This is a genomic window from Catellatospora vulcania, from assembly GCF_009720385.1.
Lineage (GTDB): Bacteria > Actinomycetota > Actinomycetes > Mycobacteriales > Micromonosporaceae > Catellatospora > Catellatospora vulcania.
Genome location: NZ_WARX01000006.1, coordinates 171,195 through 227,932, shown reverse-complemented (window position 1 = coordinate 227,932; position 56,738 = coordinate 171,195). Strand labels below are relative to the sequence as shown.

Below are 56,738 nucleotides of genomic sequence, written 5' to 3'. Positions count from 1 at the left end.
AGGTCCAGGGCGATGGCGAGCCGGTCGGCGTAGGAGCGGCGCGCGGCACGGGCCGGGGAGACCGTGCCGACCTGGCTGCCGCGGATGGTGAGCCGTCCGGAGTGGAAGGCCCCGCCGAGGGACAGGTTCACCGCGCGGTCGCCGTACCAGCTCAGCTCGACGACGGTGCCCTCCGGGGCGAGCAGGTCCAGGGACCGTTGCAGTCCCGCGGCGCTGGCGGAGGCGTGGAAGACCAGGTCGCAGCCGCCGTCGGCGGTCTCGGGGGAGGCGAACGCGACGCCGAGGGCCGCCGCGGTCGCGGCCCGCTCCGGGTCGATGTCGACCAGTTGCACCGACACCCCGGGGAAGCGGGCCAGCAGTGCCGCGACGCAACTGCCGACCATGCCCGCGCCCAGCACCGCGATCCGGTCGCCGACCAGCGGCGGGCCGTCCCACAGCGCGTTGACCGCGGTCTCCACGGTGCCCGCGAGCACGGCCCGGCGCGCGGGCACGCCGTCGGGAACGGGCACCACCGCGCCCACCGGGACGACGTAGCGGGTCTGGTGCGGGTACAGGCAGAACACGGTGCGGCCGAGCAGCTCCGGCGGGCCCTGCTCGACGACTCCGACGTTGAGGTAGCCGTACTTCACCGGCCCCGGGAAGTCGCCCTCCTGGAACGGGGCGCGCATCACCGCGTACTGGCTCGCGGGCACCTCACCGCGGAAGACCAGCGTCTCGGTGCCCCGGCTCACGCCGGAGTGGAGGGTGCGCACCAGCACCTCACCGGGCCCCGGAGCGGGCAGCGACACGGACCGGATCTCGCCCGCGCCGGGCGCGGCGGTCCAGAAGGCGCGCGCGTAGGATGCCATCGGCTTCCTCTCCTCGGATCAAGGTCGAACCTAACGGAGGTACGGTGCCGCCGGTGAGACCGGGCCCGGTGATCGGGCTGTGCGTCCAGTTCGCCATGCTCGCGCTGCTGTCGGCGGCGGTCGGCCTCGGACACGCCGGATGGGCGGCCGGAAGCCTGTACGCCGTCGGATCGTGGGCGCTGCTCACCCGGGCCATGCACACCGCCGGGCTCGTCGCGTTCGGACCCGCCGACCTGGTCACGCTGACCCGCGCCGCGCTGACCGGCTGCGTCATGGCGCTGACCGCGGCCTCCTTCGCCGGCGACATCCCGGTGCCGGTGCTGGTCGGGATCACGGTCGTGGCGCTGGTCCTCGACGCGGTCGACGGCAAGGTCGCCCGGCGCACGCAGACCGCGTCGGCGTTCGGCGCGCGGTTCGACATGGAGGTCGACGCGTTCCTCATCCTTGTGCTGAGCTGCTACGTCGCCCCGGCGGCCGGGCCGTGGGTGCTGGCGATCGGCACGATGCGGTACGTGTACGTCGTCGCCACCTGGGTGCTGCCGTGGCTGCGGGGGCAGCTGTTCCCGCGCTACTGGCGCAAGGTGGTGGCCGCGATCCAGGGCATCGTGCTGGTGAGCGCCGCCGCGGACGTGCTGCCCCGGCCCGTGGTGGCGGTGGCGCTCGCGGGCGCGCTGGCCCTGCTCGCCGAGTCCTTCGGGCGTGACGTGGTCTACCTCTGGCGGCGTCGCGCCGTCACGGCCGGGCGGGCCCGCGGACAGGCCCCGGCCGTTGTGGATTACAGCGAGCGGGCGCGGGCGTAGACGTCGCCCGAGCGGCCGAGCGCGCGGAACCGCTGCTCCAGCAGCTGCACCAGGCCGGCCGCGTCGAGCCACTGCTCGCTCGCGAAGCGCATGGTCTCCACGGGCGCGTAGTTGTACTCGTAGACGCCGAGCTGTTCCACCAGGTCCAGGGCGGTGAGGGCGGCGTCGTGGGCGAACGGCAGGTACTCGAAGGACAGTGCCCGCAGCGGCCGGGACAGCCCGCGCAGCACATCGGCCTCGAAACCCTCGACGTCGATCTTGCAGAAGGCCGGTTCGCCGTGCGTCGCGATGAGATCGTCCAGGGTGACCACCTCGACCTCGACCGAGCGGTCCCAGCGGACCGCGGCGAAGCGCTCGTCGGCCGCGGTCACCGACTCGATCCACTCGTGCGACAGCGAGGACACCGTCGGCGTGGCCGACGACAGCGCGAGCGAGGCGCTGCCCGGCCGCGCGCCGACGGCGCTGGGCAGGATCGTCACACCCGGGTCGCGCCCGAAGAACAGGCGCAGCACCCGCAGGCAGTCGGGCTGCGGCTCGATCGCGAGCACCCGGGCCCCGAGCCGCCGCCACGGCCGCACCCGGCTGCCGACGTGCGCGCCGACATCGAACGCGAGGTCACCCGGCCCGAGGAACTGCCCGTAGAAACGCCGCATCCGCCGGTGCCGACCGGGAATGCCGTGATACATCACCAGGGATCGGGCCATTCCCCGAGCGCGCGCGAACATGCCCGACCCTAACCCCATCGCAGGAAGGGAAGGGCATCGTCGACTCGCGTCAGCGAGCCGAGCAGCAGCCCCGCAGATCGCTATGGGTGGTGAAAGGCGCCCTCCTCAACGCCTCATCGGGCGGCGGAGGCGTAATCCGCTGGTCGGGGTGCTCGGGAGGGTGGGATGGTGGGGCCGTGATCGAGCTGCCCGACCGGATGCGGCGTACCGCGCTGAGCAAGGGGGCACCGGGCCGGGACTGGCTGGCGGTGCTGCCGGAGCGGCTCGGGCAGGTGTGCGCGGACTGGTCGCTGACGCCCGGTGCGGCGCTCGACGGCGGGTCGGCGGCGCTGGTGCTGCGGGTGCGCACGGCCGACGGCACGGACGCGGTGCTGCGGCTCGCGCCGCCCTGGGACGGCTTCGCCGGGCAGGTGCGCACCATCGCGGCGGCGGACGGGCACGGGTACGTCCGGCTGTACGCCCACGATCCGGAGCGTGCCGCCGCGCTGCTGGAACCCCTCGGCCCGGCCCTGGCGACCACCGCCCTCTCGCCCGAGCACGCGCTCGACGTGCTGGCCGCGACGCTGCGACAGGCATGGCTGGTGCCCCGCCCACCGGACGCGGCCGTGCTGCCCGGGACGGACAAGGCCAGCACGCTCACCGAGCTGATCATCGAGTTGTGGCCGGAGACCGGGCGGCCCTGCCCGGCCGAGGTCGTCGACCGGGCCGTCGGGTACGCCCGTCGCCGCGCGGCCGCGTTCGACCTGGACGGCTGCGTGGTCTGCCACGGCGACCCGCACCCGGACAACGTGCTCGCCGTGCTGTCACCCCGGCCCGGCGCGGAGTCGGGGCACGTCTTCGTCGACCCGGACGGCTTCCTCTGCGACCCGGCCTACGACCTGGGCGTCGCGGTGCGCGGCTGGACGGACGAGGTGCTGGCGGCGACGGATCCGGTCGGGCTGGTGCGGGGGTACTGCGCGCGCCTGGCCGCGGCGACCGGCGTGGCCGAGCAGGCGATCTGGGAGTGGGGCTTCACCGAGCGCGTCTCGTCCGGGCTCTACATGATCCGGCACGGCGCTCCCGAGGAGGGCCGCGCGTACCTCGCGTCGGCCGCCCGCCTGCTCGGCTGAGCCCGCTCTGCTCCGCTCCGATCCGCTCCGATCCGCTCCGATCCGCTCCGATCCGCTCCGCTCCGGAGGGGCGATGATCGCTGTTTGGTGTCAGATCCTGAGGCGGAACCGCAGCTTCTGACACGAAACAGCGATCACCACGGGCAACCGGGTTGGAAAGATCTTGCGTGGCGGCTCTCGTGCCGTTCCGCATCGGATTCGTTGACTTCGTTGAAACTTCTTGTGAATATTGCCGCAAGGTTTCAATGCGGTTTCAGTCCGCGGACCCCACGCACTCGACGATCCGTCCCCTCGTACGTCCGGAGTGTCCTCATGCAACGACGCAGACTTCTCTCACTGGCGCTGGCGGCGGTCCTCGCCGCGGCGCTGCCGATCCCGGCCGCCGCCCCCGCGGCCGCAGCCCCCTCGGGCAGCAAGGACGTCATCGTCCAGCTCTTCGAGTGGAACTGGCCCTCGGTCGCGGCCGAGTGCACCAACTTCCTCGGCCCGCGCGGCTACGGCTACGTGCAGGTGTCCCCGCCCCAGGAGCACGTACGCGGCCAGCAGTGGTGGGTCGCGTACCAGCCGGTCAGCTACCGGGTCGAGTCCCGCAAGGGCACCCGCGCCCAGTTCCAGTCGATGGTCACCACCTGCCACAACGCTGGCGTGAAGGTCATCGTCGACGCGGTGGTCAACCACATGACCGGGGTCGGCTCGGGCACCGGCTGGGCCGGCTCGACCTACACGTCGTACACCTACCCGGGCATCTACCAGACGCAGGACTTCCACCACTGCGGCCGCAACGGCAACGACGACATCGTCAACTACGGCGACCGGTACGAGGTGCAGAACTGCGAGCTGGTCAACCTCGCCGACCTCAAGACCGAGAGCGACTACGTACGCACCAAGCTGGCCGGTTACCTCAACGACCTGCTGACCCTGGGTGTCGACGGGTTCCGGCTGGACGCCAGCAAGCACATGGCGGCCGCGGACATCGCCGCGATCAAGGGCAAGCTGTCCCGCTCGGTGTACCTCGTGCAGGAGGTCATCTACGGCGCGGGCGAGCCGGTCCTGCCGACGGAGTACACCGGCAACGGCGACGTGCACGAGTTCCGCTACGGCAAGGACCTGGGCCGGGTGTTCCGGCACGAGAAGCTGGCCTACCTCAAGAACTTCGGCGAGCCGTGGGGGCACATCGCCACCGCCAAGGCCGTGGTGTTCACCGACAACCACGACACCCAGCGCGACGGCGGCGACATCCTCACCTACAAGGACAACGGGATCTACGCGCTGGCCAACGCGTTCATGCTGGCCTGGCCGTACGGGTCGCCGGCGGTGATGAGCAGCTACGAGTTCAGCAACAAGGACCAGGGGCCGCCGTCGGACGCCAACGGCAAGACGAGCAACACGACCTGCTACTCGGGCGGCTGGCGCTGCGAGCACCGCTGGCAGGTCGTGGCGAACATGGTCGGCTTCCACAACGCGGTCAAGGGCACCACGGTCGTCAACTGGTACGACAACGGCAACAACCACATCGCGTTCGGGCGCAACGGCAAGGGCTACCTGACGATCAACGACGAGGACGGGGCGATCAACGGGCGGTCGTACCAGACGAACCTGCCCGCGGGCCGCTACTGCGACGTGATCCACGGCGAGAAGAGCGGCACCACCTGCACCGGCCCGGTGATCACGGTCGACGCGAGCGGCTGGTTCGTCGCGAACGTCGCCGCCCACGACGCCATCGCCATCCACCTCAACGCGAAGATCAGCTAGGAGCCCGGTCCGCTTCCCTCTTGATCGCTCGACCTGCCTGGCACCTGTGCGTATCTTGAACCGCGATTCGCCCAGGTGCCAGGCAAGTCCGACGATCTTGGCGGGTCGGTGGCCGGACCGGCCGGCGCGGCGGCCTGCGGCGCGGCGGCCTGCGGCGCGGCGCGGCGCGGCGCGGCGAGTCGGGCATACCGCATGATCGGGTACGGAAGTTCACGCGGCCGGGGGCCGAGAGGCGGCCAGGGCGTTCCTGGGTCCCGCCGGGCGTGGCACGCTGGACGGCATGGACGATGCCGCTGACGTCGGACTGTTCGGCCCCGGGTCGGTGACCTGGCGGGTGCACGCCGAGCCGGTGCTCTGGGTGGCCGGGGTGCGCTCGCTGTTCCTGCAGGCCCTGCACCCGCGGGCGATCGCCGGGGTGGTGCAGAACTCCAGCTACAAGGTCGAGCCGTGGGGCCGGCTGATGCGCACCGCCGACTACGTCGGCACGGTCATGTTCGGCACCACGGCCCAGGCCCGCGCCGCGGGGCGGCGTATCCGGGGCGTGCACGCCCGCATGCGCGCGGTGGACCGGCACACAGGGGAGATGTACCGCATCGACGAGCCCGAGCTGCTGCGCTGGGTACACGTCACCGAGGTGGAGTCGTTCCTGAGCACGGCCCGCCGGGCGGGTCTGGAGCTGAGCGCCGCCGACATCGACGGCTACTACACCGAGCAGCGCCGGGCCGCGGAGCTGGTCGGGCTGGACCCGGCATCGGTGCCGGGCACGGCCGGCGAGGTCGACGCTTACTACCGGCGGATGCGCCCCGAACTGGCGCTGACCCGCGAGGCCCTGGACACCCTGTTCTTCCTGATGGCGCCGCCGCTGCCGTGGCACCTCGGGCTGACCCCGGCCCGGCTGGTCTACACAGGCCTGGCCGCCACCGCGTTCTCCCTGCAGCCCGGCTGGGCCCGGCGCATCTACGGCACGCTGGGCCTGCCCACCACCGACCTGTCCGCGTCGGTCTCGGTCCGGGCGCTGCGCCTGACCATGCGCGCCCTACCCGACCGCTTCCTGCACGGCCCGATCTACCGCGACGCCATGGCCCGCGCCGCCGCAGCCTCCTGATCCGCCCCGCCGCAGCGGCCTGACCTGCGCCGTCGGCCTCCGGTGGTGGGGAAGGGCACCTTCTACAACGCATAGCGATGTGAAGGTGCCCTTCCTTCGCGTGTGAGGTGGGTGGCCTTGGTCAGGTCCAGGCGGGGGAGGGGGGTTGGGCTTGCTGGGAGGAGGGGGAGACGCGGGGGTCGCCGGAGCGGAACGCGTCCCACCAGCGGCGGCCGTCTGCGGCGAACGAGGTCAGCGGCACGGGGGAGCCGTCGGCGCGTTCGACGTCCAGGCGCGCGAAGTGGATGTCGCCCTCGATGCAGTACGCCGACCGGCCGCCGGGCTCCTCGCGGCCGCACTCGCTGAACCAGTACATGGTGTGCGCGGCCGGGCCGGTGCCCGCGAGCACCAGGCTGACCGGCGCGGGCCAGTCCCGGGTGAGTTCGGGGTCGTCGAGGAAGCTCCAGCCGTACATCGGGTTCGACCAGCCGGCCGAGGCGAGGAAGGCGTCGGCGGCGTCGGCGTCGGCCAGCTCGATGGGGTGGCCGTAGTCGCGCCCGCCGGTGCGGTCCGCGCGCAGCAGCACCCGGATCAGGCACACGCCGGTGAGCACCAGGGCACGGCGGGTGTCCGGGTCGACCGGGCCGTGCTCGGGCAGCGCGAGCACGTGCAGCAGCAGGCGCACCGTGCGGCCCGGCCAGTTCACTCGCAGGCCCATCACGTCGGACTCGTTGAGTGCGGTGTTGCACCCGGCGAGCACGGACCGATCCTGGAGCATGGTCACCATCATCGCCGGTGATCGGCCCGTGCGCACCGCTCCGGTTGCCCGGATCGCCCGACCGGCCAGCCGAACGGGGCGATCCGGTCGGCACGTGCAGAGGTCGCCGTGAACCGCGGATGGACCTAAGGTGGCGGGCATGCGAGTGAGGGGATACGCGCCCGCCACCCCGTGCTGGGCCGAGTATGTGACCGCGGACCCGTCCGGTGCCGCGGCGTTCTACAGCGGGCTGTTCGGATGGACGCCCGGCGAGGTGTTCGCGCTCGACGGCCGTGCGGTGGCGGGCCTGCTCCCGGCCGAGCCGGGACGGCCGTCGACGTGGCTGTGCTACGTGTCGGCGGCGGCCGCCGAGGACGGCGTGGCGGCGGTGCTCGACGCCGGTGGGTCGGTGCTGGTCCCGGCGCACGACCGGGGCCCGCGCGGGCGGGCGGCCCTGGTCGCCGACTCCGCGGGCGCGGTCTTCGGGCTGTGGCAGCGGGGCACGTCCGGTGGCGCCGAGGCGGCCGCCGAGCCTGCCACCATGTGCTGGACCGAGGTCGTGACCTGGGACGAGTCCGCCGCCGTGGCGTTCTACGGCAAGGCGTTCAACTGGTCCGAGCGCAAGAGCGAGATCGCCGAGGGCGTCGACCACATCGAGTGGTTCGTCGACAGCCGTACCGTCGGCGGGCTGTCCGTGATGGACGAGCGCTACCCGGCCGGCACCCCCGCGCACTGGCGGGTCACCTTCGAGATCGAGGACTGCGCGGCCACGATCGCGCGCTGCCTGGAGCTCGGCGGCGCGGTGCTGAGCGGGCCGCTGGACCTGCCGGTGGGGCACTACGCGCTGCTGGCCGACCCGCAGGGCGGCACGTTCGGCGTGATCGCGCTGTCGGACACGATCCTGGAGACCCGGATGTGATCCCGGGTGCGCCCCACGGCGGGGGCGCACCCGGGATCGTCGTTCACCAGTTGGTCGAGCCCGCGACCACCGGCCACGGCTTCCACCACGGCTTGATCAGGTAGGCGATGCCGCCCGAGCCGGAGGCCACCGTGCCGTTCGCGCGGTAGCGCTTGGTGCGCAGCCAGATCTGCTCGAACTGCTCACGCGGGTAGATGTTGCGCACGGCGTCGTTGCTCGACGACGCCGGGTCGTTGATGATCACGTCGCCCTCGGCGGTGAAGCCGACGATGACGAACAGGTGCCCGGACGTGCCGTAGCCCGCTCCGTCCAGCTCCGTGGACAGGAACGACTGGCTGGTGATCACCGGGATGCCGGCCTTGATGAACCGCTCCGCCTCGTCGAGCGAGTGCAGCCGGGTCACCTTGGCGTCCAGGCCCGGGAACGACGCCGCGTACGCGGTGTTGAACGGCCAGTTGCCGGCGCCCTCGTAGGCGTAGTCGTAGGTCATCCGGGCCGCGTGGTCGACCTGGGGGTCGGCGTAGGCCGGGTCGACCCAGGAGGTGTCCTGCTCCGACGGGCCGCGGCCGTAGTACTGCACGACCATCGAGGTGGAGGTGGGCGAGCACCAGGCCTCGCCGCCGCCGTCGTACTCCGGGTACTCCCCGGTGTGGATGTTCTGCGAGAACCGCGGCACGGCCAGCTCGGTGCCCCAGGCGATGCCGCCGGCGCTCGGGGTGACGGTGAAGCGGTCGGCCACGTTGGAGCTCATCGCGCCGAGCATCCACACCCGCGGCGAACGCCACTGGCCCGGTGCCCGGTACAGGGTGAGGCGCAGCTGGTAGGCGTGCAGCAGCACGCCGTTGTCGGCGTCGTCGATGGAGAACGTGTCGGTCCAGATCGTCGACCAGGGGTCGCCCTGCCCGTCGACCGTGGTGCGCTTGATGTCGGCGTCCCCGGACGCCCAGCGGCCCATCGTGTACCAGGGGGTCTGCCCGCCGGTGTTGTAGGTGCCCTGCATCTCGACCTGGATCCAGGTGCCTGCCGGGGTCTCGGCGTTCCACGAGGCGACCAGCTCGGTGGCGTCGAAGCCGACCTCGGTCACGGGTGAGGTCCAGGTGGAGTAGTTCCAGCTCTTGGTGACGCCGGTGTACGGGTCGGCGTAGTCGGTCTGCCCGGCCGGCAGCAGCATGGTGATCCCGGTGCGCACGCCCGGGATGGCGAGGGTGCCCTGGTGGGTGCCCTGCCGCCAGTCGGTGTAGCGGGACCACTCCTGGAAGGTGATCTGCTCGTCGTGCGTGGGCGGCGCGGCCGCGGCGGGCGCGCCGGCGGCGGCGGACAGCGCCGCGAGGCTGAGCGCGGTGAGGCCGGCGACGACGGCCGCCCGCAGGCGTGATCTGGCCATGGGTACTCCGCGGAAGTGGGGATGGACATTCACCCGCCACTATCGCCGCTGAAGTTAACTTTCGCCAGACCCCAGTTGTCCCGAAGATTTCTTCATCCGGGCCCCGGCCGGGCATGCCAAGGGGTCAGGCGGCCACATTGGCCACCGAGGGCTCCGGCGCCTCGTCCTGCTGCTGCCGGTCGCCCGGCTTCTTCTTGCGCCGGCGCAGCAGCCAGCTCACCGCGCCGATGAGGCTGGTGACCACGGCCGACCAGGTGCCCCAGTGGGTGAGGACCTGCCACACGGTGTACGACATGGTCCGGCGCACCTGCACCGACAGCGCGACCTCGTGCGTGATGGTGTGCCCGTTGCTCAGGGGCACCTCCAGGTATGCGGTGAGCAGCAGGTCGTCGGTCGGGCGCTTCGGGTGCACCAGCCAGGTCCACAGCATCTGCACGTCACTGCCGGTGGTGGCGTTGACCGACTCCGACGGCGTGATCTCCACATCCTCGGTGTTGCCGCGCAGCGTCGCCTTGACCGTGGGCCCGACCTCCACCGGCCCGGCCGCCGTGGTCAGGGTGTCCGGCAGCATCGCGTTGATCTTCTGGGTCAGCTTCTCGCCCTCGCCGACCGCCAGCCCGATCCGCTGCGTCTGCTCCACGTCGAGCACCGCGGGCGACTGCCAGTACGCCTCGCGGGTGACCAGCTCCCGGGCCGCCGTGTCGATGTCCTTGAAGGTGCCCGTCCCGGGCGCCACCTGGCCGGGAGCAGGCTGCTGCGTGGAGTCGCTGCTCGTCTCGCCCGCGCAACCGGCCAGTGCGGCCACGGCGACGGCGGTGGCCACGGCCAGCAACGTTCGCGTTCCGATGTGCATGGTGGACGGCTCCTCCCCGATGAAATTCCGTCACATCATGGCACCTGTCGATAACGCCCGGGTCACCTCACGGCCGCTGCTCGCGCAATCTCGACCGCAGCGCGGCGATGCTCTCCTCGGGCAGCCCGGCCCCGGTCAGATAGGCCGCCACCGAGCCGTGCCGCTCGCGCAGCTCCACCAGGAAACGCCGCATCACCTCGGCCGGCGTGCTGGCCAGGTAGGGCTGCAAGGGTTCCTTGTCCGGCTTGTTCCGGCGCTGCCAGGCCAGGTAGCGGGCCATACCCTGCTCGGTCAGCTCGTAGTCGGCGGCGATGTCGGCGTCGGACACCCCGGCCAGCTCCAGCACCAGGGCGATCACCACACCGGTGCGGTCCCGCCCGCCCCAGCAGTGCACCACGGTCGGCGCCTGACCGGTCGCGATCAGCTCGATCGCCCGCGCGATGTCGGCCGCCGCCAGCTCCGCGGTCTCGTGGTAACGCGCCAGCAGGAACGCCACCACCCCCGCCTCGGCGGAGTAGTCCTCGGCCCGCCACACCGGGTTGTTCAGCGGCACGTTGTGCCACTGCTCGCAGCACCAGTCCGGGGCGCGGCCGAAGCGTTCCAGCTCCACCGGGTGCCGCAGGTCGATCACGGTCCGGATGCCGAACGCCGCGAACGCGTCGCGGTCGGCCTCGCCCAGCGCGGTCAGCGTGTCGGAGCGGAACAGCACGCCGTGCCGCACCCGCGACCCGTCCGTGGTGGCCAGGCCGCCCACGTCCCGGAAGTTGAACAGCGGACTGGCGAAATCCACCAGCCGGGAAGAACCCACCGCCTCGCTCATGCTTCCAGCAGCCGTTCGCGCAGCCGCTCCACCCGGTCGCGCTGCAGGCCCGCGCCGACCAGGTATTCGGTCACCGAGCCGTGCCGGTAACGCAGCCCGTGCAGGGTCATCAGCATGGCCTCGGCCGGGGTGTACGTGAAGAACGGCGGCGTGGCCACGTGGTTCTGGTCAGGGAAGGCCGTGCGCACCCACTGGCTGAACCTCGGCGCGCTGCGCTCGGTCAGCGCGTAGTCGGCGGCGATCTGGTCGTCGGGCACGCCCAGCAGGTCCAACGCCAGCGCGACGATCAGGCCGGTGCGGTCCTTGCCCGCCACGCAGTGCACCACGGTCGGGCCGTGGTCGTCGTCGGTGAGCATGCCGACCACCCGCGCGATGTCGGCCCGGCCGTGGTGGGCCAGCTCCAGGTAGCGCTCGGCGAGCCAGCGCGAGACGCCGATCTCGGTGGTGTAGGTGGAGTGGTCCCAGGTCGGGTGCTCGAGGTGGTTGTGCCGCCAGACCACCTGCGTCCACTCCGGCACGCGGCCCATCGAGGCGACCTCGGCGGGCCGGCGCAGGTCGATGACGGTACGGATGCCGAGCGCCGCGAACGTGTCGCGGTCCTCGGCGCCGAGTCGGCTCAGCGTGTCGGACCGGTACACCGTGCGCCGGCGTACGGTGCGGCCGTCGGCGGTGGTCAGGCCACCGAGGTCGCGGAAGTTGAAGACGGCGGCGAAGGCGATGCTGCGCTCGGTCGGCGTGGTGGTCACCCCGATACCGTAATCAAGGTCGCGTGGCCGGGTGTACCGCGACCTTGTCACATCAGAGATCAGGTCAGCCGAGTTGGACGGAACGTTTGGCCAGGCCCATCCAGAAGCCGTCGATGACGGTGCGCTGGGAGGCCAGGTCGGCCTCGCCCGCGCCCAGCGTGACGAACAGCGGCGCGAAGTGCTCGGTGCGCGGGTGCGCCATCGCGCCCGACGGGGCCTTGTGCAGGAAGTCGAGCAGCCCGTCGACGTCGCCGGCGTCCAGCGCCTGCCGGCCCCAGTCGTCGAACTCCGCCGACCAGCCCTGCACCGGCGCGTCGAAGCCCAGGTGCATGTACTGCATCGCGGCGCGCAGGTTGTGGGTGAAGAAACCCGAGCCGATGATGAGCACGCCCTCGTCGCGCAGCGGCGCGAGCCTGCGGCCGATCTCCAGCAGGCGCCGCGGGTCCAGCGTGGGCATGGAGATCTGCAGCACCGGGATGTCGGCCTCGGGGAACATCTCGACCAGCGGCACGTACGCGCCGTGGTCCAGGCCTCGGTCGGGCACGTCGGCCACCGGCGTCTGCGGGCCGCGCAGCAGTGCGCGCACCTTCGCGGCCAGCTCGGGCGCGCCGGGAGCCGGGTACTTCACCTCGTAGTAGTGCTGCGCGAAGCCGCCGAAGTCGTAGTAGAGCGGGACCGTGGTGGTCGCGCCGATCGCCAGCGGGGCGTTCTCCCAGTGCGCGGAGACGACCAGGATCGCGGTGGGCCGGGGCAGGTCGGCCGACCACTGCGCCAGCTGCCGGGTCCACAGCGGGTCGTCGGCCAGCGGGGGAGCGCCGTGGCTCAGGTAGAGCGCAGGCATACGGGTGCTCATACCGCGAGAATACTTGACTGTTCAACTAACGTCGAGTGGCCGCGATCACCCTGACATGCGGAAAGCCCGGCGGGACGTCTCCCGCCGGGCTCTTCTTCCGGGTAAAGCTCTTCGTCGCGACTCTTCGGGAGCTGTGGCCCCGGGGGACCACCGGAAGGCGCGACGCATCAGGAGACGCCTCCTGGCGGTCTTTCTTGAGCCGTTCAAGATTAGGCGGGCTGCCGTGGCGCGGGGATTACCGGATCATGACATTGTGGCGACCGACACGGAGCCGCTGCCGCGGTCCACCGCGCAGGTCATCGACGTGATCCACGGCTGCGGCGGCGACACGCCTTCCCGACATGCGGGAGCCTGCTGGTCTGAGCGTCGCAGAAATGGGACGCTACTGAACGTGATCCGCTTCGTACTGATTATTGGCACCTAGCGCGCCGGCCGCACCTGGGCAACCAGGCCCCTCGCCGACGCGCAGACCTCCCGCGACCGCGGGGGGTCTTTTGTTTTGCAGCTCATTCGGTCTTCCGGCTCCTTCCTTCCCGGTTCACACGTCGGCGTCCGCCAGGCGGGCGTCCACACAGGAGGTCACACGACATGCAGATCTTCGACACCACGCTGCGCGACGGCGCCCAGCGCGAGGGCATCACCTACTCGGTGGCGGACAAACTCGCGGTGGCGCGCCTGCTCGATCAGTTCGGGGTCGGGTTCATCGAGGGCGGGTGGCCAGGAGCGGTGCCCAAGGACACCGAGTTCTTCGAACGGGCCAGAACCGAACTCGAACTGAAGAACGCGGTGCTGGTCGCGTTCGGCTCCACCCGCAAGGCGGGCGTCGCGGCGGCCGACGACGCGCAGCTGGCGGGCCTGCTCGCCGCGCAGACCCCGGTGGTCTGCCTGGTCGCCAAGTCCGACGTGCGCCATGTCGAGCGCGCGCTGCGCACCACCCGCGAGGAGAACCTCGCCATGGTCGCCGACAGCGTGACCCACCTGCGCTCGCACGGCCGCCGCGTCTTCGTCGACTGCGAGCACTTCTTCGACGGCTTCCGCCACGACCCCGAATACACCGCCTCGGTGGTGCGCGCCGCGCTCGACGCGGGCGCCGAGCGGGTGGTGCTCTGCGACACCAACGGCGGCATGCTGCCCTCGCAGATCAGCAAGGCCATCGGCGAGCTGGTCGAACGGCTTGGCGTCTCGCCGGAGCTGTTCGGCATGCACGCGCAGAACGACACGGCCTGCGCCGTCGCCAACACCATCGCCGCGGTGGAGGCGGGCGTACGCCACGTGCAGGGCACCGCCAACGGCTACGGCGAGCGCCCCGGCAACGCCGACATCTTCGCCGTCGTGGCGAACCTGCAGCTCAAGCTCGGCATGACCGTCCTACCGGACGGCTGCCTGGAACAGATGGCGCACGTCTCGCACGCCATCGCCGAGATCGCCAACATCGCACCCGACTCCCACCAGGCCTACGTCGGGTCCGCAGCCTTCGCCCACAAGGCGGGCCTGCACGCGAGCGCGATCAAAGTCGACCCGGCTCTCTACAACCACGTGGACCCGGCCGTGGTCGGCAACGACATGACGATCCTCGTCACCGAGATGGCCGGCCGGGCCAGCATCGAGCTCAAGAGCCGCGAGCTCGGTCTGGACCTGGCCGGCCAGCCGGACACGCTGTCCAAGGTGACGCACCGGGTGAAGGAGCTGGAGGCGGCGGGCTGGTCCTTCGAGGCCGCCGACGCGTCGTTCGAGCTGCTGGTGCGCCAGTCCCTGGGCGAGCAGACGACCCCGTTCACGCTGGAGTCGTACCGGGTGATCGTCGAGCACCGCGAGGACGGTGCGGTGGTCAGCGAGGCGACCGTCAAGCTGCGGGTACGCGGCGAGCGCGTGATCGCCACCGCCGAGGGCAACGGCCCGGTCAACGCGCTCGACCAGGCCCTGCGCCAGGCGCTGGAGCGGCACTTCCCGCAGCTGACCGGGCTGGAGCTGGCCGACTACAAGGTGCGCATCCTGGCCGGCTCGCACGGCACCGACGCGGTGACGCGGGTGCTGGTGGAGACGGTGGACACCGACGGTCGTGACTGGACCACGGTCGGCGTGCACGAGAACGTGGTGGAGGCGAGCTGGCGGGCCCTGGTCGATGCGCTGGCGTACGGTGTCGCGGCCGCGGGCGGGGACCGCAAGGCGCGCTCGCGGCGCTGATCCGTTGCGGACAGTCCGCAGGTCGTGACGGCTTGTTGCGCGATTTTTCGGAAGGATACTACGTAGTAACTGCAAGATATGTAAACTCTTGACATCGACAGGCGTGGTTGGCACAGTGCCTGGCATGTCTCGACGTTTCCCCCGCAACGCCTTCATCCGGGCGTTCACCGTGCTGGTGATGGCGGCCATCGGATCGGTGGCCGCCATCACCGTCGGCGCGTCCCCCGCGTACGCCGACGGCTGCTACACCTGGGGCCGCTCCCTGTCCTCGGGCATGTCCGGAGAGGACGTCCGCCAGCTGCAGATCCGCGTCGCGGGCTGGCCCGGCTACAACAACACCATCGTCATCGACGGCATCTTCGGCGGCGAGACCCGCGACGCGGTGGTCCGCTTCCAGCAGGCGTACGGCCTCGGCGCCGACGGCATCGCCGGCCCGCAGACCTTCAACAAGATCTACGCCCTGCAGGACGACGACTGCACGCCGATCCACTTCAGCTACGCCGAGCTGAACAAGTGCAACACCACCTGGGCCGGCGGCGCCGTCTCGGCCGCCACCGCCAAGTCCAACGCCCTGCGCGCGATGTGGCGCCTGGAAGCGCTGCGCCACGCCCTCGGCGACCAGGCCCTGCGGGTCACCTCCGGCTTCCGCAGCACCGCCTGCAACAGCGCGGCGGGCGGCGTGTCCGGCAGCCGCCATCTCTACGGCGACGGCGTCGACCTCGGCTCCGGCCCGGCCTCCCTGTGCACCATCGGCAAGCAGGCCCGCTACCACGGCTTCACCGGCATCCTCGGCCCCGGCTACCCCGACCACTCCGACCACATCCACACCGACGCCCGCAGCGGCACCCTCTGGTCAGCCTCCCAGTGCTTCTGACCTGACCGCTCCGCAAGGAGGGCACCTTCCTGGCGCTCCGCGTCATGGAAGGTGCCCTCCTTGATGTTCCGTGGGGTGTTGCCCGGCCGAATCGGGAAGGGCGGGGCGGGGCGATCGGGGGAGGCCGCGGGGGCGCGCGGGCGATAGGCTGCGCGGCACGCACCTCGGCCGGCCCGACCCGTTCGACCTGGAGGCACCCCCGTGAGCGACAACCCCTACCGGGCACCGGCGCCTGCGGGCCCGCCGGTGGAACCCGCGCCGGCCAAGCCCGCCGTCGGCGCGTGGTCGGACCCTTCGCTGGACGCGCCGCCCCCGCTCAGGCGGCAGATCGAGGCCCGGCTGGTATGGCGCGGCATGTTCTGGATGCTCGGCGCGCACCTGCTGGTCACCGTCCTGCCCCTGGCCGCCGCGCTGGCCTTCGGGCAGCGGACCGATGAGGGCCCGCTCGCCGAGGGCGACGCCGCCTCCGTCTTCCTGATGGCCGGGCTGTGTGGGCAGTTCCTGCTCGGCATCGTGGCCCTGGTCGCGGGTATCGGCGGTGTCCTCGCCAAAGACGGCGGCAAGGGCGCGGGCATCCTCATCGGCTGGGTCGTCGGCATTCCGGCCAGCCTGATCGCGGGCATCGTCATCACGGCCTCGCTGGCCGACATGTAGCCGTCCCGGCCACCACGGCCGGCACCGGCCGTGACCTCCGGCCGTGCCGGCCGCGGCCGCCCAGAGCGGTCAAGATCGTTCGACTTGCCGGGCACCTGTGCGTATCTTGGCGCGGCATTCGCCCAGCTGCCTGGCAAGTCGGCGGATCATGGGCGGGCCGACCGGGGCACGGCGCGGCACGCGGTGGGTCAGCTCGTGGCGGCGGGGGCGACGGTGAGGGTGCCGGTGTCGGCGTCGAGGGTGGCGTGGGTGCCGAGGGGGACTGCGGTGTGCTGGGTGCCGTGGCCGATGGGGAGGCCGCCGAGGACGGGCAGGCCCAGATCGAGCAGGCGGTCGGCGAGCACGTCGGCGATGGTGACCGGCCAGGCGTCCGCGCAGTCGGTGAACTGGCCGACGGCGATGCCTGCCACGCCGTCGAGGGCGCCGCTGCGGCGCAGGTGGGTGAGCATCCGGTCGACGCGGTACGGGTACTCGCCGACGTCCTCGATGAGCAGGATCGCGCCCGTCAGGTCCGGCAGGTGCGGCGTGCCCAGTGTGCTGACCAGCAGCGACAGGTTGCCGCCGAGCAGGGTGCCCTCGGCGTGGCCGGTGGTGCGCACCCGGTGGGTGTCCTCGGCCGGGTCGGCGGCGACGACCACCGGCTCCCCGCTCATCAGCGCGTGGCGCGCGCCGAGCGCGGTCGGCGAGTCCGGGCCCTTGTCGAACTGCGCCGCGACCGGCCCGTGCACGGTGGCCAGCCGCGCGCCGCGCCACAGCGCCAGGTGCAGCGCGGTGATGTCGGAGAAGCCCATCACCAGTTTCGGGTCACGGCGTACGGCGTCGAGGTCGACGCGGTCGGTGATGCGCTGCGCGCCGTAGCCGCCGCGGGTGCACAGCACGGCGCGGACCTGCGGGTCGCCGAGCGCGTCGTTGAGGTCGCCGAGGCGCTGGTCGTCGGTGCCGCCGAAGTAGCCGTGCCGGGCCAGCACGTGCGGGTAGACGCGGGGCGCCAGGCCCCAGCCGGTCAGCACCGACACCGCCGCCTCGACGCGCTCCGCGGGCACCGGCCCCGAGGGCGACACCAGCGCGACCGTGTCGCCGGGCCGGAGGGTCGCGGGGTGCAGCGTCGCCGTCATGGCCGCAGAGCCTAACCCCGTCCACGGAACCTTCACAAAGCCAACACCTAGTTGACCATGAAAATGTATAGCATCCGGTGCATGAAACGGTTCCTTCTGCGCGCGCTGCCCTGGGTCCTGGCGCTGCCGGCAGCGGTGTGGGCCGTGCTCCGCCTGGCCGGCTGGGACACCAGGTATCCGGTCGCGCAGTTGATGGCGTTCACCCCGTACGTGGCCGCCGGTTCCCTGGTGCCGCTGGCGGTGCTGCTGGTGTGGCGGCGCTGGGCGGCCGCCGCGCTGGCTGCGGTGACCGCGCTGGCGCTGGCCGTGGTGGTGCTGCCGCGCTGGTTCGCCGACGATGATCCGATGGCGGGGGCGGCGGGCGTGCCGCTGCGGGTGATGAGCGCGAACGTGCTGGTCGGCTCGGCGGACGCGGCCGAGCTGGTGAGCCTCGTGCGGTCGCACCGGGTGGACGTGCTGGCGCTGCAGGAGGTGACCCCGGACTACCTGGCGGCGGCGGACGCGGCGGGGATGCGCGACGAGCTGCCGTACCGGGTGGACTACTCGGTGCCCGGGGTGGAGGGCTCGGCGCTGCTGTCCCGCTTTCCGCTGCGTGACGACGGGATGCGGGTCAACCCGGGCGGGTTCCGGCAGGCGCGGGCCGAGGTGGCGGTGCCGGGCGGGGGCGGTGTGCTGATCGAGTCGGCGCACCCGCTGGCGCCCTGGGCGGACTTCGTGATGCCGCTGTGGGAACGCGGCTTCCAGGGCCAGCCGCGGGCCACGCCGGACGGGCCGGTGCGGGTGCTGCTCGGCGACTTCAACGCGACCCTCGACCACCACCTGCTGCGCGACCTGATCGACTCCGGTTACCGGGACGCGGCCGACGTGCTCGGGCGCGGCCTGGCGGGCACCTGGGGGCCGTACGACGGGGACTCGATCCCGCCGGTGACGCTGGACCGGGTGCTGGCCGACCGGCGGGTGGGCGTCAAGGACTTCCAGGTGCTGGAGCTGCCGGACAGCGATCACCGGCCGGTGTACGCCGAGCTGGTCTTACCGTAAGGCGTGCCACATATTTGAGCGGACGCTCAAGCCTGCTAGGCTGATGTTTGACCGACCGCTCAAATTATGTGGCGCGGGCCGTGTTTCCTTAGGGGACCGTCCTGACCCGACACTGCCGCGTTTCGGCACCTGTTTTGTCAGACCGGTGCGAGAAAGTCTGCCCGTCCCCGCAGTCGGGGACGCGACAGTACGGGCGGTGCCGGCCACATTGGCAACGGGGGGTGGCCGGCACCGCCCGCAAACGCATCGGCGCTGCGGGCCCGGATGGCGAGGGAGCGGCATGTCCGACACGAAGCAGCGGTTGCTCGACGGGGCCATGGACACCCTGCGCAAACACGGGATCGCGGGCGTCTCCGCGCGCAACATCGCCGGGATGGCGGGAGTCAACCAGGCGCTCATCTTCTACCACTTCGGCAGCGTGGACGACCTGCTCGTGGCGGCGTGCACGGCCGCGACCGGCGACCGCGTCGCGGCGTACCGGGAGCGGTTCGCGACCGTGGGCTCGCTGCGGGAGCTGCTCGACGTCGGCCGCGCGCTGCACGAGGAGGAGCGCGACCTGGGCAATGTCGCGGTGCTGGCGCAGATGCTGGCCGGCGCGCAGCACGACGAGAAGCTCGCCCGGGTGACCGCCGAGGCGCTCGGCATGTGGACCGCGGAGATCGAGTCCGTGCTGCACCGGGTGCTGACGGGCTCGCCGTTCGCGGAGATGGCCGACATACCCGGGCTGGCCAGCGCGATCTCCGTCTCGTTCGTTGGGCTGGAGCTCTACGAGGGCGTCGACCGGCCCGGCGCGCAGCGCGCGATGGCGGCGCTGGAGCAGCTCGGCGCCCTGATGGAGGTCGTCGAGGAGCTGGGGCCGGTGGCCCGCCGGGCGTTACGGAGCAAGATCAATAAGGTGGCCGCCCGGCGGCCCTGACCGGGACCCCGCCCGCCCGGTGGGCCGCGCCGTTCGGGCAGCCGGGGGCCGAGCGCCGCCGGCTGAGGCCGCCCTGCTCCGGGTGGCTGACCGGCGGACGCAGGGCCGGGCTAACCTCGTCAGCGTGGCGACCGCACTGGTGATCGAGAACGACCCGACCGACGACCTGCGCCGGCTCGGCGACTGGCTGACCGAGGCCGGGCTGGAACTGTCCGTCCTGCGCCCGCACGCCGGCGACGCCCTTCCCGACGATCTCGAGGGCTACGCCGCGTTCGTGGTCATGGGCGGAGAGCAGGACGCCTTCCCCAAGGACGGGGTGCCGGGCGCGCCGTGGTTCCCGAAGCTGGAGTCGCTGCTGCGCAAGGCGGTCAAGAACCGGGTGCCGACGCTGGCGATCTGCCTCGGCGGGCAGCTGCTGGCCCAGGCCCACGGCGGCACGGTCGAGCGCTCCACCAGCGGCCCCGAGATCGGCGCCCGCCTGGTCGCGCGGCGTGACGTGGCCGAGTCCGACCCGCTGTGGTGGGCGGTGCCGTTCGCGCCCGACGTGATCCAGTACCACTTCGACGAGATCACCGAACTGCCGCTCGGGGCGACGCTGCTGGCCGCCTCGCCGCGCTATCCCCACCAGGCGTTCCGGGTGGGCGACCGGGCCTGGGGCACCCAGTTCCACATCGAGTGCGACCTCGACATGTTCGCCGGGTGGGTGGACAACAACCGGGAATGGATGACCGAGCAGGGCTGGCAGCCCGACGGGCTGATCGCCGGCGTCGAGGCCACCCAGGACGACGTGGCCGAGGTGTGGCAGCCGTTCGCCCGCCGCTTCGCCGAACTGGCGCTGGGCACCCTGCCCGACGCGGGCCGCCGGGAGCTTCCGCTGCTGAGCTGAGCCGTGCCGCGGCTTCTGCGCCCGGGTGCGCGCCGATAACCTGAGCGGGTGGCGGGAATCGGGCGGTTGGCACGGTACGGCTTCACGCTGTCGGCGACCGGTCCCGACCCGGCGGTGCTGCTGGGCGGGACCGGGCTGAACCTGTGGGACGCGGCCGCGCAGCGGCCGGTCGACGAGGAGAGCGCGCTCGTCCTGGAGCAGCTCGGCCGCGCCGCCGACCCCGACCTGGCACTGCGCCAGCTGCACCGCATCGCCGAGCGGGACAGAGGCGCCGACAAAGGTGTGCTGGAGCAGCTCGGGGCCGACGAGGATCTGCGCATCCGGCTGCTCACCGTGCTGGGGGCGTCCTCGGCGCTGGGCGACCAGATCGCCGCGCAGGCCGGGCAGTGGCGGGTGCTGACGCACAGCGTGCCGCCGCGCTACGAGGTGCACAGCGGGCTGGCCGACGTGCCCTCGCTGCGCGCCGGCTACCAGCGCGGGCTGCTGCGCATCGCGGCGGCCGACCTCGCCGACGGGGTCGACGTCGAGACGACGATGGCCGAGGTGACGGCGCTGGCCGACGCGACGCTGCGGGCGGCGTACCGGATCGCGCTGGGGCGGGTCGGGGACCAGCGGCCGCGGCTGTCCGTCATCGCGATGGGCAAGTGCGGCGGGGACGAGCTGAACTACGTCTCGGACGTGGACGTCATCTTCGTCGCGGCCGAGGACGAGGACCTCGCCGCGGGCACCACCGTCGCCGCGGCGCTGATGGAGATCTGCGGCCACGTGGCCTGGCCGGTGGACGCCGCGCTGCGGCCCGAGGGCGGGCGCGGGCCGCTGGTGCGCACCCTGGCCAGCCACCTCGTCTACTACCAGCGCTGGGCCCGCACCTGGGAGTTCCAGGCGCTGCTCAAGGCCCGGCCGGTGGCCGGCGACGCCGGCGTCGGCAAGGCGTGGCTGGCCGCGTTGCAGCCGCTGATCTGGCACGCCGCGGAGCGGCCGGAGGCGGTCGAGGACGTGCGCGCCATGCGGCGGCGCATCATCGACCAGATCCCGCGCGCCGAGATCGAGCGGGAGATCAAGCGCGGGCCGGGCGGGCTGCGCGACATCGAGTTCGCGGTGCAGCTGCTCCAGCTCGTGCACGGCCGCGGCGACGAGACGCTGCGCTCGGGCAACACCCTCAACGCGTTGCGGGCGCTGGTCGCGGGCGGTTACGTGGGCCGCGGCGACGGGGAGGCGCTCAGCGCCGCGTACCGGTTCCTGCGCAACGTCGAGCACCGGCTCCAGTTGCAGCGGCTGCGGCGTACGCACACCGTGCCCGCCGACGACAACCAGGCGGGCACCCTGGCGCTGCGCTGGCTGGCGCGGGCCATGAACTACAAGCGCGAGGAGCCCTCGCTGGGCACCGGCCGGGGCCGCGAGGGCGGCGGCCTGGACCCGATCGCGGCGTTCCGCGCCGACTGGGTCACCCACGCCGCCGAGGTGCGCCGGCTGCACGCCAAGCTGCTCTACCGGCCCCTGCTGGCGGCGGTGGCCAAGGTGCCCGCCGACGGGCTGTCGCTGCGCGCCGACGCCGCCCGCAAGCGCCTGGAGCTGCTCGGCTACGCCGACCCGGCGGGCGCGCTGCGACACATCGAGGCGCTGACGTCCGGGGTGTCGCGCACCGCGGCGATCCAGCGCACCCTGCTGCCGGTGCTGCTGGCCGAGTTCGCCGACGCGCCCGATCCCGACGCCGGGCTGCTGGCCTACCGGCAGGTGTCCGACACGCTCGGCACCACGCCCTGGTATCTGCGCCTGCTGCGCGACGAGGGCCCGGTGGCGCTGCGGCTGGCCCGGGTGCTGGACAGCTCGCGTTACCTGACCGACCTGCTCTCGCGCGACCCGGAGGCGCTGCGCCTGCTGGCCGACGACACCGAGCTGGCGCTGCGTACCCGGCAGTCGCTGCTGGACGGCACCGCCGCGGCGGGTGGCAGGCATGCCGACCCGCGTGCGGCGGTGGCCGCGGTGCGGGCGATGCGCCGCCGCGAGCTGTTCCGCATCGGCAGCGCCGACCTGCTCTCCGGGGCGGGTGAGCTTGCCCCGGCCAAGCCGGTCGACATCACCGAGGTGGGGCAGGGGCTGGCCGACCTCACCGACGCCACCATCGCGGCCGCGCTCGCGGTGGCCCGGCAGGCCGCGGGCGCGCCGGACGAGCTGCGTTTCTCCGTGATCGGCATGGGCCGGCTGGGCGGGGCCGAGACGAGCTATCCCAGCGACGCCGATGTGCTGTTCGTGTACCAGGTCGCCCCCGGCATGAAGGACGACGAGGCCAACGGCGTCGCGCTGGCGGTCGCCGAGCAGCTGCGCACGCTGCTGTCCGCGCCCGCGCCCGATCCGCCGCTGGGCATCGACGCCGACCTGCGTCCCGAGGGCAGGCAGGGGCCGCTGGTCCGCAGCCTCGCCGCCTACCAGCGCTACTACGCGACCTGGTCGCAGGTGTGGGAGGCGCAGGCGCTGCTGCGGGCCCGGCCGGTCGCCGGGGACGCCGCGCTGGCCGCCGAGTTCATCGCGCTGATCGACCCGGTGCGCTACCCGGTGGACGGGCTGCGCCGGGAGCAGATCGTCGAGATCCGCCGGATCAAGGCGCGGGTGGAGAACGAGCGGCTGCCCCGCGGCGCCGACCCGCTCACCCACACCAAGCTGGGCCGGGGCGGCATCGCCGACGTCGAGTGGACGGTGCAGCTGTGGCAGCTGCGGCACGGGCACGAGGTGGCGGGGCTGCGGTCCACGCGTACCCTCGACGCGCTCGCCGCGGCGCACGCGGCCGACCTCGTGTCGGTCGAGGACGCCGAGGTGCTGGCCACGGCGTGGACGCTGTGCTCGCGGGTGCGCAACGCGCTGACGCTGATCCGCGGCCGGGCCGTGGACCAGCTGCCCCGGCACGGCGTCGAGCTGGCCGGGGTGGCCCGGCTGCTGGGCGGCGGCGACCCGGGCGAGTTCCTGGACGAGTACCTCAAGGTGACCCGCCGCGCCCGCGCCGCCGTCGAGCGGCTCTTCCTGGACTGACCGTCGCCGGGGGATACCCCGGAAGGGGTCGGTGCGGGTCGCCGCGCACGCGACGGGGGCCGCCCATGGTCATGTCGTAGGGTGATCGCGTGACGCTCTATGTGGTCGGTGACGTGCACGGCCATCTCGTGCCGCTGACCCAGGCGCTGCGGGTGACCGGCCTGCTCGACGAGCGGGGCGCGTGGACCGGCGGTGACGCGAGGCTGTGGTTCCTCGGCGACCTGACCGACCGGGGCCCGGACGGCATCGGCGTGATCGACCTGATCCGGCGGCTGCAGGGCGAGGCGGCCGCGGCCGGCGGCGAGGTCGGCTGCGTGATCGGCAATCACGACATGCTGCTGTACGGCAGCCGCTTCACGCCCGGGTCGCCGGTGACCGAGGTGCGCAACATCATGCAGGTGTGGGCGCTCAACGGCGGCCAGGACCACGACCTCGCGGGCCTGAACGAGCAGCGGGCCGCCTGGCTGGCCGACCTGCCCGCGGTGGCGCTGGTCGACGGCCATCTGCTGCTGCACGCCGACACCCTGGCCTACCTGGAGTTCGGGCCCACCATCGACGAGATCAACGCCGCCCTGCGCAAGATCATGCGTGAGCGCGACGAGCGGACCTTCGGGCGCAACACCCGGCTGCTGTTCCGCCGCTTCGAGTTCCTGGAGCACAACGACGGCGTCGCCAACGCCCGCCTGCTGCTGGACAAACTCGGCGGCCGGCAGATCGTGCACGGCCACTCCACGATCCCGGAGACCTTCGGCATCGCCCCCGCCGCGGTGCGCGGCCCGATCACGTACGCCGACGGGCTGGCCATGGCCGTGGACACCGGCATCTCGCTGGGCGCGCCCTGCATCGTCGTGGCGCTCCCACCGGCCGCCGCCTGACGCGGTTCGGGCCACCGGGCCTGGACGAGCCTGCCACGGGTATCCACGGCGCGTCGCGGTGCCCTAGGCTCGCTCCTCATGACGTGGGGGATGGTGCGGCCCGCCGACCTGTCCCGCCGGGCCTGGTCGGTGGACGTCGGGCTGACCCTGCTGGTGCTGGCCGCGCAGTCCGCGCCGTACTTCTTCACCCGCCGGTTGCCCGAGGACGGGTCGTGGACGTTCGCCGCCTACTGGCCGGTGCTGGTGACCTCGCTGCCGGTGCTGCTGCGGCGCTGGCAGCCCACGTACGCGCTGCTGCTCACGGCCGTCGGCATCGCCGCGTACGCGATCGCGGGCACCGGTCCCGCCCAGCCGATCTGGTACGGCCCGCTGGTCTGCTTCTACGCGGTGGCCTACCAGTCGCCGCCCCGCCAGCGGCTGGTGGTGCTGGTCGTCACCGCCGCCGGCATGCTGTCGATCATCCAGTCGGTGAACACGGCGGTCCGCGAGATGGCGACCTGGTCGGCGGCGTACATGCTGGGCACCCTGGCCCGCACCCGGCGCGAGGCCGCCGCCCGCGAACGCGCCCAGGCCGCGCAGCTGGCGGCCGAGCGTGAGCGCACCCGGATCGCCCGGGACCTGCACGACATCCTCGGCCACGCGTTCAGCCTGATGGTGGTGCAGGCCGAGGCGGGCGGCGCGATCGCCCGGCGCGACCCCGTCCGGGCCGAGGCCGCGTTCGACGCGATCTCCGACGCCGGGCGCAGCGCCATGGCGCAGCTGCGCGCCGCCGTGGGCGGGCTGCGTGAGCCGTCGGCCCCGCAACCTGGCCTGGCCGACCTGCCCGAACTGGTCCGCGGCACCCGCCACGACGGCCTCGACGTCAGCTTCACCGAGCACGGTGACCCGCGCCCCCTCGCGCCGGACGTGCAGCTCGCCGTCTACCGGGTGGTCCAGGAGGCGCTGACTAACGTGGTCCGGCACGCCGCCGCGACCTCCGCCCGGGTGTCGCTGACCTGGGACGGGGGCTGCACCCGGGTGAGCGTCGCCGACGACGGCCGGGGCACCGGTCCGGTGACGCCGGGCAACGGCCTGGTCGGGCTCGGCGAGCGGGTCGCCGCGGCGGGCGGTCTCGTCGAGTTCGGCCCCGACCCCGCGGGCGGATTCCGGGTGACGGCGGTGTTCGGATGAGCGGGTCGGCGGGATTCCACGGCACGCGGGCCGCACCGCCTGTCGCCCGCGCGGGTGGCGGCCAGAGGAGACGTGTGGGGCAGGAGCAGCCATGAGCATCAGCGTGGTGGTCGCCGACGATCAGGAGCTGGTGCGTTCGGGGTTCGCGATGATCCTGTCCGCGCAGCCGGACATCGAGGTGGTCGCGGAGGCCGCCGACGGCGCGGAGGCGGTGCGGGCGGTGGCGGCGCACGTCCCCGACGTGGCGCTGCTCGACATCCGGATGCCGGTCATGGACGGCATCGAGGCGGCCCGGCGCATCTGCGCGGCGGGTCCGACGAAGGTGGTCATGCTGACCACGTTCGGCTCCGACGAGCACGTGTTCGCCGCGCTGCGCGCCGGGGCCAGCGGTTTCCTGCTCAAGGACGTACGCCGGGACGATCTCGTGCACGCGGTGCGGGTGGTCACCGCCGGGCAGGCGCTGCTCGCGCCCGCGGTGACCCGCCGCCTCATCGACGACGTGGTGCGCCTGGGCGGCCGGGCCGCGCCGGCCCGGTCCGCGGAACTGGCCCGGCTGACCGAGCGCGAGCACGAGGTGCTGGTGCTGCTCGGCCGGGGCCTGTCCAACCCGGAGCTGGCGGCGGCGCTGTTCGTCAGCGAGCACACGGTGAAGACGCACGTCAGCAGCGTGCTGAGCAAGCTCGGGCTGCGCGACCGGGTGCAGGCCGTGATCGCCGCGTACGAGTCGGGGCTCATCCGGCCCGGCGAGTGACTCCCTCGCGCGAGTGAGGGCGCGCACCGCTCTCGTCGGCGATGTCGGCGATCCCGGATTTCCCGAGGATCGTGGACATGAGGAAATCAGTGTTCACCGCTTTCGGGGCGGTTCTGCTGGCGCTGGCCGGCACGCCGGCCTCCGCCGCCGACTCCGCCCCTGCGTACACCCCGCCCGCCGGGCTCACCGCGACCGACCTGACCTTCCGCAACGGCGGCACCGAGCTGCACGGCTCGGTGGTGCGCCGCGCCGATCTGGACCCGGCCGCGCGCCACCCGGCGATCGTGCTGGTGCACGGCTCCGGCGCGGGGCCGCGGGAGGAACTCGGCCAGGAGGCGGAGGTGTTCGCCCGCGCCGGGTTGGTCACGCTGATCTACGACAAGCGGGCCGACTACACGAAGACCCACCGCGACTACTCCGCGCTGGCCGACGACGCCGTGGCCGGGGTGCGGGCGCTGGCCGCGCTGCCCGACGTCGACCCGGCACGCACCGGGCTGTGGGGGCTCAGCGAGGGCGGCTGGATCGCGCCGCTGGCCGCGTCCCGCGCGGCGGAGGCGAAGTTCCTGGTCACCATCGGCGCGCCGGGGCTGCCGCCGGCGCGTACCCAGGCCTGGAACCTGATCAACCGGATCACCCGGGCCGGGGTGACGCCGTCCACCGTGGACGCGATCGTCGGCACCGGCATGGGCCTGGCCGTCGCGACGGACGGGTTCCCCCAGGCGGCGTACGACCCGGTGCCCGCGCTGCGGGCGATCCGGCAGCCGGTGCTGGCGATCTGGGGTGAGCTGGACACGCAGGTCCCGCCGCGGGAGAGCGCGGAGGTCTTCCGCCGCGAGCTGACCGCCAGCCCCAGCGTCACCATCCGGATCCTGCCGCACGGCGCGCACGCGGGCCGGGTCACCACCGACGGCTACGACCGCGTCGGCGGCCCGATGGTCAACGGCTTCCAGATGGGCGAGCTGCTGCCGGGCTACGGCACGCTGATGACGGACTGGATCGCCCAGGTGACCGGCGGACGGGCGCCCGCCTCCGCGGCCGACGCGCTGCCTGCCCAGGGCAGCGACAGCATCGCCGTGTCCGGGGTGGGGCCGCTGTGGTGGGCCGGGTTCGCGGCGATCGCGCTGGCGCTGCTGAGCTGGCCGGTCTGGGCGCTGGTGCGGCGGCTGCGGGGCGGTCGCGGCCGCCCGGCCGGGGCCCGCCCGGCCCGCTGGCTGGTGCTGACAGGGCTGGTCGCCCTGGTCGGCGGGGTGGCGTACCCGATCATGACAGTGGCCACGTCGGGCAAGCAGACCGGGTCGTTCCTGTTCGGCCAGCCCCTGACCTGGCTGGTGCTGCGGGTGGTGACCGTGCTCGCCCTGCTGTGCACCGCCTGGGCCGTGGTGGCGCTGCGTTCGGCGCACGGCCGGGAGCGGGTGCGGCTGGCCCTCGCCGCGGCCGGTGGCCTGCTGCTCGTGCCGTTCGCGCTCTCCCTGGGGCTGCTGCTGCCCTGACCGGCTGTCGCTCTGCTCGGCCCGGCACGGGGCGGACCGGTCGGCGCGACGAGAAAGGGGCGCTTCCTCACCGCGGTTCGGTGAGGAAGCGCCCCTTTCGCTGCCGGCCCTACGGCTTGAGGGTCTGCGTGTTCGCGGACTCCTTCTCGATGGTCGCCTTGTCGAAGCGGAACGGCAGGGTCTGGCCGGTACGCCACAGCTCGAACTGGTCGGCGTAGTTGTCGTCGAACGCGTGGCCTGAGTTGCCGGTCAGCTGGATCCAGCGGGAGTCGTCCAGGTTCGCCATGTTCACGATCATGCGCATGGACGGCACCGCGTCGACCTCGTACCCCTGCCCGGCGCTCCAGCCGGTGGCGTTGACGATCGCGTCGCCGCCGGAGACGCCGACCGTGTCCCGGTTGAACAGCCACTCGATCGGCCCGATGCCGGACTCGCCGAACGTCGCGTGGGTCGGGGTGAGGGTGTGCATCGCGCCCCAGCGCCACTGCTTCGGGTCCTCGCCCTGCGCCTCGGACAGCTCCTTGACCGCCGCCGACATGGCCTGGGCCAGCATGTCGTCGCGCTTCTCCACGGCTGCCGTGCCCTTGGCGTCCCACCACTTGTCATCGGGCTTGCCCAGCAGGCCGCGGACCACCTCGAACCAGCGGTCCCCGCCGTCGGCGGCGTAGTCCTCACCCAGCTCGTCGAAGGTCAGGCCGAGCAGGTTCTTCCAGACCGCGTTGTAGTACGCCGCGGCCGCCGAGTCCTCGCCCTGCTGGAAGTCCCAGTCGACGAGCAGCGCGTCGGCGTTCTTCTCGACCTGCGACGGGGCCTGCCGCGGCGTCTTCTGCAGGGCCGGGATCAGCGTCGGGGCGAAGCCGTTGCGGTTGTCGAACTGCTGCTTCTGCACGTCGTCGAGCGTGATCTTCCCGCCCGCGGCGCCGATCATGTCGTAGATGCGCTGGCTGCGGTAGCCGTAGCTCCAGTCATCGGTCAGGTGCTGCTGGTACTGGTCGCCGATGACGGCCTGGTTGGCGGTGACCACGTACCCGCGCTCCGGGTTGAGCACGTTGGGCAGCTCGTCGAACGGGATGAAGCCGGTCCAGTCGTACGCCGGGTCCCAGCCGGGCGCGAACCACTTGCCGTCGCCCTTGCCGCGCACCGGGATGCGCCCCGGCGACTGGTAGCCGATGTTGCCCGCCACGTCGGCGTAGACGATGTTCTGTGCGGGCACCTCGAACAGCGCCGCCGCGGCGCGGAACTCGTCCCAGTCGCCCGCCTTGTTGATGGCGAACACGGCGTCGCCGGTGCGGCCCGGGTCGAGGGCTGTCCAGCGCATCGCGATCGCGTACTTTCCGCCAAGCTTCTGCAGGCTCTCGCTGGCGTCCGACAGCAGCGGCCCGTGCTTGCTGGTGCGCACCGTGATGGTGACGTCGTCGCCACCGGCGACCTTGAGCACCTCCTGGCGCGAGGCCAGCGGCTCCCACGCGTCGCCGACCTTCACCTTGTCGCCCTCGACCTGCTCCAGGTACATGTCGATCACGTCGGGGTCGAGGTTGGTGAAGCCCCAGGCGATCTTCGCGTTGTGGCCGATGACCACGCCGGGCACGCCGGAGAAGGTGAAGCCCGCGACGTCCTGACCGCACTCGCAGTGCAGGCCCATCTGGTACCAGATGCCGGGCTGGCTCGGGCTCAGGTGCGGGTCGTTGGCCAGGATCGGCTTGCCGGTGGCGGTCAGCTTGCCGCTGATCACCCACGAGTTGGAGCCGATGCCGTCGCCGTCGGCGTTGCCCATCAGGCCCGGCAGCGCGGCGAGCGCGTCGGCCATCTCGTTGAGGCTGCTCGCGGCCAGCGCCGCCGTGGGGGTGGCCGGCGGGGCGGCCGGCGCGACCGGGGCGGTTCCCTTGGCGTCGAAAGCCCCGTTCACGATCGCGCCGCCGGTGACGATCGGCAGGTTGCGGTCGATCGGGTACGCCGGGTAGAGCTGGTCCACCTGCTCCTTGCTCAGGCCCTCGGCGGACAGGGCGGCCCGGCGGATCTCGGCCTCCATGTTGCCGCGCAGGTCCCAGGCCATCGCCTTGAGCCAGGCCAGGCTGTCCACCGGGGTCCAGCGCTCGATGACGTAGTCCGAGTTCTGCAGGCCGAGGATGCCGTACTCCAGGCTCAGCGCGCCCGACGCGGCGAACCCGTCACCGTCGGTGTCGGTGTTCGCGGCCAGCCACGCGTTGACGCCCGCGGCGTACGCCTCCAGCCCCTGGCGGGCCTCCGGCGTCAGCAGCGCCACCTCCTGCTCGGCGACCCGGCGCCAGCCCATGGTGCGCAGGTACTTGTCCGTCTCCAGCTGGGACTCGCCGAACAGCTCGGAGACCCGCCCGGCCGTGACGTGACGGCGGAAGTCCATCTCCCAGAACCGGTCCTGGGCGTGCACGAAGCCCTGGGCGCGGTACATGTCGTCGCTGGTCTTCGCGTAGACCTGGGGAATGCCGTGCGCGTCGCGGCGCACGGTCACCGGCGCGGAGAGCCCGGACAGGGTGAGTTCACCGTCGAGGGTCGGCAGGGCGCGGCGCACCGACCAGACGGTCAGCCCGGCGACGACGACGGCCAGCACCGTCACGACGCCGAGCAGCCAGAGCGCGGTGGTACGCAGGCGGCGGAGCCAAAGGCGTGGGGGTTTCACGTTGGCGGAGTCTACGCATACGTTGTGATCCGCGTTACCACCAGGTAACACAGACTTCGCTGGTCAGGTGCGCATTCTTACCTGGGCCGTTCCGGTCGCCCGCTCCTGCGGGTCCACGATGAGCTGATACGTCCCGGTCGACGGCAGCTCGGTGCCCTCCTCGCGCAGCCCGCCCTTGCCGTTGATCACGCAGCCGGACTCCACCACGTCGCCGTCCGGGCCGCGCAGCTCCAGGCCGCCGCACTGGCTCGGCAGGTCCGTGCTCGGCACCTCGATGAACACCCGCTGCCCGATCCGGCCGGTGAAGGTCAGCACGCTCACCGCGCCCGGCTGCGCGATCCGCACGGTGACCGCGTCCCCGTCCACGGGCAGGTCGAGCCGCTGGTCGACGGCGAGGCTCACCCGCACCTTCGCCTCACCGACTCCCTTGTCCTGGGGGTCCACCACCACCGTGTACACGCCGGCCTCTGGCAGGGTGAAGCCGTCGATGTAGCCGCTGCCGTTGATGACGCAGCCGTTGGCCACCTGCTTGCCGTCCGGGCCGCGCAGGTCGAGGCCGCCGCACTGGCTCGGCAGGTTCGTGGCCGGCACGTCCACGAACACCTTCTGCCCGGCCTTCGCGGTGAAGGTGAACCTGGCCACCGTGCCCGGCTTGGGCAGGCGCGCGGTCAGCTCCGGGCCGTCCGGGGTGATCGCCTCCTGCTGGTCCTCCACGGTCAGCAGGCGCAGCCGCGCCTCGCCGACGGCGTCGCCGCCCGGGTCGACCGCGATGCTGTACGTGCCGGTCTCCGGCAGCACCGTGCCGTCGATGTAGCCGCTGCCGTTGATGACGCAGCCGTTGGCCACCTGCTTGCCGTCCGGGCCGAGCAGGTCCAGGCCGCCGCACTGGTTCGGCAGCGTGGTGGCGGCCACGTCGACGAAGACCTTCTGGCCCTTCGTGCCCGCGAACTCCACCTTCGCGACCGCGCCCGGGGCGTCCACCTTGACCGTCCAGGTCTGCCCGCCCAGATCCGCGCCGCCCGCGAACACCTGGCCCGCCTTGGCCGCGACCGCGAAGTCGGGCTGGCCGGTCAGCGCCACGTCCAGCACGCAGCCCGCCAGCACGGCCGGGTCCGAGACGCCGAGCCCGCGGCAGATCGCCTCGGCCGAGGCCCGGTTCGGCAGTTCGGCCGTGGCCGCGTCCTGCTCCGGGAAGGTCCGGTCGGTGTAGCTGTCGGTGGACTTGCCTTCGGGGTACGTGAACAGCGACGACGCGGCGTCGATGCGCCAGCTGTCGGCGTAGCCGGGATAGAGCGCGGCGAACGCCGGCTGCGTGCCCAGCGGGGCCCCGCCGCGCGGGCGCACGTCGTCGTCGGGCTTGCCGTTGAAGTCGCCCAGCAGGCCTTCCAGCTTGCCCGCGAGGGTCTGCGCGGGCTCCACCGACAGGGCCAGGCCCCAGACGCCGATCGGGTCGATCACCAGGCGGGAGCCGTCCTTCCAGCGCAGCTCGATGTCGCCGTTGGCGGCCGTGCGGACCTCGCCGCCGCCGGGAAGCTGCCGCGGGGACGCCAATTCCGCCGGGGCGGGGCCGGTCGCCACGCCCGCCACCAGCAGCTCCACGCCGGCGGTGGTCATCCGGGCCTCGACCCGGTCGCCGTCGACCTTCGCGGCGACCGCGGAGTTCACCGCGACCATGCGCGATCCGGCCACCGGTTCCTGGCGGACCTGGATCTCGTACGCCCCGGCGGTGTCGCGCACCGCGGTGAACTCGCCCGCGGCCTGGAAGTCGTAGCGCAGCCCGTCGACGGTGCGCAGGTGCGGGTCGCCGGTGCTGTGCCCGCAGCCCGCGCCGGTGCAGGCCGGCGGCGGCGGGGGAGCGGTGCAGTCGCCGCTCGGCAGCGCGCGGTCGCCGTAGTGGCTGCGCGCCGGGCGGCCCAGCGCCTCCCGCAGCTTGTTCTGCGCCCGGGTGGCCATCACCTCGGTGGTCGGGATGCCGCTGCCCGCGCAGTCCTCCCGGCTGTACGTGCCCTGGTTGTGCTGGTGGCCGTGGTGGAACTCGTGATACAGCGCGTCGCACGGGTCGGCGTTGCCGCCGCTGCCGTGGTAGGCGTGCCGGTCCTCGGGGTCCCAGAAGACCAGGATGTTGTTCCGGTCGAGCGCGCCCTCGTGCGTGTCGCCGGGCTGGGCCCGGATGATGCTGACGGTCACGTCCGGCGACTCCAGCGCCGGCAGGATGCCCGCCGGGTCGCCGCCGGGCCCGTGCAGGATCGCGCTGCAGGCCGCCCAGGCGTCGGCCAGCCCGGGGTCGGTCACGATGATCCGGGCGTACGCCGGACGGCCCGGCACCGCCACCGCACCCAGCGCCACCACCAGCGCCAGCACCACCGCCCCGCCGATCCCGGCCGCCCCGCCGGACCCGGTGGTGCCGGACTTGCCGTCCGGAATGGAACCGTCCACGGCGGCGCCATCGGGGTGCCCGTCCCCGCCCGAGGCGGCGGCTGCGCGGCGGCTCCTGCGCCGGTTCGGCACGACCAGCAGGAGCACGGCGAACAGGGTCACGATGAGGCCCGCACCGGCGAGGACCGCCCAGTGCCACCACGGACGGCCCGCGCCGGCCGCCCCGGCCGTGACGCCCGCCCCGGCCAGCGGGGCGCAGACGGCCGGGCCGCTGTCCGGGACGATCGGCACCGCGTAGGTGAACTCCAGCGACAGCGGCACCCCCGGCTTCACCGGGTACAGCGAGCCGAAGGCGCCCGCGCCGGCCGACCACGTGACGACCTCGATGGCGTGCCCGGCCGGCCCGATCGGGACGGCGCGCAGCGGCACCTCCACGGTCGCGCCCGGCTCCAGCGTGTGCAGGCGCTTGGCCAGCACCGTCTCCAGCGACTCCTCGAACGAGGTCTCCAGCGGCAGCGGCGTGACGGCGACACCGTCCTGCTCCAGCCGGACCACCGCGAGCGTGCCGTACGTCGAGGTCACCACCTGGCACGGCGCGTCACCCCGGTTGGCGAGCACCAGCACCGTCGCGAGTGGATCGTCGCCGCGTACGGTCACCGCCAGGTCGCCGGCCGCGTGGACGGGGGCGGTGGGAGACAGTACACATGCGAACGCGGCCGCGATGAGCAGCGCGCGGCGGAGGGGGTGCGCCATGCGGCACACGATAGGCCCTCGTACCCTCGTGGTCGGTCGGGAAGCGGATAGGTGACACGGGCGCATGCCATCTAAGCTCGTGAGCGCCCTCCGGGCGTGCCCCCTCATTCCAGGAGAACTCCCATGTACCTGTTGAACAAGATGTTCTGGATCGCCAGCGCCGAGCGTGCCATCAAGACCTTCGTGCAGGCCCTGATCGCCGCGTTCGGCGTCGGGCAGGTCAGCGGCGCGGTGGGCGTCGACGTCGCCGCGATCGACTGGCGTGGCGCGCTGTCGCTGGCGTTCAGCGCCGCGCTGCTGTCGGTGCTGATGTCGGTCGGTTCCGGACCGATCGGCGTGGCCAACAGCCCCAGCCTGGTCACCGCGGCTCCGGCCGCCGCCGCCACGGCCCTAGTCGCGGCCGCCGCCGCCAGCCCGGTGCTCGCCCCGGCTGTCGCCGCCGCCACCGTGGTCACCGAACCCGCCCCCGCCCCGGCCGCACCCGCCGTCGAGCCTGCTCCGGCAGAGCCCGCCGCGGCTCCGGCCGCCGCCGTCCCTGCTCCCGCCCCAGCGGCCTGACCGCCGCCCGGCCCAGCACCCTCAGCGGCGCGTCAGGCGGCCCAGGTCCCAGGCGGCTCAGCGCGTCAGGCGGCCCGAGTCTCAGGTGGCCCGGGTCTCAGGCGGCCCGGCGAAGATCACTGTTTCGTGTCGATATCTGCGGTCTGACCGCGCTTTCTGACACGAGGCAGCGATCTTGCCCCGCAGCCCGCCCCACCCACCTCCACCACCAACGGAAAAGGCCCCGCCGAAGGCGGGGCCTTTTCCGTACCACCGAGCGAACTCAGCAGTCACTGAGCTTCAGCTTCGACTGCCTAGCAGTCGAAGTACATCTGGAACTCGTGCGGGGTCGGCCGCAGGCGGACCGGGTCGATCTCGTTGGACCGCTTGTAGTCGATCCAGGTGTCGATCAGGTCGCTCGTGAAGACGCCACCGGCCTGCAGGTAGTCGTTGTCCTTCTCCAGCGACGTGAGCACGTCGGAGAGGGAGCCCGGCACCTGGGTGACGTTGGCGACCTCCTCCGGCGGCAGGTCGTAGAGGTCCTTGTCGATCGGAGCCGGGGGCTCGGTCTTGTTGCGGATGCCGTCGAGACCGGCCATCAGCATCGCCGAGAACGCCAGGTACGGGTTCGACGACGGGTCGGGGCAGCGGAACTCGATGCGCTTGGCCTTCGCGTTCGTGCCGGTGACCGGGATACGGGTGCAGGCGGAGCGGTTGCGCTGCGAGTACACCAGGTTGACCGGCGCCTCGAAGCCCGGCACCAGGCGGCGGTACGAGTTGACCGACGGGTTGGTGAAGGCCAGCAGCGACGGGGCGTGGTTCAGCAGACCGCCGATGTACCAGCGGGCCATGTCCGACAGGCCGGCGTAGCCGGTCTCGTCGTAGAACAGGGGCTCGCCGCCCAGCCAGAGGCTCTGGTGGGTGTGCATGCCGGAGCCGTTGTCGCCGAACAGCGGCTTCGGCATGAACGTCGCGGTCTTGCCCGCGTGCCAGGCGGTGTTCTTGATGACGTACTTGAACAGCTGCATCTGGTCGCCGGAGGCCAGCAGCGTCGAGAACTTGTAGTTGATCTCGGCCTGGCCGGCGGTGCCCACCTCGTGGTGGCCGCGCTCGACGGTGTAGCCGAGGTTCACCAGGTTCGTCACCATGGTGTCGCGCAGGTCGGCGTAGTGGTCGGTCGGCGCGACCGGGAAGTAGCCACCCTTGTAACCGGGCTTGTAGCCCCGGTTGGCGCTGCCGTCGCTGTTGGTCGTCGCGCCGGTGTTCCACGCGCCCTCGACCGAGTCGATGTGGTAGAACGCCTGGTTGGCCTGCGTCGAGTAGCGGATCGAGTCGAAGATGTAGAACTCGGCCTCGGCGCCGAAGTACGCGGTGTCCGCGATGCCGCTGGCGGCCAGGTACGCCTCGGCCTTCTTGGCCACGTTCCGCGGGTCACGGGAGTAGGCCTCGCGCGTGAACGGGTCGTGGATGAAGAAGTTCAGTGCCAGCGTCTTCTGGATGCGGAACGGGTCGATGAACGCGGTGGTCACGTCCGGCAGCAGCAGCATGTCCGACTCGTGGATCTGCTGGAAGCCGCGGATGGACGAGCCGTCGAAGGCGAGCCCGTCGGTGAAGACGCTCGCGTCGAACGACTGCACCGGCACGGTGAAGAACTGCATCACGCCGGGCAGGTCACAGAAGCGGACGTCGACGAACTTGACGTCTTCGTCCTTGAGGTACCGAAGCAGTTCCTCGGAATTGGCGAACAACACGTCCTCCTGGCACGGATGGTCTGCGGGAGCCTCCCGGCCCCCACTTCAGCACATCTCCTGGGCTGACCTCGGGAGACGCGGCCGACGGCGCTGCATTGCGTCGGGTGGCCATTGGCTGGTGGCGACGCTAGAACCGCGGCGTTGCCCGGCCGTGTCAGCTTTGTTTCCGCCGTGTTACGTCACCGGTAAACCGGCCTCAAGGGCTGCCCGGACAGCTCACTCGGCCGGTACGGCGGAGCGGACGGTACGCTCGGCGGGTGACCGACGCATCCCTGCCTGCCGTACCCTCCCTGGCCCGAAGGTTCGGGGCGCTGCTGCTCGACTGGATGCTGTGCGTCCTGGCCGCCGGCGTCTTCGCGGACCCGATGCGGGACGGCTGGGCGGCACCGGTGGTGCTGATCGCCGTTTACACCTTCTTCGTCGGGTTCTTCGGCCAGACGCCGGGCATGCGCCTGGCGAAGATTACCTGCCTGGGCGTCGATACGGGTCAGCCGGTCGGCCCCCTCAAGGGAGCCCTGCGGGGCACCCTGCTCGCGCTGGTCATCCCCGCCTTGATCATGGACAGCGAGCGCCGCGGCCTGCACGACCGCGTCGCCGGCACCCTGATCCGTCCGGCCGCCTGACCCGCTCCCCGCGCCGCCCGCCCCAGTCAGGTCGCCAGACCTGCATCGCACCAACCCTGCAACGGCCCCGCCCCGCCCTGTCCCGTCCCGCCTGTCCCGTTCCGGGCACGCCCCGCCCCCGCCTCGCCCAGCCCCGCCCCGGCGCTGCGCGGTCCTGGACCGCACCATGATCGTTCGACTTGCCTGGCAGGTGGGCGCATGAGGGCTCAAGATACGCACAGGTGCCGGGCAAGTTTGACGATCATGGCGGCGGGCGGTGGCCGTCACCGCGCGGGCGCCGGTGACGAAGGCCGGGGCAGGTGTGCGCGGCGCAGAGCCGGGATCGCCACGCACATCGCGGCCGCGACGAGGATCAACGAGGCGCTGGCGGCGAACGCGGTGACCGTGCCCAGACGGGCGGCGGCGAAGCCCATCACGGCCATCGCCAGCGGGGTCACCCCCAGGCTCGCCAGGTTGTTGATCGAGGCGACCCGGCCGCGGTGCGAGTCGGCGGTGTACGTGTGCGTCAGGCCGCTCAGCAGCACCGCCTGCGGCCCGCCGGCCAGCCCGCCGATCGCGGTGGCGACGAACGCCCAGGCCGGGAGCGGGGCGACGGCGATCGCGAACAGCGCGCCGCACTGCACCACCGCGCAGCAGGCCACGATCAGCCCGAGCCGCGCTGCCGGACGCCACCGCAGCATCAGCAGGTTCCCGGCGACCGAACCCGCGCCGAACCCGGCGAGCATCACGCCGATGCCGCCCGCGCCCCAACCGCGCTCGTCGGCCACCAGCGCCAGGCCCACGTTGAGCGGCCCCACTGCGCCGAGGTTGATCAGGAGCCCGACCAGGGTCACCGACCGCAGCAGCGGATGCCCACCGAGGTAGCGCAGGCCCTCGCGCACCGCCGCGCCGATCGAGGCGCGTGCCGGAGCGGTGCCGGCTTCCGGATCGGTGGCGGTGCCCGACATGTCGGCGACCTCGGTGGGCTCGATCGGGTGCGTGGAGGGGCGCTCGGCGGCCGCCCCGCCGGTCACTGCCGTCGCGGGTGCGGGGGAGCCGTCGGGCGCGGCCGGACGCACCGACCACAGCGCGAGCACCGACACCGCGAACGTGGCCGCGTTGACCAGGCAGGCCAGCGGCAGCCCGCCGATCGGCAGGAGCAGACCGCCCAGGGGCGCGCCGAAGGTCAGCGCGAGGCGCGCGGTCAGCCCGTTCAGCGCGAGCCCGCCGGTGAGCTGGGCGGGGGAGAGCAGGCGCGGCAGCATCGCGCCGGCCGCGGGCAGGAACAGCGCGTCGGCCAGGCCGAATGCGAGTGCCACCACGACCAGCAGGGCGACGCTGGGCTGCGCCAGGGCCAGTGCCGCAGTGATCAGGGCGATCGCCCCACGGGCCAGGTCGCTGCCGATCATGAGGCGGCGCGGGCCGTACCGGTCGACGATCGCACCGCCGAACAGCAGCAGCGCCAGCCGCGGCAGCGCGGAGACGGCCAGCACGACACCGGCCGTGCCGGGGGAGGCGAGCTGAACCGCGCTGAACGAGAGCGCGACGTACCAGACCTGGTCGCCGAGGATCGAGACCGCCTGGCCGCCGAGGTAGCGCAGGTAGGTGGGCGAGCGGTGGGCGGGGACGTCCGCCGCCGGGTGCTGCCGGGTCGGGGCGTCGGCGGGGGCCGGGGTGCGGGTGGGGGCCGTGGTGTTCATCAGGGGCGCTCCGGGAAGGCGTGGAAGAAGAGGAAGACGTGCTCGCGATCGGCGGCGGCGTCGGCCCGGGCGGCGCGCTCGTTGCTCAGCTGCTTCCAGCGCACGACCAGCTCGTGCAGCTCGCCGGTCAGCTCGGCGAGCTCGGCGGGGGTGAGTCGCAGGAAGGAGTCGCTGCTCATCGCGGCGGCCTGCCACTGCTCGCTCCAGGTGTCGCGGGACTGCTCGTAGCCGCGTACGCGCTCGAACTCGTCGATGACGGTCTGCGCCTTGACGGCCGAGGAGATCGCCTGGCCCTCGGGGGTGGGGAAGTCGAGCGAGGACCAGCCGGTGGGGCCGGGCACGGCGCGCCACCAGCGTTCGCGGCGGTCGCGGGCCAGCTCGGGGACGTCCTCGACGAAGCCGGCCTTGGCCAGCTCGCGCAGGTGGTAGCTGGTCTGTCCGGGGTCGGTGCCCAGGCGTTTGGACAGCGTCGCGCCGGTGGCCGGGCCCAACTGGGTGAGCAGGCGGTAGAGCTTCTGCCGGATCGGCTGCGCGAGGCCCTTGAGGACCTCGGGATCGGTGATGCGCCTCATCTCCATGCCCACCACGCTAGATCCAGTAGATCCCTACCGCAACGTTCCTACTGGATCTTGTGAACATCGATATATGAAAGCGTTAAGAAGGGCACCTTCCATAACGCATGGCGTTAAGAAGGTGCCCTTCCTTCGGGCTCAGCGCTGGCGGCCGCCGCCGCGCGGCATGCGCGGGGGGCGGAACTCCTTGGGGAGCTGGCCGCGGGGCATCTGGGGGCGGGCGTTGAGGGCGGTCAGGGCCCGGTCCAGGGCGTTGACCTCCTTGCCCGACAGGTTGCGGGGCAGGCGCATCAGCGTCATCCGCAGCTTGCGGATGGACAGCTGGCCCTCTTCGGCGCCGATGATGTAGTCGTACAGCGGGGCGTCGCCGATGACCTTGCTCAGGCGGCGCTTCTGCTCGCCCAGCAGCGGCTTGAGCCGCGCCGGGTTGCCCTCGGCGAGCAGGATGACGCCCGGCTTGCCGATCACCAGGTGCACCACGTCGTACTGGGTGGTGGCCGAGACGGCCTGCTTGACCCGCCAGTCACCGCGCATCTGCTCGACGAGCTGGCCGGCCGCGCCGGGCTGGCCCTCCATCATGTTCATCATCGCGGTGTTGGACCGCAGGTTGAGCACGATGAGCACGGCCAGCAGCGCGGTCAGGATGCCCAGCGGGATCCAGATCCAGCCCCAGCCCAGCAGCACGGCCACCACGGTGAGCGCGAGCGGCAGCACGACCGCGGCCACCACCAGGGGCGTGAACCACTTGTCCTGCTTGGCGGTGAACTTGAACACCATGCCGATCTGCTTCAACCGCTGGAAGAAGGAGACCTTTTCTTCGGCCTTTGCCATAGACGCGATCCTAGATTGGGTGTCGGTGGGGTGATCAGGCGGCGGCAGTGCGCGCGTCGAGTGCCTGACGATACAAGCGTCCGGCCCGGTATGACGAACGCACCAGGGGACCGCTCATCACGCCGGCGAAGCCGATCTCCTCGGCCTCCTCGCGCAGCTCGACGAACTCCTCGGGCTTCACCCAGCGCTCCACGGGGTGGTGGCGCGGGGTGGGGCGCAGGTACTGCGTGATGGTGATCAGCTCGCAACCGGCCTCGTGCAGGTCGCGCAGCGCCTGCGAGATCTCCGCGCGCTCCTCGCCCATGCCCAGGATCAGGTTCGACTTGGTGACCAGCCCGGCCGTGCGGGCCTGGGTGATCACGCCGAGGGAGCGGTCGTAGCGGAACCCGGGGCGGATGCGCTTGAAGATGCGCGGCACGGTCTCCACGTTGTGCGCCAGCACCTCGGGCGCGGCCGAGAAGACCTCGGCCAGCTGCTCCGGGACGGCGTTGAAGTCGGGGATCAGCAGCTCGACGCCGCAGCCGGGGACGAGTGCGTGGATCTGGCGGACCGTCTCGGCGTACAGCCAGGCGCCGCCGTCGGGCAGGTCGTCGCGGGCCACCCCGGTGACGGTCGCGTACTTCAGGCCCATGGTGGCGACGGACTCGCCGACCCGGCGGGGCTCGTCGGCGTCGAACTCGGCCGGCTTGCCGGTGTCGATCTGGCAGAAGTCGCAGCGCCGGGTGCACTGGTCGCCGCCGATGAGGAAGGTCGCCTCGCGGTCCTCCCAGCACTCGTAGATGTTCGGGCAGCCGGCCTCCTGGCACACCGTGTGCAGGCCTTCCCGCTTCACCAGGGAGCTGAGCTGGGTGAACTCCGGGCCCATCTTCGCCTTGACCTTGATCCACTCAGGCTTGCGCTCGATGGGGGTCTCGGCGTTGCGGGCCTCGACGCGCAGGAGGCGCCGGCCCTCGGGAGCGACGATGGTCATGCCGCCAGCGTACGCGCCGAAACGGCCTTGATCTTCTGCTGGGTAACGGACGTCTCAGTGCCCGCTACCGGCCGGAATCACCCACTCATGCGTGCCGCCGCTGGTCGCGGTCAACCGCTCGAAATCGCGGTCGTAATGCAGCACGGTCAGCCGGTGCTCGGCAGCGGTCGCGGCGACCAGCACGTCGACCGGCGGGGTGCGGTGCCGGCCGTGCTGGGTGAGCGCGCCGTGCAGGTCGATGACGGCCATCGGATCGCTCAGCTCGACCCTGGGGAGCAGGCCGAGCGCTTTGCGCATCTGCAGCCAGTCGCGGCCGTTGCGGGCCGCGACAAGGATCTCCAGCATCGCCGGCACGCAGATCGCGAGCTGATCGTCGGCGGCCAGTTCGCCGAGCCGCCGCATCGCCGCGGCGTTCAGCCTGCCCTGGAAGTACGCGCTGGTGTCGAGGAGGTAGCGCACCCTCAGCCGGCCCACTCGGCCCGGCGCTGCGCCCAGGCGACGTCGAGGGTCGGCGTCTGCTCCAGCAGTTCCTGCGTCCGGTCGAGGTGCTCTCGGTAGTCCTGCTGCTCGGCGGGGGACATCGCGGCGAAGTCCCGGTAGGCCTCCGCCAGGTGGTCGCCGAAGGCGTTGCGGCGCTCGCGCAGCCGGGTGGCGGCGTCCTGCAAGGCGCGGTTGACCGTGTCCTTCTTCGTGGACGTGCCGTAGTAGCGGCGCGCCTGCTCCAGCGCCTCGTCGTCGAGATCGATCAGAGTGTTGGCCATGGCGAGCCTCCCGTATATGTCTCCGAGGACGAATATATGCGCCGACGGAACGGCATTCAAGAAATGGGGTTGCGGGGGTGGAACACCGGTCGGTAATTTCCTGCCAACAGCAGTGACGGGGCGAATCACCGGAGTGACGCCCGGGTCGGGACGGCGGCACGCCGCCCGTGTGGCTCCGCTCACCCGCTGGTAGAGGCCCGAGACGATCGTCCCGGGTGAAGGTGTGGTGGCACCGCGGGTTCCCAAACCGCCCACACCCCTTTGGGGATGGCGTTGCGGAAGAACCCGGAGGTAACCCACCATGCAACGCATCCTTTCCGTCGAGCTGCCCCGCCATGTGGGCGCACGGATCACCATCGCCGGCTGGATCCATCGCCGCCGGCTGCTCAAATCGGTCTGCTTCCTCATCGTGCGCGACGCGTCCGGGCTCAGCCAGGTCGTGGTCACCGCGCCGGAACTGCGGGCCCACCTGGAGACGCTGCCCGAGGAGACCGTGGTCGCCGTCGAGGGCCTGGTCACCGCGAACCCGGCCGCGCCGGGCGGGGTGGAGCTGACCGAACCGGCGGTACGCCTGCTCGGCGAGCCCGCCCAGCCGACGCCGTTCGACCTGTACCGGCCGGTGCTGTCGCCGACCCTGCCCACCCAGCTGGACCACGCCCCGCTGTCGCTGCGCCACCCGTCCCGGTCCCGTGCGCTGCGGGTCAGCGCCGCCGCGGCGGCCGGGTTCCGCGAGGGCCTCGACGCGCTCGGCTTCACCGAGATCCACACACCCAAGATCGTGGCGACGGCGACCGAGTCCGGGGCGAACGTCTTCGCGCTGGACTACTTCGGCCGCCCGGCCTACCTGGCCCAGTCGCCGCAGTTCTACAAGCAGCAGATGGTGGGGGTGTTCGAGCGGGTGTACGAGGTGGGGCCGGTGTTCCGGGCCGAGCCCAGCGACACCACCCGGCACCTGGCCCAGTACACCTCGCTCGACGCGGAACTGGGCTTCATCGGCGACCACCGCGACGTGATGGCGGTGCTGCGCGAGACCGTGGCCTCGATGGTGGCCCGGGTCGGCGCGCTCGGTGCGGCCGTCGCAGACCTGGACCTGCCCGAGGTGCCGGCCGAGATCCCGGCCCTGCACTTCAGCGAGGCACTCAAGATCGCCGGTGCGCCGGCGGACGAGCCCGACCTCGCCCCGGCGCACGAGCGGGCGATCGGGGAGTGGGCCAAGCGCGAGCACGGCAGCGAGTTCGTCTTCGTCACCGGCTACCCGATGGTCAAGCGGCCGTTCTACACCCACCCTGAGCCCGGCGACGAGCGCTGGTCGAACAGCTTCGACCTGCTTTTCCGGGGCCTGGAGATGGTCACCGGCGGGCAGCGGCTGCACCGGTACAGCGACTACCTCGCGGCGCTGGCCGCGCACGGGGAGAGCGCCGAACCGTACGAGCCCTACCTGCAGGCGTTCCGCCACGGCATGCCGCCGCACGGCGGGTTCGCGATCGGCCTGGAGCGGTTCGTCGCCCGCATCACCGGGGCGCAGAACATCCGCGAGGTCACCGCGTACCCCCGCGACCTGCACCGCGTCACCCCGTAACCCACAGACCCGCCGCGCGGCCCACCACACCGGGTCGCGCGGCGTTTGATCGACCGGCTTGCCTGGCAATCGGGCGTATGCGAAAGCAAGATACGTCCGATTGCCAGGCAAAACGGATGATCAGGTGGCACGGTGAGGGCATGGAACTCCTGGTCGGGCTGATCTGCCTGGTGATCATCGCGGTGGTGGTCGTGGCCTGGGTCGCCTCGCTCTACAACGGCCTGGTGCGCTCGCGCAACGGCTACCAGAACGCGTTCGCGCAGATCGACGTGCAGCTCACCCGCCGCCACGACCTGATCCCGAACCTGGTCGAGACGGCGAAGGGCTACCTCAAGCACGAGCGCGAGACCCTGGAGGCGGTCACCGCCGCCCGGACCGCCGCGATGACCGCTCAGGCCAACGCGGCCCGCAACCCGGGCGACCCGGCGGCCATGCAGGGTCTGTCCGGTGCCGAGAACGGCCTCACCCAGGCGCTGGGCCGCCTGTTCGCGGTGTCCGAGGCCTATCCGGACCTCAAGGCCAACCAGAACATGATGCAGCTGTCCGAGGAGCTGACCTCCACCGAGAACCGGGTCGCGTTCGCCCGGCAGGGCTACAACGACGCGGTGCTGGCGTACAACAACAAGCGCGAGACGTTCCCGGGCAGCGCGCTGGCCGGGCCGTTCGGGTTCCACAAGGCCGCGCTGCTGGAGATCGACGACCCGGGCAAGCGCGAGGCCCCGCGCGTGCAGTTCTGACCATCGCGGCGATGGACTTCTTCGAGCGCCAGCGGCAGGTCAAGCGGATGTCGTTCCGCCTGGTCCTGCTCTACGTGCTGGCCGTGGTCGCGATCGTGGCGGTCGTCTGCCTCGCGGTCGCTTTCGCGCTCGGCGCGTTCGAGGCCCCGGCCGCCGAGCTGGCCTGGCTGATGTTCTGGACCGCGGTGCTGACCGGCGGGTCGATCCTGCTGGCCTCGCTGTTCCGCACCATCGGGCTGCGCGCCGGCGGCGGCAAGGTGGCCCGCGACCTGGGCGGGGTGCTGGTCCCGGAGGACACCACCGACCTGCGGCTGCGCCGGCTGCGCAACGTGGTCGAGGAGATCGCGCTCGCCTCCGGCGTGCCGGTGCCCGAGGTGTACGTGCTGGAGGACGAGCCCGGCATCAACGCGTTCGCGGCGGGCTGGTCCCCGGCCGACGCGGCGATCGCGGTGACCCGCGGCGCGCTGGACCGGCTCAACCGCGACGAGCTGCAGGGCGTCATCGCGCACGAGTTCAGCCACGTTCTCAACGGCGACATGCGGATCAACATCCGGCTCATCGGGCTGCTGTTCGGCATCCTGTTCCTGGCCATCGTCGGGCGCACGTTCCTGTACGCGGGCGCGTTCGGCGGCGGCCGCGACCGCCGCGACAACCAGGGCAGCAACCCGCTGCCCCTGATCGGCATCGCGCTGATCGTGGCCGGGTCGATCGGGGTGTTCGCGGGGCGGCTGATCCAGGCGTCGGTGTCGCGGCAGCGGGAATACCTGGCCGACGCTTCGGCGGTGCAGTTCACCCGGCAGACCTCGGGCCTGGCCGGGGCGCTCAAGAAGATCGGCGGGCTGGACGCCGGTTCCCGCCTGGCCACCCCGAAGATCGACGAGGTCGGCCACATGCTGTTCGGCGAGGCCCGGCTGCGCTCGCTGTTCGCCACCCACCCGCCGCTGGCCGACCGCATCCGCGCGCTCGAACCGGACTTCGACCCGGCGCAGCTGGCCGCCCTGGCCCAGCAGTGGCACGACCGGCCGCCCTCCGGCATGGCCGAGGACGCGGCGATGGGCCTGGCCGGGCCCGAGCAGGGCGGTCCGCTGCCGGACCAGGACACCCGGATGGCGGTACGCCCCGACGCGGTCGCCGCCTCCGTCGGCTCGCCGCAGCAGCCCGCGTACCAGCGGGCGGAGTCCATCCTCGAACGGTTCCCGCCCGAGATCCTGGCCCGCGCCCGGCGCGGCGACACCGCTCCCGGCCTGCTGTTCGGGCTGCTGCTGTCGGAGCAGCCCGAGGTGGCCGACAACCAGCTCGCGGCGCTGCGCGAACGGCACGGCGAGGCCGTCGTCGCGGACACGATCGCGGCCGCGGGATGGCTCGCCGGGCTGCACCCGCTGCTGCGGTTGCCGCTGGCCCAGCTGTGCTTCCCGGCGCTGCGCGCCCACCCGCTGGCCCGCCGTTCCGAGCTGCTCGGCACCATCGACACCCTGGCCAGGGCCGACGGCCGGGTCAGCGTCTTCGAGTACGCCCTGTCCCGGCTGCTGCACCGCGACCTGTACGAGGCGACCTACGACTCCCCGCCCTGGCCGACCCGCCGGCACAACCTCGCGACCTGCCGCAACGCGATCGCCGCACTGCTCGCGGTGCTGGCCCGCGCCGGCCACCCGGACGAGGCGTCGGCCGATCGCGCCTACCACGTCGGCCTGGCGATGATCCTGCCCGGACAGCCGGTGCCGATGACCGCCCCGCAGCACGGCGTGCTGGCCCTGGACAGCGCCTGGCCCCTGCTCGACGGCCTCGACCCCCGCGACAAGTCACTGCTGATCCAAGCGGTCGTCGCAGTGATCTCCGAGGACGGCACCATGACCGTCGCGGAGCAGGAGCTCACCCGCACCGTCTGCGGCATGCTCCACTGCCCCCTCCCACCCCTGACACAAGGAAGGGCACCTTCTTAACGCTATGCGTTGTAGAAGGTGCCCTTCTTAACTCGTCGGGTCAGGCGGCGAGGAGTTTCGGCAGGTGGCGCTCCACGATGGGGAGGACCTCGTCGACGGTCACCTCGCGGCCGAGTTCGGCGCTCAGCGAGGTGACCGAGGCGTCGGTGATGCCGCAGGGCACGATCCGGTCGAACCACGTCATGTCGGGATTGCAGTTGAGCGCGAAGCCGTGCAGCGAGACGTTGCGGGCGACCCGGATGCCGATCGCGGCGACCTTGCGGTCCGGCCCGCGCTCGTCCTCGCGCACCCATACCCCGGAGCGGTTGTTGCCCTTGATCCGCGTGGTGGCGACGCCGAGTTCGGCGCAGACGTCGATGAGCAGCTGCTCGGTGCGCCGTACGTGCGCGACCACGTCGGCCAGCCCGCCGCGCTGCACCGGAAGTTCGATGATCGGGTAGCCGACGAGCTGCCCCGGCCCGTGCCAAGTGATCTTGCCGCCGCGGTCCACGTCCACCACCGGGGTGCCGTCGAACGGGCGCTCCCAGGCCTCGGTGAGCTTGCCGGCGGTGTACACGCTGGGGTGCTGCAGCAGCAGCACGGTGTTCGGCTCGGTGCCCGCGACGACGCCGGCGTGCAGGCGGCGCTGCTCGTCCCAGGCGGTCAGATACTCGACGGTGCCGGCGCGGCGTACCGCGAGTGCCGGCGAGACGATGCTGGTCACGTCGCTCAGGCTACTCGCGCTCGCGGGCCTGGCCAGCGAAGGTGCTCGGCGTCACCCGTACCCGTGAATGCGTGCCCGGCTCGCGGTCGGTAGGGTGTGCGCAACCACGCTTGTGAAAACTTTCACGAATAGTGTCACGGTGTGCCAACCATGTTCTGCACGTAGGGAAAGGACGCCTCGCGATGACGGCGACGCGGGAGAAGAAGGAGCTCCGGGGCGAACCGGGGCAGGAGACCGGGGCCGTCGCGCCACCGCGGCCGCGACGGCTGCGCTGGCTGCTGCCCGCGCTCGGGCTGGTGGTCTGGCTGCTCGTCGGCGGGGCCATGGGCGGCTTCGCGAGCAAGACCGCCGAGGTCCAGAAGAATGACAACGCCTCCTTCCTGCCGGAGAGCGCCGAGGCGACCGTCGTGCTCGACCTGAGCAAGAAGTTCGCCGGGCTCGACGTCGTGCCCGCGCAGCTGGTCTACGGCCGCGACAGCGGGCTGACCGAGGCCGACAAGGCGGTCATCACCGAGCAGCTCGCCACGATCAAGCGTGAGCTGGGCAGCCGGCTCGCCGACTTCCCGATGCTGCCGCACTACTCCGACGACGGTAAGGCGGCCCAGGTCACCGTGCTGTTCACGGAGACCGACGCGCAGAAGAACATGACCGACGTGACCTGGATCCGCGACCACACCGGCCTGCCCGACGGGCTGGACGCGCACGTCGGCGGCCTGGGCGGCATCCTCACCGACATGATGGAGGTCTTCGGCTCCATCGACGGCCTGCTGCTCGGCGTCACCGTAGGCATCATCGGAGTGATCCTGCTGATCGTGTACCGCAGCCCGATCCTGCCCGTGGTCGTGCTGTTCGGCGCGGGCCTGGCGTTCGCACTGGCCAACGGCGTGGTCTACCTGCTGGCCAAGGCGGAGGTCATCACCGTCTCCGGGCAGAGCCAGGCCATCCTCGACGTGCTGGTGCTGGGTGCGGCCACCGACTACGCGATGCTGCTGGTGTCGCGCTTCCGGGAGGAGCTGCGGCACACCGAGAGCCGGTACGACGCGATGCGGGTCGCGCTGCGCGCCTCGTTCGAGCCGATCCTGGCCAGCGGCGCCACCGTCATCCTGGGCCTGCTCTGCCTGCTCGTGTCCGACCTCGCCTCCAACAAGGGCCTCGGCCCGGTCGGCGCGATCGGCATCGCCAGCAGCCTCGCCGTCTCGCTGACGCTGCTGCCGGCCATCCTGGCCCTGCTCGGCCGGGTGGCGTTCTGGCCGGTGCGGCCGAAGTTCGGCTCCGCGCCCAGCGAGGAGACGGGCATCTGGGCGAAGGTGTCCGCGCTGGTCGGCCGCCGGGCGCGGCTGGTCTGGATCGGCACCGCGGTGCTGCTGCTGGCCGGTGTCGCCGGGCTGACCCGGCTGGAGGCCGACGGCATCCCGCAGTCGGAGGGCTTCACCGGCAACCCCGACTCGGTCGCCGCGCAGGAGCTGACCACCGCCCACTTCCCGGGCGGCACCGGCAATCCCGCCGAGATCGTGACCCGGGCCGGCAAGCTGGACCAGGTGCTGCTGGCGGTCCGCCAGACCAAGGGCGTGGCCGAGGCGGCCCCGTTCACCGGGATGCCGGTCATGCCGGTCGTCCCGCCGGGCGCCGAGGGCGGGCCGGCCACGGGCGACCAGCCCGGTGCGGGGACGGGCATCATGGACGGGCAGGCCACGCCGCCGCCGGGCACGGACGCTCCGGTCGTGGTGCCGCCGCTGCCGGAGCCGAAGGTCGTCGACGGCATGGTGCGCATCGACGCGACGCTGACCGACGCGGCCGACTCGCCGGCCGCGCTGGCGACGGTCGAGCGGCTGCGGGCCGCGGTGCACGCGATCGACGGGGCGGACGCCAAGGTCGGCGGGTTCAGTGCGATCAACTACGACGTGCAGCACACCTCGCAGCGCGACCGTAACGTGATCATCCCGCTGGTGCTCGGCGTCATCTTCCTGATCCTGATGCTGCTGCTGCGGTCGCTGGTCGCGCCGCTGCTGCTCATCGCCACCGTGGTGCTGTCCTACCTGGCCACCCTCGGCATCTCCGGCATCGTCTTCAAAGACGTGCTGGGCTTCGCGGGCGCGGACTCGTCGTACCCGCTGTTCGCGTTCGTGTTCCTGGTGGCGCTGGGCGTCGACTACAACATCTTCCTGATGACCCGGGTCCGTGAGGAGGCCGCCAAGCTCGGCCACACGCAGGGCACGCTCAAGGGCCTGGCGGTGACCGGCGGCGTCATCACGTCGGCGGGCGTGGTGCTCGCGGCGACGTTCGCGGCGCTGGCGGTGCTGCCGCTGGTCTTCGTGGTCGAGATCGCGTTCGCGGTGGCGTTCGGGGTGCTGCTCGACACGCTGCTGGTGCGCTCGCTGCTGGTGCCCGCGCTGACGGTCGACCTCGGCCGCATCGTGTGGTGGCCCGGCAAGCTCTGGCGGGCAGGCGGAACCGAGCCGAACGGTCACTTGCCGCAGTAGTCCCGGGGTGGGGGAAAAGTGCACCTTCGGCTTGGCAACCGTCAGCCGAAGGTGCACTTTCATCTGCCGTTAACCGCACCCTGACCTGCGGATTCTCTAGTCGTCCCGCTCGTGTCCAGATTGTCCGACCCCCCGACCCGGCCGCGTCCGTACCCTCTGCCGCACGAGGCGACGGGGGTTGCATGTATTTCGTGTATGGCTATTTCGTGCTCAACGGCGGCGTGTCCGACGATGCGTCACGGCTGATGAGCGAACGGGTGGACGCGGCGCTGGCACCCGTCGTGCCGGAGTCCTACGTACGCCACCGCTGTGCGGGCGACGGCTGGGGCGTGCTCGCCGGGCACAGCGCGGACTGGAGTTCCTGGCGCTGGCCGCTGGTCGCCCAGGACGGCGACGTCACCGCGGTGTCGTTCGGCGTTCCGGTCGGCGCCGACGTCTCCGGCGGGCCGACGCGGATGGCGGGCCGCCTGCTGGCCGGCGAGGACGTGCACGCGCCGGTGGTGCCGCCGTTCGGCCTGCTGGCGGTACGCGACGGGCGGGCCGAGTTGCAGCAGGACTGGCTCGGCATGTGCCGGATCTTCGTGGGCCGCACCGACGACTTCGTGGTGTTCGCCAGCCGGCCCGGCGTGGTCGCGCGGGCGCTGGGCATCCCGCTCGCGCCCGACCTCGACGGCTGGTCGTCGTACGTGTCCGCGGGGCACTTCGCGGGCGACTCGTCGCCGTACGCCGGGGTCCGGCTGATGGAGCCCGGCGCGCGGCTGTCCGCGGCCCGGCGGCCCGGCGGCGGCTGGGACGTCACCCACCGGCAGGGGTTCAGCGTCGACGACCTGATGCGCCGCGCGGTCGCGGCACAGGCTGAGTGCTCCTTCGACGACCTGCTGGAGCTGGCCGGCACCGGGCTGGGCACCGCGGCGACGAGCCTGGCCGCGCTGTACGACGGCCCGCTCCGGCTCGCCCTGTCCGGCGGCAAGGACTCCCGGGTGATCGCCGCGGCGACGATCGGCGCGGGCCTGGTCCCCGCGTTCAACACCAACATCGACACCCGGGCCGAGGGGGAGACCGCGAGCCGCCTGACCGGCATCCTCCGCGAGAAGCTGGGCGTGGAGATCGAACACCGGCTCGCGGCGTCCAGCCCGGTCGGCCGGGTCACCGAGACCGACCTGACCGAGCGGGTACGCAGGCTCCAGGCGGAGTACGACTACCAGTACCCGTCCACGTACTCGATCCGGCCGGCGCGCTCGGGGCGGCTGGTCGAGCAGGTGTCGGTGGCGCTCAGCGGCGCGGGCGGCGAGCTGGCGGTCGGCAACTGGTATCCGCCGGAGTTCACCGGCGACTGCTCGCGGGCGACGGCCGACGAACTGATCCGCCGCAAGCTGCTGGCGACGGCGACACCGCTCGGCGCGGTCCACCCCGATGTGCGCGAACGGGAGCGGGCGCGGCTGCTCACGATCACCGACCGGGCCGAGGCGGCCGGGCTCACCGGGCTGAAGCTGTGCGACTACGCGTACCTGATGGAACGGATGCGGCGCTGGGCGACGCTCGCCTACGGCCTCAGCAGGTCCATGTTCCTGGCCCCCGACTTCGTGGTGGCCGCGTTCGCGCTGGACCCGCAGCTCAAGCCGAAGCGCACGCTGCACCACGGGCTGATCCGGCGGTACGTGCCGGAATGGGCCGACGTCCCGTTCGTCAGCATCAACACGGGGCCCTCCACGGTCACCCGGATCTGGGACGGCACCGGCCTGGCCTCCGTGCACGGGCTGCTCGACACCGTGCACGGCGACCTGCAGCGGCTCATCCGCCGCGAGGTGGTGGCCGACACGGTGCTGGCCTGCGCGGTCGGCCGGGTCGGCACCCCGCAGGAGAAGGTCCTCCAGCAGTACGCGGCGCTGGCCGTGGCCTGTGGCGCGTTCGAGCCCGACGGCGTGCGCCCGGCGACGCAGAGCTACCAGGCTTTCGTCCGGCCCCACCTGAGGGCCACCCGGGTGCCGCGCGCGATGCGCCGGGTGATCGCGCCCGTGGTCAGGCAGGTCAAGCGGACCGGCCTGGGGCGCAGGGTGCTGGCTCAGGTCCGTACCCGGGTCAACGGCCGCAAGGGCACAGGCAGGTGACGCACCACGGACGGACCGCAGCCGCGGCGGTGCGTAAGGTGACGCCGTGTCGCTGACCACCGTGGAACCCACCGCCGAGCACGTGTCCGAGCCGGGCGGGCGGCAGCGTCCGGACTGGACCGCGGTCGTGGAGACGTCGCTCATCCTCGCGGGGCTGGCCCGCCTGGTCTGGGGCCAGCAGGTCGCGGTCGTGGCCGACGGCGTGGACCGGCTCAACAGCCTGAGCGTGCTGCTCGGCGAGGGCCGCGTCGACCACAGCGAGTACTCCCTCATGGGCCCGCTGTTCTCCGCGCCGCTGTGGCTGCTCGGCCGCGTGGTGGCCACCCCCGAGGCCGGGATCAGGTACTTCAACCTGGTCGTCTTCACGGCGGGGCTGGCCGCGCTGGGGCTGCTGCTGCGCGGGCTGGTCCCCGGCGCGCTGATCCGCCGCTTCATGCTGATCACGGTCGCGGCGAGCATGCTCGCGCCGGACGTCGGCCACTACGGCAGCGAGACCTTCACCATGATGGGGGTGATGGTCGGCATCGTCGTCGTGGTGCGGGGACGGCGTCGCGGGTGGGGCTGGGCGGCGGCCGTGGCCGGTGTCGTCAACACCCCGGCCACCCTGGTCGGTCTCGGCCTGGTGAGCCTGGTCGAGACGTGGCGGCGGCGACGGCTGCGGGTGCTGGTGCCGGTGGCGGTCGCGGCGGCGCTGATCCTGCTGGAGATCCTGGCCCGCAAGGGCGGGTACGTCGGCGACCGCGGCTCGAAGGACGTCATGCCGTTCTCCGGTCGGCCCGGCTTCTCGTACCCGTTCTTCTTCGGAGTGCTGGCGATCGTGTTCGCCTTCGGGCGCGGCATCGTCTGGTACGTGCCGGGCATGTTCCTGCCGACCCGGCGCGCCCTGGCCGACCTCGGCCCGACCGGCGTCGACCTGGCCCGGATCCAGCGGCTCTGGCTGCTCTTCGTCGGCGGCCTGGTGCTCGTGTACGCCCCCTGGTGGGCCTGGTACGCCGGGATGTCCTGGGGGCCGCGGTTCTTCCTGGCCGGCATCCTGCCCGCCGCGCTGGCGCTCGCGCTGCGCCTGGGCCACCGCCAGGCGGGCCCCGGCGCGAACCTGATCACGCTGGCCGTGCTGGTGCTGTCGGTCTGGATCGGGCTTAACAGCCTGCTCTGGCACGAGCTGTGGCCCGCCGCCTGCTTCGGCACCGCGCAGTCGGTCGAGGCGCTGTGCTGGTACTCGCCCGAGTACAGCTCGCTGTGGTACCCGCTGGTGTCCTGGCAGTTCAACCACCTGACCGGAGCGCAGTGGGTCAGCGTGGCCTACAGCGCCGTGGTCCTCGCCTGGCTCGCCACGCCACTGGTCGGCCGCATCGCCGGCCAGGTCCGCGCCGCCTGGCGCGACCACCTCGCCCCCCGCCTGACCCGCACCGCCTGGCACTGGTAGCGCGCTCGGGCCCGCACGGCCCGGCGTCATGATCGTTCGACTTGCCTGGCACCTGTGCGTATCTTGAAGCGCCATTCGCCCAGGTGCCGGGCAAGTCGGTGGATCGTGGACGGGCCCCGCCGCCGCGTCAGGCGGTGGGGACTTTCCAGAGCCAGACGTCGGCGACGCGCTGGGGCGGGCCGAGGAGGTCGGTCATGACCGACTTGAGGGCGGGCTGGTAGGTCGGCCAGTGGGCGCCGTGCACGTCGTCGGCGAGCACCACGATGCTCGCGTTCCAGTAGCGCAGGTCCTCGCGCAGCGCGGCCCGGTAGGCGTCGGTGATCACGGGGGCGTCGCCCGTCTTGGCGACCGTCTCCAGCAGCGTCTGCGTCGGGCGGGGGATCGGGCCGATGCGGCCGGTGCCGTTCGGGCCGCCGGGGCCGAGGAAGAAGCCCGCGGGCAGGCGGAACACGCCCTCGCCCGCCCCGGCCGCGTCGGCCAGGGCCGCGGCCTGCCAGCGCTGGCCATCGGGGAGCAGGTCGTTGGTGATCGGCACGGGCACCACGGTGCCGCCGTCGGCGACGTACTCGCGCCACTGGCCGGAGGTGAAGAACTCCGGCACGGCGGCGCGTTCGCGGGCCAGCAGCGGCGTCGGGACCAGCGGCAGCATTGCGACGGTGAGCCCGGCGATCCAGGCCCAGCGCGGGCCGGGCAGGGTCACCCGCATGCTGCCGCCGTCGGTGCGGCTCAGCGCGGTGGCCAGCCAGGCCAGGACCAGCCCGAACACGGGCGCGACGATCAGGGCGAGCCGGGACGGCAGCGCGGCGTTGAACACCGGCAGCCAGCCGATCAGCGCCTCGGGCATCGGAATCCCGGTGAGCCCGCCCAGCCAGCGCAGCTCCGGGCCGAGTGAGAGCAGCAGGAACACGAACGCGGTGACGCCCAGGCCGAGCAGGTTGGCCCGGTGCGGCCGGGCAGCCCGCCGCCACAGCACCACCAGGCCGATGATCACCAGCAGCAGCAGCGGCAGGCCGAAGAACGAGTTCTCCTCGGTCGGGTTCGCGGCGAGGTCGGTGTTGAGGCCGACCGCGCCGGCCAGCGAGCGCTCCGGCCACGCGGCGAACGCGGCGAGGTCCTCGTTGTGGATGCGCGGGTCGAAGCCGGTGCCGTGGTAGCGCTGCGGTCCGGCGAAGTGCAGCCACAGCGGGTACGCCAGCAGCACGCCCGCGACGAGCGCGCCGCTGCCCAGCCCGGTCAGCACCCGGCGCACCAGCGCCTTGACCTCCGCGCGCCGGGACAGCACCCAGACCAGCGTGAACACGCCCAGCGCCAGCGCGGTGAAGAACAGCGCCTCGGCGGCGATGGAGAAGCAGACCGCGATCCACAGCCCCAGCAGCGCGCCGTCGCGCACCGGCCGGTCCCGGCGCACCAGCAGCAGGCACTGCGCGATGATCAGCGGGATGACCCACTGCGCGGTCCAGTTCAGGTGGGCGTTCGCATGGGAGATCATCGCCGGGGCGAAGCCGCAGAACAGGCCGCCGACGGCCGCGCCGATCCGGTTCGCGCCCAGGTGCCGGGAGAACAGCCAGTACCAGGCGTACGCCGTGCCGGCCAGGTTCAGGGTGAGGATGACCAGGAAGGTCAGCGCGGGGCCGGCCAGGATGGTCAGCGGGGCGAAGACGAAGGCGTACACCGAGATCGAGGTGTTGACCGCCAGGTTCACGCCGTCGGGCACGTTGAGCAGGTGGGTGAAGAGCGGGTCCGTGCCGTGGGTGAGCGCGTACGCGCCATACGACAGCAGCCACTCGAAGAACGCCTGGTCACCGGAGTTGACTCCGCTGGCGCGGTGCGCCGGGTCCGACCAGAGCGCGCCGGTGACCCATACCGCCATGACCAGCGCGGTGGCCGCGACCAGCAGGTCGGCGCGGCGGCGGCGGGTCTGCACGGCGGCCTCGTCGGGGACTCCGCCGGCCGTCTCCGCGACGTCGGCGGGCGGGCTCAGCGGGCTGGTGGGCGAGGCGATCGACACTCGGCGCAGTTTATCAGCGCGGCGGTCCCGGTCCGAGGTCTGCCGGACGGCATCACACCGTGACGGAGCGACACGCACACCGTGACGGAGCGACACGCGCGGGAACACGCAGGGTGATTGACCCTGCTATTGAAAATGACTATCAATAGCAGTTATGAAGATGGCATTCGTCGGCAAGGGCGGCAGTGGCAAGACCACCCTTGCGGCGCTGGTGGCCAGGCATCTCGCGGCGGCGGCGACCCCCGCGGCCCTGCTGGCCATCGACGCCGACATCAATCAGCACCTGGCGACGGCACTCGGGCTCAGCGAGGACGAGGCCGTCCTGCTGCCGTCGCTGGGCGACCACCTGGACAAGATCAAGGAATACCTCCGCGGCGACAATCCGCGCATCTCCTCGGCCGCCGCCATGGTCAAGACCACGCCGCCGGGGCAGGGCTCCCGGCTGCTGCGGGTCGACGAGACCAACCCGATCTACGACGCCCTGGTGCGCCGGGTCGGCGGGGTGCGGCTGGCGGTGACCGGGCCGTTCGCCACCGAGGACCTGGGCGTGGCCTGCTACCACTCCAAGGTCGGCGCGGTCGAGCTGCTGCTCAACCACCTGGTCGACGGGCCGGGGGAGTACGTCGTGGTGGACATGACGGCGGGCGCGGACAGCTTCGCCTCCGGCCTGTTCACCCGGTTCGACGCCACCTTCCTGGTGTGCGAGCCGACCCTGCGCAGCGTGGGGGTGTACCGGCAGTACATCGGCTACGCCCGCGACTTCGGGGTGCGGGTGCACGTCATCGGCAACAAGATCGACGACCAGTCGGACGTGGCCTTCCTGCGTGAGCACGTCGGCGACGACCTGCTCACCTGGATCAGCCGGTCCGGCTTCGTGCGGGCCGCCGAGCGCGGCGCGCCGCAGTCGATCAGCGAGCTGGAGGCCGCGAACCGCGCCGCACTGGACAGGATCCGGTCCACTGTGGATGGTGTGGGTAAGGACTGGCCGCGCTACACCGCGCAGGCCGTCGAGTTCCACCTGCGAAACGCGCAGGCGTGGGGCAACGCCCGCAGCGGCGAGGACCTCGCCGCCCAGGTCGACCCCTCGTTCGTGCTCGGGCCACAGCGGCTTGAGCTGGCACGACACCACTGACGGCCCCGCCGTCCCAACAGAAGGAGAACACCATGTCCCTGGACGTCCCCGTGGCGCTGCTGGAGCGGGCCGAGGCCGGGCAGGTCGACGACGCCGAGTTCGTCGACTGCGTACGCCAGTCGCTGCCGTACGCCTGGACCGTGGTCAGCGCCGCCGCCGAGCGGCTGGCCGACGAGCCCGGCGCGGAGTTCGGCGAGCACGGCACCCCGCCGCCCAGCGAGGCCGAGCGCGGCGAGCTGCTGCGCGCCCTGGCCAGCGACGCGATCCGCGGTGGCCTGGAGCGCCACTTCGGCATCAAGCTCGCCTTCCAGAACTGCCACCGCGTCGCCGCCTTCGCCCTCGGCGCCGTCGGCGGCCAGACCTACCAGGAGTTCATCTCCCCGGTAGCCCAACTCCGCAACCAGTCCCCGGAACTCCGCGACTGCTGAGAACAAAGGAAGGGCACCTTCTTAACGCTCCGCGTTGTAGAAGGTGCCCTTCTTAACGCCCTACCGCCTGTCAACTGGGCGGATGCGATCCATAAATGAGGTTCTGTGGACATCTTCCTGACCAGCGCCTTCGGCCCAGCCGTGGCGGTGGCCCACGCGCGCGAGGCCGAGCGGGCCGGTATGCGCGGAGTCTGGCTGGCCGAACACCACTTCGTCGCGTACGGGCAGTGCCCGTCGGCGACCGTGCTCGCCGGGCACATCCTGGCCGGGACCCGGCGCATCACCGTCGGCACGGCCGCCGCCGTGCTCGGCTCCCGCCACCCCGTCGCGCTCGGCGAGGAGGCGGCCATGCTGCACGCGCTCGCCGGGGACCGCTTCCAGCTCGGGGTGGCCCGGGGCGGTCCGTGGCAGGAGATCGAGGTGCTCGGCCGCGGCCTCGACCACTACCGCCGGGGTTTCGCCGAGTCCTTGGACCTGCTGCTGCGCTGGCTGTCCGGGACGGCCGAGGTGGTCGCGAACGGGGAGTTCCACCGCTTCGGGCCGCTGGCCGTGGTGCCCCGGCCCGCGACAAGGGTGCCGGTGCGGGTCGCGGTCACCTCCGGCGAGACCGCCGAACTGGCGGGACGGCACGGCCTGCCGCTGCTGCTCGGCGTGCATGCCGACGACCCCGAAGCCGCCGCGCTCGTCGACCGCTGGGCCCAGGCGGCCTCGGCCCACGGGCACGATCCGGGCGGTGCGGATCACGCGCGCGTGCGGTTGGCGTACCCCTGCGCGAGCCGGGTCGTCGGCGAGCGCGAACTGCGCGCGAACCTGCCCCGCTGGCTGGCCGGCATCCGCGCAGCCGTCCCGGCCGGCGGCGCGCCACCGGGCCGCGATCTGGCCGCCCACGTCGAACACCTGCTGCGTATCCAGCCCGTCGGCCCGCCACAAGAGGTCGCGGCCGCGCTGGCGCACAGCGCCGAGACCACGGGGGTACGCCGCCAGCTGTGCATGGTCGAGGCAGCCGGCTCGCCCGAGGCGACCTCGGATCTCATCGCGACACTGGCGGCGCTGCCGACAGC

Annotated in this window: 47 protein-coding genes (2 of these 47 cut by a window edge); 27 read left to right on the top strand and 20 right to left on the bottom strand. The window is 72.4% G+C overall.

What is annotated here, in order from left to right; all coding sequences use genetic code 11:
• Positions 1-848, bottom strand: partial view of a zinc-dependent alcohol dehydrogenase gene (locus tag F6W97_RS26860; RefSeq protein ID WP_155373293.1) — the 5' portion only. The gene continues 133 nt to the left of window position 1, outside the view; 848 of the gene's 981 nt are visible here — the first part of the coding sequence; it begins with the start codon at positions 846-848; its stop codon lies beyond the left edge, outside the window.
• 53 nt (positions 849-901) lie between these two features.
• Between F6W97_RS26860 and F6W97_RS26855 the strand changes: the two genes are divergently transcribed.
• The gene (locus F6W97_RS26855) at positions 902-1,648 is read left to right on the top strand and encodes a CDP-alcohol phosphatidyltransferase family protein (protein ID WP_230687013.1); all 747 of its coding nucleotides are present in this window, start codon (positions 902-904) and stop codon (positions 1,646-1,648) included.
• Here F6W97_RS26855 and F6W97_RS26850 read toward each other — a convergent pair.
• Entirely contained in the window at positions 1,624-2,301 is a 678-nt protein-coding gene (locus F6W97_RS26850) for an FkbM family methyltransferase (protein WP_230687012.1), read from the bottom strand. The two genes, F6W97_RS26855 and F6W97_RS26850, sit on opposite strands and share 25 nt — an antisense overlap.
• Before the next feature lie 248 nt (positions 2,302-2,549).
• Here F6W97_RS26850 and F6W97_RS26845 point away from each other — a divergent pair, with 248 nt between their 5' ends.
• The 3 genes from F6W97_RS26845 (at position 2,550) to F6W97_RS26835 (ending at position 6,339) form a co-directional block, all read left to right on the top strand.
• On the top strand, positions 2,550-3,482 hold the full coding sequence (locus F6W97_RS26845; protein ID WP_230687011.1) for an aminoglycoside phosphotransferase family protein: 933 nt from the start codon (positions 2,550-2,552) through the stop codon (positions 3,480-3,482).
• Between the two features lie 312 nt (positions 3,483-3,794).
• A complete protein-coding gene (locus F6W97_RS26840) occupies positions 3,795-5,234 on the top strand; it encodes an alpha-amylase (RefSeq protein WP_155373290.1) in 1,440 nt (479 codons plus the stop codon).
• A 280-nt stretch (positions 5,235-5,514) separates the two neighbouring features.
• Positions 5,515-6,339 carry an oxygenase MpaB family protein gene (locus F6W97_RS26835; protein WP_155373289.1) on the top strand — a complete coding sequence of 275 codons (825 nt, stop codon included), beginning with the start codon at positions 5,515-5,517 and terminating at the stop codon, positions 6,337-6,339.
• 121 nt (positions 6,340-6,460) lie between these two features.
• Here the strand turns inward: F6W97_RS26835 and F6W97_RS26830 are convergent, their stop codons facing one another.
• Positions 6,461-7,096: a hypothetical protein gene (locus tag F6W97_RS26830; protein WP_155373288.1), complete on the bottom strand. Its 636-nt coding sequence runs from the start codon at positions 7,094-7,096 to the stop codon at positions 6,461-6,463.
• A 139-nt stretch (positions 7,097-7,235) separates the two neighbouring features.
• On the opposite strand from F6W97_RS26830, the gene F6W97_RS26825 reads away from it, so the two are divergent.
• Positions 7,236-7,994, top strand: coding sequence for a VOC family protein (locus F6W97_RS26825; protein WP_155373287.1), 759 nt, complete (start codon positions 7,236-7,238; stop codon positions 7,992-7,994).
• 43 nt (positions 7,995-8,037) lie between these two features.
• On the opposite strand, the gene F6W97_RS26820 is transcribed toward F6W97_RS26825, so the two are convergent.
• The 5 genes from F6W97_RS26820 to F6W97_RS26800 all read right to left on the bottom strand — a co-directional run bounded on the left by F6W97_RS26820 (position 8,038) and on the right by F6W97_RS26800 (position 12,650).
• Positions 8,038-9,378 (bottom strand): peptidase C39 family protein, encoded by a 1,341-nt coding sequence (locus F6W97_RS26820; protein ID WP_155373286.1) that lies wholly within the window; start codon positions 9,376-9,378, stop codon positions 8,038-8,040.
• Between the two features lie 124 nt (positions 9,379-9,502).
• Complete coding sequence (locus F6W97_RS26815; RefSeq protein WP_155373285.1) at positions 9,503-10,231, bottom strand: hypothetical protein; 729 nt, start codon at positions 10,229-10,231, stop codon at positions 9,503-9,505.
• Between the two features lie 67 nt (positions 10,232-10,298).
• Positions 10,299-11,051, bottom strand: a complete 753-nt coding sequence (locus tag F6W97_RS26810) for a tyrosine-protein phosphatase (RefSeq protein ID WP_155373284.1) — start codon at positions 11,049-11,051, stop codon at positions 10,299-10,301.
• On the bottom strand, positions 11,048-11,797 hold the full coding sequence (locus F6W97_RS26805; protein WP_155373283.1) for a tyrosine-protein phosphatase: 750 nt from the start codon (positions 11,795-11,797) through the stop codon (positions 11,048-11,050). The genes F6W97_RS26810 and F6W97_RS26805 overlap by 4 nt, the downstream gene beginning before the upstream one ends.
• A 64-nt stretch (positions 11,798-11,861) precedes the next feature.
• The gene (locus F6W97_RS26800) at positions 11,862-12,650 is read right to left on the bottom strand and encodes a dioxygenase family protein (protein ID WP_196279341.1); all 789 of its coding nucleotides are present in this window, start codon (positions 12,648-12,650) and stop codon (positions 11,862-11,864) included.
• A 588-nt stretch (positions 12,651-13,238) separates the two neighbouring features.
• Here F6W97_RS26800 and cimA point away from each other — a divergent pair.
• From cimA to F6W97_RS26785, 3 genes are all read left to right on the top strand, one after another.
• Positions 13,239-14,834, top strand: a complete 1,596-nt coding sequence (cimA, locus tag F6W97_RS26795) for a citramalate synthase (protein WP_155373282.1) — start codon at positions 13,239-13,241, stop codon at positions 14,832-14,834.
• Positions 14,835-14,958: 124 nt separating this feature from the next.
• Positions 14,959-15,708 (top strand): D-Ala-D-Ala carboxypeptidase family metallohydrolase, encoded by a 750-nt coding sequence (locus tag F6W97_RS26790; protein WP_155373281.1) that lies wholly within the window; start codon positions 14,959-14,961, stop codon positions 15,706-15,708.
• Between the two features lie 201 nt (positions 15,709-15,909).
• The gene (locus F6W97_RS26785) at positions 15,910-16,362 is read left to right on the top strand and encodes a hypothetical protein (RefSeq protein ID WP_155373280.1); all 453 of its coding nucleotides are present in this window, start codon (positions 15,910-15,912) and stop codon (positions 16,360-16,362) included.
• Between the two features lie 188 nt (positions 16,363-16,550).
• Here F6W97_RS26785 and F6W97_RS26780 read toward each other — a convergent pair whose 3' ends face one another.
• The gene (locus F6W97_RS26780) at positions 16,551-17,477 is read right to left on the bottom strand and encodes a S66 peptidase family protein (protein ID WP_155373279.1); all 927 of its coding nucleotides are present in this window, start codon (positions 17,475-17,477) and stop codon (positions 16,551-16,553) included.
• A gap of 81 nt (positions 17,478-17,558) precedes the next feature.
• On the opposite strand from F6W97_RS26780, the gene F6W97_RS26775 reads away from it, so the two are divergent.
• From F6W97_RS26775 to F6W97_RS26740, 8 genes are all read left to right on the top strand, one after another.
• Positions 17,559-18,515 (top strand): endonuclease/exonuclease/phosphatase family protein, encoded by a 957-nt coding sequence (locus tag F6W97_RS26775; protein WP_155373278.1) that lies wholly within the window; start codon positions 17,559-17,561, stop codon positions 18,513-18,515.
• A 280-nt stretch (positions 18,516-18,795) separates the two neighbouring features.
• Positions 18,796-19,431, top strand: coding sequence for a TetR/AcrR family transcriptional regulator (locus F6W97_RS26770; protein WP_155373277.1), 636 nt, complete (start codon positions 18,796-18,798; stop codon positions 19,429-19,431).
• Positions 19,432-19,555: 124 nt separating this feature from the next.
• A complete protein-coding gene (locus tag F6W97_RS26765; RefSeq protein ID WP_155373276.1) occupies positions 19,556-20,317 on the top strand; it encodes a type 1 glutamine amidotransferase in 762 nt (253 codons plus the stop codon).
• A gap of 48 nt (positions 20,318-20,365) precedes the next feature.
• Entirely contained in the window at positions 20,366-23,341 is a 2,976-nt protein-coding gene (locus F6W97_RS26760) for a bifunctional [glutamine synthetase] adenylyltransferase/[glutamine synthetase]-adenylyl-L-tyrosine phosphorylase (protein WP_155373275.1), read from the top strand.
• A gap of 89 nt (positions 23,342-23,430) precedes the next feature.
• On the top strand, positions 23,431-24,216 hold the full coding sequence (locus tag F6W97_RS26755; RefSeq protein ID WP_155373274.1) for a metallophosphoesterase: 786 nt from the start codon (positions 23,431-23,433) through the stop codon (positions 24,214-24,216).
• A gap of 78 nt (positions 24,217-24,294) precedes the next feature.
• Complete coding sequence (locus tag F6W97_RS26750) at positions 24,295-25,386, top strand: sensor histidine kinase (protein ID WP_155373273.1); 1,092 nt, start codon at positions 24,295-24,297, stop codon at positions 25,384-25,386.
• A 91-nt stretch (positions 25,387-25,477) separates the two neighbouring features.
• A complete protein-coding gene (locus tag F6W97_RS26745; protein WP_155373272.1) occupies positions 25,478-26,137 on the top strand; it encodes a response regulator in 660 nt (219 codons plus the stop codon).
• Between the two features lie 77 nt (positions 26,138-26,214).
• Positions 26,215-27,627: an alpha/beta hydrolase family protein gene (locus F6W97_RS26740; RefSeq protein WP_196279340.1), complete on the top strand. Its 1,413-nt coding sequence runs from the start codon at positions 26,215-26,217 to the stop codon at positions 27,625-27,627.
• A 109-nt stretch (positions 27,628-27,736) separates the two neighbouring features.
• On the opposite strand, the gene F6W97_RS26735 is transcribed toward F6W97_RS26740, so the two are convergent.
• Together F6W97_RS26735 and F6W97_RS26730 are read right to left on the bottom strand one after the other, a co-directional pair.
• Complete coding sequence (locus tag F6W97_RS26735; protein WP_196279339.1) at positions 27,737-30,283, bottom strand: penicillin acylase family protein; 2,547 nt, start codon at positions 30,281-30,283, stop codon at positions 27,737-27,739.
• A 63-nt stretch (positions 30,284-30,346) separates the two neighbouring features.
• Complete coding sequence (locus tag F6W97_RS26730) at positions 30,347-33,412, bottom strand: VWD domain-containing protein (protein WP_155373270.1); 3,066 nt, start codon at positions 33,410-33,412, stop codon at positions 30,347-30,349.
• A gap of 123 nt (positions 33,413-33,535) precedes the next feature.
• Here F6W97_RS26730 and F6W97_RS26725 point away from each other — a divergent pair, with 123 nt between their 5' ends.
• The gene (locus F6W97_RS26725) at positions 33,536-33,970 is read left to right on the top strand and encodes a holin (protein ID WP_155373269.1); all 435 of its coding nucleotides are present in this window, start codon (positions 33,536-33,538) and stop codon (positions 33,968-33,970) included.
• 293 nt (positions 33,971-34,263) lie between these two features.
• On the opposite strand, the gene glnA is transcribed toward F6W97_RS26725, so the two are convergent.
• The gene (gene glnA, locus F6W97_RS26720) at positions 34,264-35,697 is read right to left on the bottom strand and encodes a type I glutamate--ammonia ligase (protein WP_155373268.1); all 1,434 of its coding nucleotides are present in this window, start codon (positions 35,695-35,697) and stop codon (positions 34,264-34,266) included.
• A 260-nt stretch (positions 35,698-35,957) separates the two neighbouring features.
• Between glnA and F6W97_RS26715 the strand changes: the two genes are divergently transcribed.
• Positions 35,958-36,323 carry an RDD family protein gene (locus tag F6W97_RS26715; RefSeq protein ID WP_230687010.1) on the top strand — a complete coding sequence of 122 codons (366 nt, stop codon included), beginning with the start codon at positions 35,958-35,960 and terminating at the stop codon, positions 36,321-36,323.
• A 263-nt stretch (positions 36,324-36,586) separates the two neighbouring features.
• Here the strand turns inward: F6W97_RS26715 and F6W97_RS26710 are convergent, their stop codons facing one another.
• The 6 genes from F6W97_RS26710 to F6W97_RS26685 form a co-directional block, all read right to left on the bottom strand.
• Positions 36,587-38,002: an MFS transporter gene (locus tag F6W97_RS26710; protein WP_155373267.1), complete on the bottom strand. Its 1,416-nt coding sequence runs from the start codon at positions 38,000-38,002 to the stop codon at positions 36,587-36,589.
• Positions 38,002-38,580: a winged helix-turn-helix domain-containing protein gene (locus tag F6W97_RS26705; protein ID WP_155373266.1), complete on the bottom strand. Its 579-nt coding sequence runs from the start codon at positions 38,578-38,580 to the stop codon at positions 38,002-38,004. Before F6W97_RS26705 ends, F6W97_RS26710 begins: the two co-directional genes overlap by 1 nt.
• A gap of 132 nt (positions 38,581-38,712) precedes the next feature.
• Positions 38,713-39,405, bottom strand: a complete 693-nt coding sequence (locus F6W97_RS26700) for a DUF4191 domain-containing protein (protein WP_155373265.1) — start codon at positions 39,403-39,405, stop codon at positions 38,713-38,715.
• A 34-nt stretch (positions 39,406-39,439) separates the two neighbouring features.
• Positions 39,440-40,375, bottom strand: a complete 936-nt coding sequence (lipA, locus tag F6W97_RS26695) for a lipoyl synthase (RefSeq protein ID WP_155373264.1) — start codon at positions 40,373-40,375, stop codon at positions 39,440-39,442.
• Positions 40,376-40,429: 54 nt separating this feature from the next.
• Positions 40,430-40,849, bottom strand: a complete 420-nt coding sequence (locus F6W97_RS26690; protein WP_196279338.1) for a PIN domain-containing protein — start codon at positions 40,847-40,849, stop codon at positions 40,430-40,432.
• Positions 40,837-41,136, bottom strand: a complete 300-nt coding sequence (locus F6W97_RS26685) for a type II toxin-antitoxin system VapB family antitoxin (protein WP_155373263.1) — start codon at positions 41,134-41,136, stop codon at positions 40,837-40,839. Before F6W97_RS26685 ends, F6W97_RS26690 begins: the two co-directional genes overlap by 13 nt.
• Positions 41,137-41,437: 301 nt before the next feature.
• Between F6W97_RS26685 and aspS the strand changes: the two genes are divergently transcribed.
• From aspS to F6W97_RS26670, 3 genes are all read left to right on the top strand, one after another.
• Positions 41,438-42,715, top strand: coding sequence for an aspartate--tRNA(Asn) ligase (gene aspS, locus F6W97_RS26680; RefSeq protein ID WP_155373262.1), 1,278 nt, complete (start codon positions 41,438-41,440; stop codon positions 42,713-42,715).
• Between the two features lie 140 nt (positions 42,716-42,855).
• Positions 42,856-43,452, top strand: a complete 597-nt coding sequence (locus F6W97_RS26675; protein ID WP_155373261.1) for a LemA family protein — start codon at positions 42,856-42,858, stop codon at positions 43,450-43,452.
• Between the two features lie 11 nt (positions 43,453-43,463).
• On the top strand, positions 43,464-45,392 hold the full coding sequence (locus F6W97_RS26670; RefSeq protein ID WP_155373260.1) for a M48 family metallopeptidase: 1,929 nt from the start codon (positions 43,464-43,466) through the stop codon (positions 45,390-45,392).
• Between the two features lie 40 nt (positions 45,393-45,432).
• Here F6W97_RS26670 and lipB read toward each other — a convergent pair whose 3' ends face one another.
• Complete coding sequence (gene lipB, locus F6W97_RS26665) at positions 45,433-46,086, bottom strand: lipoyl(octanoyl) transferase LipB (protein ID WP_407924613.1); 654 nt, start codon at positions 46,084-46,086, stop codon at positions 45,433-45,435.
• A 332-nt stretch (positions 46,087-46,418) separates the two neighbouring features.
• Between lipB and F6W97_RS26660 the strand changes: the two genes are divergently transcribed.
• The 3 genes from F6W97_RS26660 (at position 46,419) to F6W97_RS26650 (ending at position 52,109) form a co-directional block, all read left to right on the top strand.
• Positions 46,419-48,575, top strand: coding sequence for an MMPL family transporter (locus F6W97_RS26660; protein ID WP_230687039.1), 2,157 nt, complete (start codon positions 46,419-46,421; stop codon positions 48,573-48,575).
• A 182-nt stretch (positions 48,576-48,757) separates the two neighbouring features.
• Positions 48,758-50,683, top strand: a complete 1,926-nt coding sequence (locus tag F6W97_RS26655; RefSeq protein ID WP_155373257.1) for an asparagine synthetase B family protein — start codon at positions 48,758-48,760, stop codon at positions 50,681-50,683.
• A 46-nt stretch (positions 50,684-50,729) separates the two neighbouring features.
• Positions 50,730-52,109: a hypothetical protein gene (locus F6W97_RS26650; protein ID WP_155373256.1), complete on the top strand. Its 1,380-nt coding sequence runs from the start codon at positions 50,730-50,732 to the stop codon at positions 52,107-52,109.
• 127 nt (positions 52,110-52,236) lie between these two features.
• On the opposite strand, the gene F6W97_RS26645 is transcribed toward F6W97_RS26650, so the two are convergent.
• Positions 52,237-53,979: a DUF6541 family protein gene (locus tag F6W97_RS26645; RefSeq protein WP_230687038.1), complete on the bottom strand. Its 1,743-nt coding sequence runs from the start codon at positions 53,977-53,979 to the stop codon at positions 52,237-52,239.
• Positions 53,980-54,271: 292 nt separating this feature from the next.
• On the opposite strand from F6W97_RS26645, the gene F6W97_RS26640 reads away from it, so the two are divergent.
• The 3 genes from F6W97_RS26640 to F6W97_RS26630 all read left to right on the top strand — a co-directional run.
• Positions 54,272-55,249 (top strand): ATP-binding protein, encoded by a 978-nt coding sequence (locus F6W97_RS26640; protein WP_155373255.1) that lies wholly within the window; start codon positions 54,272-54,274, stop codon positions 55,247-55,249.
• 32 nt (positions 55,250-55,281) lie between these two features.
• Entirely contained in the window at positions 55,282-55,677 is a 396-nt protein-coding gene (locus F6W97_RS26635) for an SCO5389 family protein (protein ID WP_155373254.1), read from the top strand.
• Between the two features lie 105 nt (positions 55,678-55,782).
• Positions 55,783-56,738, top strand: partial view of an LLM class flavin-dependent oxidoreductase gene (locus F6W97_RS26630; RefSeq protein ID WP_155373253.1) — the 5' portion only. The gene runs 52 nt beyond the window's last position; the window shows 956 of its 1,008 coding nt (coding positions 1-956); the start codon lies at positions 55,783-55,785; its stop codon lies off the right edge, out of view.

Excerpts from the sequence above, each read along its gene's own strand:
- F6W97_RS26850 (WP_230687012.1), bottom strand. The coding sequence starts at position 2,301 with ATGCGGCGTTTCTACGGGCAGTTCCTCGGGCCGGGTGACCTCGCGTTC.
- F6W97_RS26840 (WP_155373290.1), top strand. The coding sequence starts at position 3,795 with ATGCAACGACGCAGACTTCTCTCACTGGCGCTGGCGGCGGTCCTCGCC.
- F6W97_RS26835 (WP_155373289.1), top strand. The coding sequence starts at position 5,515 with ATGGACGATGCCGCTGACGTCGGACTGTTCGGCCCCGGGTCGGTGACC.
- F6W97_RS26830 (WP_155373288.1), bottom strand. The coding sequence starts at position 7,096 with ATGCTCCAGGATCGGTCCGTGCTCGCCGGGTGCAACACCGCACTCAAC.
- F6W97_RS26825 (WP_155373287.1), top strand. The coding sequence starts at position 7,236 with ATGCGAGTGAGGGGATACGCGCCCGCCACCCCGTGCTGGGCCGAGTAT.
- F6W97_RS26820 (WP_155373286.1), bottom strand. The coding sequence starts at position 9,378 with ATGGCCAGATCACGCCTGCGGGCGGCCGTCGTCGCCGGCCTCACCGCG.
- F6W97_RS26815 (WP_155373285.1), bottom strand. The coding sequence starts at position 10,231 with ATGCACATCGGAACGCGAACGTTGCTGGCCGTGGCCACCGCCGTCGCC.
- F6W97_RS26810 (WP_155373284.1), bottom strand. The coding sequence starts at position 11,051 with ATGAGCGAGGCGGTGGGTTCTTCCCGGCTGGTGGATTTCGCCAGTCCG.
- F6W97_RS26800 (WP_196279341.1), bottom strand. The coding sequence starts at position 12,650 with ATGAGCACCCGTATGCCTGCGCTCTACCTGAGCCACGGCGCTCCCCCG.
- cimA (WP_155373282.1), top strand. The coding sequence starts at position 13,239 with ATGCAGATCTTCGACACCACGCTGCGCGACGGCGCCCAGCGCGAGGGC.
- F6W97_RS26790 (WP_155373281.1), top strand. The coding sequence starts at position 14,959 with ATGTCTCGACGTTTCCCCCGCAACGCCTTCATCCGGGCGTTCACCGTG.
- F6W97_RS26780 (WP_155373279.1), bottom strand. The coding sequence starts at position 17,477 with ATGACGGCGACGCTGCACCCCGCGACCCTCCGGCCCGGCGACACGGTC.
- F6W97_RS26775 (WP_155373278.1), top strand. The coding sequence starts at position 17,559 with ATGAAACGGTTCCTTCTGCGCGCGCTGCCCTGGGTCCTGGCGCTGCCG.
- F6W97_RS26770 (WP_155373277.1), top strand. The coding sequence starts at position 18,796 with ATGTCCGACACGAAGCAGCGGTTGCTCGACGGGGCCATGGACACCCTG.
- F6W97_RS26750 (WP_155373273.1), top strand. The coding sequence starts at position 24,295 with ATGACGTGGGGGATGGTGCGGCCCGCCGACCTGTCCCGCCGGGCCTGG.
- F6W97_RS26745 (WP_155373272.1), top strand. The coding sequence starts at position 25,478 with ATGAGCATCAGCGTGGTGGTCGCCGACGATCAGGAGCTGGTGCGTTCG.
- F6W97_RS26740 (WP_196279340.1), top strand. The coding sequence starts at position 26,215 with ATGAGGAAATCAGTGTTCACCGCTTTCGGGGCGGTTCTGCTGGCGCTG.
- F6W97_RS26730 (WP_155373270.1), bottom strand. The coding sequence starts at position 33,412 with ATGGCGCACCCCCTCCGCCGCGCGCTGCTCATCGCGGCCGCGTTCGCA.
- F6W97_RS26725 (WP_155373269.1), top strand. The coding sequence starts at position 33,536 with ATGTACCTGTTGAACAAGATGTTCTGGATCGCCAGCGCCGAGCGTGCC.
- F6W97_RS26710 (WP_155373267.1), bottom strand. The coding sequence starts at position 38,002 with ATGAACACCACGGCCCCCACCCGCACCCCGGCCCCCGCCGACGCCCCG.
- F6W97_RS26705 (WP_155373266.1), bottom strand. The coding sequence starts at position 38,580 with ATGGAGATGAGGCGCATCACCGATCCCGAGGTCCTCAAGGGCCTCGCG.
- F6W97_RS26700 (WP_155373265.1), bottom strand. The coding sequence starts at position 39,405 with ATGGCAAAGGCCGAAGAAAAGGTCTCCTTCTTCCAGCGGTTGAAGCAG.
- lipA (WP_155373264.1), bottom strand. The coding sequence starts at position 40,375 with ATGACCATCGTCGCTCCCGAGGGCCGGCGCCTCCTGCGCGTCGAGGCC.
- F6W97_RS26685 (WP_155373263.1), bottom strand. The coding sequence starts at position 41,136 with ATGGCCAACACTCTGATCGATCTCGACGACGAGGCGCTGGAGCAGGCG.
- aspS (WP_155373262.1), top strand. The coding sequence starts at position 41,438 with ATGCAACGCATCCTTTCCGTCGAGCTGCCCCGCCATGTGGGCGCACGG.
- F6W97_RS26675 (WP_155373261.1), top strand. The coding sequence starts at position 42,856 with ATGGAACTCCTGGTCGGGCTGATCTGCCTGGTGATCATCGCGGTGGTG.
- F6W97_RS26670 (WP_155373260.1), top strand. The coding sequence starts at position 43,464 with ATGGACTTCTTCGAGCGCCAGCGGCAGGTCAAGCGGATGTCGTTCCGC.
- F6W97_RS26660 (WP_230687039.1), top strand. The coding sequence starts at position 46,419 with ATGGGCGGCTTCGCGAGCAAGACCGCCGAGGTCCAGAAGAATGACAAC.
- F6W97_RS26655 (WP_155373257.1), top strand. The coding sequence starts at position 48,758 with ATGTATTTCGTGTATGGCTATTTCGTGCTCAACGGCGGCGTGTCCGAC.
- F6W97_RS26645 (WP_230687038.1), bottom strand. The coding sequence starts at position 53,979 with ATGGCGGTATGGGTCACCGGCGCGCTCTGGTCGGACCCGGCGCACCGC.
- F6W97_RS26640 (WP_155373255.1), top strand. The coding sequence starts at position 54,272 with ATGAAGATGGCATTCGTCGGCAAGGGCGGCAGTGGCAAGACCACCCTT.
- F6W97_RS26635 (WP_155373254.1), top strand. The coding sequence starts at position 55,282 with ATGTCCCTGGACGTCCCCGTGGCGCTGCTGGAGCGGGCCGAGGCCGGG.